The following is a 55935-nucleotide window of genomic DNA, read 5'->3' on the forward strand; positions in this document are numbered from 1 at the left end:
CGGCGACCACCGAGATCTACACCTCTCTATTCGTCGGCAGCGTCAGATGTGTATTAGTGACAGGACACGGACGACACGCAGGCCACCGGGGACGAGGATCATCTCTTGGTCGAGGAGTTCGGTGATGTTCTCCGCGCCGTTGTAATCGGCCCACTGATGGAGGAAAACCGAGAGGTCGGTGGGTGAGAGGCCACCGGACAGCGGCATGAAAGTGCCGTCGGGAGCTCCAGAACGGGCTCGATGCGGATCATGATCGGATCATGATCGGATCAGGTCCGCGTCAGGTCCGCGTCAGGGCCGTATCAGGGCCGCATCAGGTCCGCATCAGGTCCGCGTCAGGGCGTGGATGTGGTCGGCCGCGGCCTGGGCGCCGTCGATGCCGGCCACAAGTGCGCGCAGGTCCTGTGCGCGGGTGCGTAGGGCGGGGTCGTGCAGGACCGCTTCGAAGGCGCGACGGAGGGGCTCGCCGTGGGCTTGGCGGGGGGAGAGCCCCACGGCGTTGCCGAAGCGCACGCACTCGTCGACGTTCCAGCGCTGTTCGAACTGTAGACCGATGCCCACGAATGGTTTGCCGGAGGCCGCCGCCGTCTGCACGGTGCCCTCGCCGCCGTGGATGACGGAGGCATCGATCAGGTCGTCGAGCAGGTGTGCGGGGAGAAGGTCGAACACGTGCACGTGCTCGCCGAGGCCGGGGTGGTCGTCGGGGCGGAGGTAGCGGGCGACCGGGGCGAGGACGGTGACGGGCAGACGGGACAGTTCACGGAGGACGCTCAGGACGATGTCCCGGTTCGCGGAGCTTCCCATGGCGAAGTACACCACCGGCCGCTGCCTCTTGCGGGCCTTGCTCACCACGCGCGGTACCTGGGGTGGGAGTTCGTGGTCCAGGTGGGCGTAGATCGGTCCGACCCAGCGGTAGTTCGGCGGCAGCAGGTAGGGGCGCAGCCGGATGGAGGCGACGAGGTTGAGGTCGCCGTCCAGCGCGTCGACGGTGCGCCGGGGTAGGCGCACACCGTTCTCCCGGGCGACCCGGACCCACCCCCGGGGCTTGAGGGTGGTGTGCCGGGCGGTCTCGCGCAGGAGTCGGGCCGTGGTGGCGTTGACGGTGCGGGCGAGACGGCCGCGCCCTGGGAGGACGGGCAGCGCGGGGGACTGTCGCAGGTGCGGCCAGGAGTACGCGAACGGTTTGATGTAGATGAGGGGCACGTTGTCGGCGCGCGCCGACACGAACTGGCTGAGGGTGCTGCCGATGACGGTCGCGGCCGGCCGCAGCAGGGTGTTGAGGGCGCGTTCGCTCTCCACCCGGGCCCGGAACATCTCGGGGGTGAACGGGTGGTCGAGTCCGCGGCCCTGGTCGAAGCGGATCGCCTGGTCGGCCTGTTCCTCGGTGAGCGGGGGAGCGAGCGCGTGGTAGTCGAACCCGGCCTCCTCGATCAGCCCCGCGTAGCGCTCGGAGTACCCGGTGAACACGCACTCGTGCCGGTCCCGCAGTCGCCGGGCCACCTCGATCGCACGTGTGGTCTCGGCGAGGTTGAAGGTCTCCGGGGCGAACAGGACCGTGTTCACGGCGGGACTCCTTCTCTGGGAGGACTTTTATGCAACTTACTGGCCTGGTCGGGACACGGCAATGTTGTCCACAGGCTCGGAGCGAGAACTTCGGGAAGGTCCTAACCTGGCGGAGCAGTGCAGTAGACCGGAGTGGGGGAAACGATGTCGGGACGGCAGGGGAACGGTCACGGTGGCGGCGGAGGTCGTGGTGGTGGCCGCGGGGGCGGTGGCCGAAAGCCCGAACCCGAACCCATCCGCGGCGTGCGCGACGAAGCCCGCCTGTCCCAGGAACTACTGAAGATGGACGGCGCCTCCTACGGGCGCTACAAGTCCCTCAAGGGCGACTGGGACTTCGGGGACTTCACCCTGACCGTGCAGCGGGTCCAGTCCGACCCGTTCGCGCCGCCCTCACGGGTGCGTATCTTCCGCCCCGACGCCGGGATCCCGAGCGACGCCTACGCCGACCCGGTGCGCCGCCGGGCCACCGCGGACTTCCTGGGCCGGTTGGCCCACCGCCGACTCAAGGGGTCGCTGCTGCGGATCGACACCGGCGGCCAGGAGGTCATCGCCCGCTCGTCCTGCCAGGTGGGCGCGGACGGTTCCCTGGACCTGCGGATCGGCCTGGACCTGCCCGGGAACGGGCGTCGCATCGACGGCCGCACCGCCGAACGCGAGCTGTGCCGCAAGGTCCCCGAACTGGTCGACGACCTCGACTGGGAGGAGATCGACCAGGGCGCCGCGCGGGCCTTCGCCGACAGCGTGGCCGACACCGTCGTCCTGCGCGCCTCCTTGGCGGAGCGCGGCCTGGTGGCGTTCGTCGCCGACGGGGCGATCCTGCCCCGCCACAGCGGGATCAGCGACGAGCCCATGCGCGGCGAGGGTGTGGTGCCCTTCGCCTCCCCCGACTCGCTGCGGGTGAGCGTGGAGTTGCCGCATCGGGGCACCGTGACCGGCCTGGGGGTGCCCGAGGGCATCACGTTGATCGTGGGCGGTGGCTTCCACGGCAAGTCCACCCTGCTGCACGCCTTGGAGCGAGGGGTGTATGACCACGTGCCCGACGACGGCAGGGAACTGGTGGTGACCAGGGACGACGCGGTGAAGATCCGTGCCGAGGAGGGCCGCGGGGTGGAGCGGGTGGACGTCAGCCCGTTCGTGCGCAACCTGCCCACCGGCGCCGACACCCGTGACTTCCGTACCGAGAACGCCTCCGGATCCACCTCGCAGGCGGCCAACATCTGCGAGGCGGTGGAGATCGGCTCGCGCACCCTGCTGGTGGACGAGGACTCCACCGCCACCAACCTGATGATCCGCGACGAACGCATGCAGGCGCTGGTCCACGGTGACCGGGAGCCCTTGGTGCCCTTCGTCGACCTGGTGCGCCCGCTGCGTCGCGAGCACGGGGTCTCCACCGTGCTGGTCATGGGCGGCAGCGGCGACTACTTCGACGTGGCCGACCACGTGATCATGCTGGACGCCTATCACCCGCACGACGTCACCGAGCGCGCCGGTGAGCTGGCCGGGGAACGCGCCGACGCGGAGTTCGCGCTGCCACGTGCCCGGGTGGTCGACCCGGGGTCGGTGGACGATCGCACCGATCGGGGCCGGTCCAAGCTCAAGCGACGCGACATGGACGTGTTGGTGTTCGGTGAGAGCGACATCGACGTGCGATCGGTGGAGCAGTTCGTCGACGCCGGGCAGATCACCGGTGCCGGGCTGGCGCTGCGCGCCTTGGTGGCCGGTGGTCACCTGGACGGAGAGCGCACTCTGGCCGAGGCCTTGGACTCCTTGGAGGGCGGCTTGGCCGACCGGGGTGTGACCCTGCTGGGCGAGGACTTCGGCGGGGACTACGCGCTGCCGCGCAGGCAGGAGATCGCCGCGGTCCTCAACCGGCTGCGCACGCTCAGGGTGACTGGACAGCGCTGAGTCGTCGGCCGGCGCCGACAGAGCGTTCAGTCAGAACGAACGGATCAGGAGGATCACCAGGATGGCGGCGCCGACCGCGGTGTCGTAGACCATGCACCACTCGGCCAGGGACCGGGAGATCACTTTCCGGGTCCACCAGTGCACGGCGTCCCAGGTGGCGTGCGCGAGCAGGCCGAGCGCGACCACCGCGACCGCCGCCTGGGCGGACATCGCCAGCGCGAGGAGCCCCGCGACGCCGAACACGACCAGTGCCGGGATCTGGAGCGCGAACACGCCCGGACGGCGCAATGGCCCGCGCACCAGCCCGACCGCCACCAAGACGACCCCCAGACCGAGCACCACCGGCCAGGCCACCACGCCCGCGGCCTCCAACAGGAAGTAGAGGGCGGTCACCGCTCCCACCATGAGCCAGCTGGTCCAGGGTCGGTCCAGGACCGCGATGGCCAGATACATGACCGGCAGCGTGAACAGGAGGAAGACCAGACCCCCGCCGTCCCCTCCGCCGGAGACGGTGAGCGCGGCGGCCAGAGCGGCGGTCAGTGCGGGCCACCACCGTCCGAGCACCGCCGTGGCCGCGCCCCGCGCAGCGGGTCTGGTCTCCGCTGAAGTCGGCGTCGAAGAGTCAGGTGTGGAAGTCATGCCCTCCAGCCTCGGCGGGTGCGGGTCCGAGGGCCAGGCGTAACCTGGTGCTGGTCCGCAATCCTGGGAAACCCGTCCGAACGGACCAGGTCCGTATGAGCAGCCGGGTCCGTCCGCGCGGTCGAAGCAAGCGTGGGAACGGGGCGACGTGGAAGCACGCAGGGTCGTGGTCGTGGCCTACGACGACGCCGAACTCCTGGAGATCTCCTCGGTCACCTCCACCCTGGCGACCGCCAACGACCTCATCCCCGGCGGCACGCCCTACGAGACGACCCTCGCGACCCTGGGCGGCGGTCCGGTTCGCTGCTCCTCCGGCCTGACCGTCCTGGGTCAGGCGGCGCTCGAAGGGCTCAGGGGGCCGCTCGACACCCTGGTGGTCGCGGGTGGGTGGGGGCACCGGCGCGCGGCGGAGAGCCCCCCACTGGTCGCGCACGTGCGTCTGTTGGCCAGGGAGAGTCGACGGGTGGCCTCGGTGTGCACCGGGTCGAGTGTGCTCGCTGCCGCAGGGCTGTTGGAGGGCCGCCGCGTCACCACCCACTGGCACTTCGCCCGCGAATTGGCCGAACGCCACCCCGGGGTGACCGTCGACCCGGCACCGATCTTCGTCCGCGACGACCCCGTGTCCACCTCGGCCGGTGTGACCGCCGCGCTCGACCTGACCCTGGACTTCGTCGCCGAGGACCACGGGCCGCCCCTGGCCCGCCTGGTCTCCAGGGTCCTCGTCACCTACTTCCAACGACCCGGAAACCAGACCCAGATGAGTGTGCTCACCACTCTCGACCCGGAGAATCTGCTGGTCCGCGATGTCCTTGCCCACATCCGGGCGCACCTGGTCGGCGACCTGTCCAGCACGGAACTCGCCCGAGTGGCGGGGGTGAGCGCCCGTCACCTCCACCGGCTCTGCCTCGCGCACACCGGCCACTCGCCCAGCCACCTGGTGCGCCGGGCCCGTGCCGAGGCGGCGGCCGACCTCCTGGAGTCCACCGCCCTCTCCGTCACCGAGGTGGCCTCCCGCTGCGGTCTCGGCTCCGCCGAGGCTCTCCGTCAGATCTTCGTCGGGTACTACGGGACCCCGCCCTCCCGCTTCCGCGCCGTCCACCGCGGTCCCTGAACCCCACCCGCCTGATCACCCCGGGGGTCGGCGCCGGTCGTTGGTCCGGGCGGGTCGGTATTGTGGAAGTGCAGGGTGAGGTAACCCCGAAGGGCATCGAAACGGATCTTTTCGGACCGATGTCGGTGTGAGTGGTCACCCTGCGCTCCCGACCCCTTTGGAGACGAGAATCCGGTGCGTGACCCCGCAGATCTGTACCAACTCCATCCCGGTTTCGACGACGTTGCCGGGCAGGCGATGCTGGTCTGTCTGGACGGCTTCGTCGACGCCGGACACGCGGGACGGCAGATGGCCGAGTGGCTCTTCGAGCAGTTCACCGCCGAGGAGATCGCGACCTTCGACACCGACCGGCTCGTGAACTATCGCGACCGTCGACCGTCGATGACGTTCCGAGAGAACACCTGGATCGACTACACGGCGCCCAAACTGGCCCTGTACCGGATGCACGACGACGAGGGCGCGCCCTTCCTCGTCCTGCACGGGCCCGAGCCCGACCGCGAGTGGGAACTGTTCGTCGGCGCCGTCCAGGAGCTGGTCGACCGCTTCACCGTCTCGCTGTCCATCAGCACCCATGGAATCCCCATGGCGGTTCCGCACACCCGCCCGGTGACGGTCACCCCGCACTCCACCCGTCCCGAACTGGTCGCCGGTCACACACCCTGGATCGGTCGGGTCGAGGTGCCCGGCAGCGCCGCGTCGCTGCTGGAGTTCCGACTGGGCGAGCACGGCCACGACTTCATCGGCTACGCCGTCCACGTGCCCAGCTACCTGTCCCAGTCCCAGTACCCGCGTGCCGCCATCGCGGCCCTCGGCTACGTCACCGGCGCCACCGGCCTGGCCGTGTCCACCTCCGAAATGGAGGAGACGGCGGCGGCCACCGACGTGGAGATCGCCGAGCAGGTCGCGGCCTCCGAGGAGATCCAGCGCGTGGTCACCAACCTGGAACGCCAGTACGACGACATCATGTCCTCGCGCTCCGAGAGGGATGCCCCGGGCTCCCCGCTGGGCGAGGACGAAGCGGGACTGCCCACCGCCGACGAACTCGGCGCGGAACTCGAACGATTCCTCGCGGAGCGCGAGGGCGACGGAAACGGATAGCCGTGTTCTACCAGATCCTCTTCAGCTCGGTCCTGCGGCACATGGACGCCGAGAAGGTCCACAAGCTGAGCTTCGCCGCGCTGCGCGGTGTGGTCGCGGTCCCCGGCGTGGCCGAGACCATGACCCGGGTCCTGGGACCGCGTGAGCCCGAGCTGACCGTGCACGCCCTGGGCCGGGAGTTCCCCGGCCCGCTGGGCATGGCCGCCGGATTCGACAAGAACGCGGAGAGCCCCCGCGGCCTGGCGGCGCTCGGCTTCGGTTACGTGGAGGTGGGCACGGTCACCGCCCACCCCCAGCCCGGTAACCCCCGACCCCGTCTGTTCCGCCTGGTCGCGGACCGCGCCATCGTGAACCGGATGGGCTTCAACAACGAGGGTTCGGCCCTGGTCGCCGAGCGTCTGCACCACGAGCAGGCCCGGCTGGAACGCCAGGCCGGCCGCGCCGGGCAGGAACGTCCCCTGCTCGGGGTCAACATCGGCAAGACGAAGGTGACCCCGGAGGCCGAGGCGCCCGCCGACTACGCGCTCAGCGCCCTGCGACTGGCCCGCTACGCCGACTACATGGTCGTCAACGTCAGCTCGCCCAACACCCCTGGACTGCGCGACCTCCAAGGCGTGGAACGGTTGCGACCCCTGGTGACCGCGGTCCGTGCCGCGTTGACCGAGGCCGGGCGCCCCGAACTGCCCCTGCTGGTCAAGATCGCCCCCGACCTGGCCGACGAGGACGTCGACGCCGTCGCCGACCTGGCCCTGGCCGAGGGCCTGGACGGCATCATCGCCACCAACACCACCATCTCCCGCGAGGGTCTGGACACCTCCGGTGAGAAGGTGGCGGAGGCCGGCGCCGGCGGCCTGTCCGGCGCACCGCTCAAAGCGCGTTCCCTGGAGGTGCTGCGCCGACTGCGCGCCAAGGTCGGTGACCGCGTCACCCTGGTGGCCGTCGGCGGTATCGAGACCCCCGAGGACGCCTGGGCGCGCATCCGCGCCGGGGCGACCCTGGTGCAGGGGTACACGGGCCTGATCTACGGTGGTCCGCTGTGGCCGCGCCGTATCCACCGTGGGCTGGCCCGCCTGGTGCGCGCCGCCGGATACCGGTCGATCCAGGAAGCCGTGGGCGTGGACGCCCCGGCCCCCGCCCTGAAGGTGGTCCAGGAGACCTCCGAGACCGGTTGATTCCCGGGACGGCGACCGGCTACCAGTCGCCGTCCCAATCCTCGGGGAAGCTGTAGCCGGGGTCGGGGTGGCCCATCGCCTGGGTCGGGGTGACGAACACGTAGTCCAGCTCCCGCAGGCGTTCGATGATCTCGGGGACGGCGACCAGCGTCTCGGGCAGCGGGTCGTGCATCAGCACCACCGCGCCCGGTTCCACCCGACCGACCACGTTCTCCACGATCTCGTCGCGCTTCAGGTCCTGCCAGTCCTGGCTGTCCACCGTCCACATGGTCTCCACCATCTCCTGGTCGGCGATGGCCTCGTGCACGGCCTCGTTGCTGGCCCCGAACGGTGGTCGGAACAGTTCGACGGTGTGCCCGGTCTGTCGGCGGATCATCGCTCCCACCGCGGCGACCTGGGCGGGCAGTTCCGCGGCGTCCATCTGGTTCATGTGGTCGTGCAGGTCGCCGTGGCTCGCGATCTCGTGACCTTCGGCGTAGGCGCGCCGCAGCGGCCCCGGCCGGGTGAGAGTGGGTCCTCCGTTCAGGAAGAACGAGGCGGTGACCTCCTCTTCGGCCAGGATGTCCAGCAAGTGCGGTGTGGTCTCCACCGGGCCGTCGTCGAAGGTCAGGGCCACGCATCTGGTCGCGCCGTCGTAGCAGTCCACGTCCGGGACGTGGGGGACGAACACCCCGGGCGGCGGGACGTCGCCCCCGTCGTCGCCCTCGGCGGGTGGCAGCGCCAGGTCGGTCTCGTCCACGAGGGAGGCACGGTGAGCACGTTCGCCCAGGTCGGACAGCAGAGGTGCGGCGGTCTCGTGGTCGACCACCACGACCTTGCGGCCGAACTCGGCGGAGGGCACGTGTCCCTCCTCCACGGGCGACAGGTGCCCGTCGTCGAACTCCACCACCAGGTCGCCGTCGCCGTTGAAGCCGATGGAGTCATAGGTGCGCAGGACGGGGAACAGTGAGTCGGGGTCGACCTCCTCGTCCTCGGAGAGGTTCTCGCGGACGATGTCGTTGAGCGCGGCCAGCTCCTCCTGCCCGGCGAGCAGTTCGGTGGAGTAGGCGGCGTGCCGGGCGGTCCCGTCGTACCAGTAGGTCGCGTAGCCCTCGCGCAGGCCGTGCATGTCCTCCTCGGTGCGCAGCAGGCGCACCCCGAGCACCCCGTCGGAGGCGGCCACCAGTTCCCACTCGATGCCCAGGCTCACCGGGTCGCGGGTACCGGCGCGGAAGTCCTGGACCTCTTCGTCCGCGCGGGCGGCGAGGGCCTCGGTGAAGGGCTCGGCGTTGGTGAACTCGGGGAGGGTGACGGAGATCTCGACCTCGGTCTCCGGAACGTAGGGGTGGCCCTCGTAGTCCTCCGGGCCGGTGGCCCGTTCCCGGATGGTGTCACCGGCCTCCGCCCGCAGCACCGTGATCGACTCGGGATCGTCGCCGCCGGCCGCGTCCTCCTCGCACGCGGCCAGAGGGAGCGTGAGGGCGACCGTCAAAACCCCGGACCAGAGCCGTCCTCCAGGGCCCTTGCGACGTCGGGCGGCGGTGCGTCCCGGTGCGTTCTCGCTCGACGACAAAGCCCGACTCCCTCTCCCTGAAGCGGATGCTCCCGCACCTGATGGGAGCAACATAAAGGAGAAGAACGTCGGGCCCGGGGCGATGTCCACATGTGGACATCGCCCCGGGCCCGGTAATCCCCTGTCCCCCGTCAGTCGTCCTGGTCGTCGTCGTCCTCGGGGGCCTCCGGCACCCCGTCGACGTAGCTCTGACCCGGTTCCGGGGTGCCGAGCAGCTGCGACACCGTGACCATGGTGTAGCCCTCCTCGTCCAACTCACGGATGATCTCGTGGGACGCGTCGATGGTGGTGCCGTGGATGTCGTGCATCAGGATGATCGCCCCGTCCGAGGCTCCGTCCAGGGCGCGGTCGGCGACCACGTCGGCCTTGCGGTCCTTCCAGTCGTTGGTGTCCAGGCTCCACAGGATCTGGGCCAGGCCCATCTCCTCGGTGACCTCGGCGACGGTGTCGTTGGTGGAGCCGTAGGGCGGGCGCATCAGGTCCATCGTGTACCCGGTCTCCCGGTACACCAGCGCCTGGACCGGGTCCAGGTCGCCGCGGACGCCACCGGCGCCGAGCGTGGCCAGGTCGGGGTGGGCCAGGGTGTGGTTGGCCAGTTCGTGGCCCTCCGCGTAGGTGCGGCGCACCGTCCACGGATCCTCCATCACCGGGTACCCGGTGACGAAGAAGGTCGCCTTGGCGTCGTACTCGGCGAGGGTGTCCAACAGCTCGGGGGTGCGGCCACCGGGGCCGTCGTCGTAGGTCAGCGCCACACAGCGCGTCTCGGGGTCGGAGCAGTCGATCTCGTCGTCGATGGGGGAGATCTCACCGGGGGAGATCGCGTCACCGCCGTCCTTGTCGGCCTCGGGAGCGGCGTGCACGGTGAACTCCTCGACGCCCTGGGTCGCCGCGTCGCGCGCCCGTGCCCCGAACTCCGACAGCAGTTCCTCGGCCTCCTCGCGTTCGATCACGACGTCGACGCGCCCCTCCTCGGTGGGAGCGACCTGCCCGTCGTCGAACTCCACGACCAGATCGCCCTCGGGGCTGAACGCGAGGGAGTCGTAGAGGCCGCTGATCGGGTGCAGGGACCCCGCGGTGACGGTGTCCGGGACGTCCTCGCGCACCAGGTCGTTGAGTGCGGCGAGCTCCTCCTGGCCGGCGAGCAGGCCGCTGGAACCGTGCACCGAACCGTCGTCGGTCTCGTACCAATAGGTGCTGTGGCCGACGCGGGTCTCCTCCGAGTCGGTCTCGGTGGTGGTGATCCGCACACCCACGACCCCGTCACGAGCGGCGGTCAGCCGCCACTCGCCCTCGAAGGACGCGGCGCCGGGGTTGGCGGCGTCGAAGGCGTGCACCTGGGCGGTCAGTGTGCGGTCGAGGAAGTCGGTGAGGGGGTCGGCGTTGGGGATGGCGGGGTAGGCGACGGCCACCTCGCTGTCACCCTCGTAGTCGACCGTGGTCTCCTCGGTGCCGGGGACCGTGGCCGCGTCCACCACGGTCGTTCCCTCCTCGGACCCTTCCGCGGGCGGGTCCTCCTCTGTCTCCACCGCCACGTTCTGTGTGATGCTGTCGATGACGCCGTTCTCGGGCAGGCCCGGTGGTCGTGTCGCCGACAGCACCAGTCCCAAAAGCACGACCATCGCGATCGCGGCCGTGAGAACGGGGCGGTCGGGGGCCATGGTCGGACCGTCTTGCTGCTTCACCTGGGGGCTCTCCACGCTCATCGTCAGACGAACGTTCGCGGAAGGACGGGGGTCTTCCGCGTAACGCTGGTATCGGGTGTGATGCCGGGCACAGGGCATGGGTTCGCGCGTGTGCTCCGGAAAAGGGGTCACGCCGGGTGCAGGGGCGAAGGGGGTGCTCCCTATACTTGCAGCCGTGGAAGGTACACACTCCCACCAACGAGTGTCGGGGTGTGTCGCAAGAGGGAACCCGGTGCGAATCCGGGACTGCCCCGCAGCGGTATGTGGGAACGAGCGTCACCAAGAACACTGGTGATCCGACCGGGAAGGTCGGAAACCGGGAAGTGGTGACCACTAGGACAACCGGCGTCGACGCCGGGAGCGCCCACGAGTCCGAAGACCTGCCTCCACCCGGCGGCGCACCCGTGCCGCCGGAGGTCCCGCGCCCCGAGGGAGGGCCGAGGTCGTCAGGCACGTGCGCGCTCGGCGCGCCCCTCCTCGTGCCGCGTTCCTCGCCTCGTCCTCATGGCCGGTACCCGGCTTTCGACGAGGGAGAAGAAGCTTCATGGTCACCAACCCCGCGGCCTCCGGGCCGTCCGTGCGCTCCACGGTCCACGGTTACCCGCGCATCGGTCCCGCTCGCGAACTCAAGCGCGCCAGTGAGTCCTATTGGAAGGGCGACACCACGGCCGCCGAACTCGACGCCGTCGCCACCGACCTGCGCAAGGGCGTCTACGCCCGACTGAGCGAGGCCGGGGTGGACGACATCCCGTCGAACACCTTCTCCTACTACGACCAGGTGCTGGACACAGCGGTCCTGTTCGACCTGGTGCCCGCCCGTTTCACCTCCCCGGCCCAGGCCGAGGAGCGGGACGAGGAGCTGCGCCGCTACTTCGCCCTCGCCCGCGGCGAGCAGGGCGCGCCGCCGCTGGAGATGACCAAGTGGTTCGACACCAACTACCACTACCTGGTCCCCGAACTCTCCCCGAGCACCCGCCCGCGCCTGGTCGGCGACAAGCCCCTCGCCGAGTTCCGTGAGGCCGCCGAGGCCGGCTACCAGACCCGCCCGGTCCTGGTCGGTCCGCTGACCTTCCTGCTGCTGGCCAAGGCCGCTGAGGACGCCCCCAAGGACTGGGAGCCCATCGAGCTCCTCGACCAGCTCCTGGACGCCTACGCCAAGCTCCTGAGCGACCTGTCGGCCGCGGGCGCCACCGAGGTCCAGCTCGACGAGCCGATCCTGGCCACCGACGAGGGACGCGCCGCCATCGGCCACCTGGAGCGCGCCTACCAGCGCCTGGGGTCGCTCACCGAGCGCCCCTCGCTCCTGGTGTCCACCTACTTCGGTTCCATCGGTGCCGCCGCCCTGCGCGTGCTCAAGGACTCTCCGGTCGAGGCCGTGGGCCTGGACCTGGTCACCGACTCCGAGGGCGCCTCCGACCTCACCGCCGTCTCCGGCCTGGGGTCCACCCGCCTGGTCGCGGGCGTGGTGGACGGCCGCAACGTCTGGCGCACCGACCTGCCCGCGGCCGTGGCCGAGCTGGGCACCCTCCTGGCACTCACCGACGAGCTGACGGTGAGCACCTCCTGCTCACTGCTGCACGTGCCCATCGACCTGGACGCCGAGACCTCCCTGGCGCCCGAACTGCGCTCCACCCTGGCCTTCGCCGAGCAGAAGACCCGTGAGGTGGCCCTGCTGGGCCGAGTGCTCTCCGAGGGCGCCGACGCCGACTACCAGGGCGTGTCCGAGTCGCGTGATCCGTCCTTCATCGACGCCCGGGTGCGTGCCCGCCTGGACGCCTTGGGCCCGGAGGCCTACGAGCGGCCCCAGGACCGGGACGTGCCCGCCCTCGGGCCGCTGACCACGACCACCATCGGTTCCTTCCCGCAGACCTCCGAGCTGCGCCGTGCCCGCGCCGCACATCGTCGGGGCGAGCTGCCGACCGAGGAGTACGAGGCGCTCCTGCGCACGGAGATCGACCGGGTCATCGCGCTCCAGGAGGAGATCGGCCTGGACGTGCTGGTGCACGGCGAGCCCGAGCGCAACGACATGGTCCAGTACTTCGCGGAGCAGCTGGAGGGCTACGCCACCACCGTCAACGGGTGGGTGCAGTCCTATGGGTCGCGGTGCGTGCGCCCGCCGATCCTGTTCGGTGACGTCTCGCGTCCCGAGCCGATGACGGTCGAGTGGATCACCTACGCCCAGTCGCGCACCGACAAGCCGGTCAAGGGCATGCTGACCGGCCCGGTCACCATGCTCGCCTGGTCGTTCGTGCGTATCGACCAGCCGTTGGGGGAGACCGCCCGTCAGGTGGGTCTGGCCCTGCGCGACGAGGTCGCCGACCTGGAGCGGGCCGGGATCCGGCACATCCAGGTCGACGAGGCGGCGCTGCGCGAGCTGCTTCCGCTGCGCGAGGAGCAGCGTCCGGCGTACCTGAGGTGGGCGGTCGACTCGTTCCGTCTGGCCACGTCCGGGGTCGCGCCGAGCACGACCGTCCACACGCACATGTGCTATTCGGAGTTCAACCAGATCGTCGACGGGATCGAGGCGCTGGACGCCGACGTCACCAGCGTCGAGGCGGCCCGTTCGCGTATGGAGCTCGTGGAGGCCCTGGGAGAGCGTGGTTACAAGCGCGCGATCGGCCCGGGCGTGTACGACATCCACTCGCCTCGGGTGCCGTCGGTCGAGGAAATCGAGGCCTCGCTGCGGCTGGCGGTGTCGCACGTGGACGCCGCGAACCTGTGGGCCAACCCCGACTGCGGCCTGAAGACGCGCGGCTACGCCGAGGCCGAACAGGCGCTGCGCAACATGGTGGAGGCGGTCCGCCGGGTGCGCGCCGACCTCTGATCCGGCCCCGAACACACGAAAGAGGGGGCCGCGGCTTCGTGCCGCGGCCCCCTCTCGTCGTCACTCGGCGCCGAGCTGCGCGATGGCCGCTTCGGCGGTGGTGGTGAGCAGGGCCTCGACATCATCGATCATCGTCAGGTCCGAGCCGTCGAAGGACGAGACCTGGTAGGTGAGCTCGATGTTCATGTTGGCCGAACGCACCAACATGATCGCCGTGGGGGCGGGGTCGTCGAGGATGATGTTCTCGGTGATGACGAGGTGGGCCTCGTCGCCGAGACCGTCGATCTCCTTGTCCTCCTCCAGGTTCGCCTCCGGGTAGTAGTCGCTGCCACCCGTGTAGTTGGCGAGGGAGTCCTGGAGGTCCGACGTGGCGCCCTCGATGGAGTCGCTGCCGCCGTAGGGCACCGTGTACGCCAGCGAGAGGCTGCTGTAGGCGCGCTCCGGGTTGCCGTCGGGGGCGTCGCCCGTGGCGGTGCAGTTGGAGCGGTTGTCGGAGACGCTCTTGCTGGGGTCGTCCCGCAGGTTGAAGTCCGCGGACACCTGGTCGGTGATGACTTCGCAGGGCTCGACGGGAAGCGCGTAGGGCGGCTCTCCGGCGGGCCCGTCGCCGCCACCCGTCGCGGGCTCCTCGGTGTCGTCGTCGACCGGCTCGTCGGTCTCCTCGGTGCCCTGCGTGGTGTCGTCGGGGCCGGTGGCGACCTCCTCGCCGTTGTTGCCGCGGGTGGCGAGCATCACGATCACCGCGATGACGAGCATCACGATGATCACACCGCCGCCGATGACCACCCAAAGGCCGGCCTTGCTGCCGCCACCGCCGCTCTGGGGCGGCGGCGGGGGATATCCGCCGGGTCCACCCGGACCGCCGGGGACGCCGTAGGGCGGCTGACCGCCCGCGTACATGCCCTGGTCCTGACCGGGACCACCCTGGTAGGGGCCCTGGCCGTAGCCGGGCTGTCCGCCGGTGCCGCCCCCGTAGGGGTTCTGCGGCGGCTGGTTATAAGGTCCGTTTTCGCTCATGGCTCCCCTCGCCCGGTGAAGTATTGGCCGTGTTCTCTGGGACGCGTGTGCGCTTTGGTGGGTTCTCACGAGTTTCCTGTGATGACCACCGGCGGATCGCCGGGTGGTGACAGCACGGGAGACCACGGGGAGGCAGAGCCCGGTATCGCCGCCGGCCCACGGGCGAGAGCGGCCGACGGAGAGCGGGAGTTCCCCGTGTCGTGAGCGGGTGCCCCGACTCTGGAGTGGGGGTCCTCTCCGACCGCCGAAATGGTGCCGAGGGGACAGGCCCAGCGGCCGGGGGTCGGGACGTCAAGCATCTTAGCCGTGACCATCGGGGGAGGGGCAGGGCGGACCAGGGGTTACGGGGTGAATCGTCACCGATTCGTTCCGCTGGAGCCGCACGTCACCCTTGGCGTGACTTGATCGTGATTCTCCGGTGTGTGCTTTCGATGCGTCCCACGGATAATGAGGTGGAGCGTCCTTTTGGGTCCTTGGTCCCGAGAAACGGGTTCGCCAGGGGTCAGAACATCGAGATGTGCACGTGGTCGAAGTGGTTCTCGGTGATGCTGCCGCGGTCCGACATCGCACGCCAGTCGGTGTCCCCCCGGCGCACGTCCCAGATCTGCTGGCGGTAGATCACGTACATGACCCCCAGGTCGTCGGCGTGGTCCCGGGCCCAGTTCGCGATGTCCCAACCGCGTTGGACCTGCGACTCGGAGGGCATGGAACCGTTGCCGTCCACCATGAAGTCACAGGCGCGACCCTTGGGGTGCTCGCCCACGACCCAGCCGCCCTCCGCGCGGTAGCAGCCGACGCCGCCCACGTCCGACCCGCGCCCGAATTCCTGGATGCCCAGCTCGCGCATCTGCTCGGTGCGCGGAGTGATGTTGTCCGGCGGCCGCATGGGCTGCTCCGGGTGGTCGGCGATGAGCCGGCGGACCTCCATACGGCGGTCCTCCAGCTCGTCCATGTCGGTCTCGGCCTCGGCCAGGCGCTCCTCGGCGTTGTCCTGAGCGACCTCGTCCCGTGACAGGGCCTGGTCCAGTTGGTCGATCTTCTCCTGGTTGCTGGTGGACAGGTAGTCGATGACGACCGCGCGTTCGATCACCTCGTCGGGTTCGGCCTCGACGAACAACGACATGGAGGGGTCGATGCCGCTGCTGGTGTAGGCGGCCACCGCCAGGGAGCGGACCTGTCCGCGAGCGGTCTCCACGTCCTCGCGGGTGGAGTCGGCGCGTGTCTGGGCGCGATCGGCCTCCTCCATCACGTTCTCCATGTCCCGGAGCTCGCCGTTGTACTCCTCGGTGAGGGTCTCGGCGCGCGACTCCAAGGTGCCCATGTCCTCGGTGTCACGGGGAGCCGGCGCGGCGATGGCGGGAGCGGGCAGGGCGAACACGGCCAGCAGGGACAGGGCCATCGCGGTGGTGCGTCCCGGTGTCGGGTTCGAGCGCAAGGCCGCGGGAAGCGGCCGCGCGCAGTCGGCGATCAGCTCCCGCCAGGTACGGACGGGAGGGTCGGGCGCCCAGAAGTCGGTGTGGTCGGCCACTCGGCTCGGATCGTCTGACTGCAAGGTGTGGTCGCTCCTCGTGCCCACGCGCGGACCCCCAAGCGGGTACGGGGGCGCTGTGGACGCAGCTGCTCGTCTTTCCCGGACAGGGCGCGGGGCACGTCGTCTTCGCGGGCCGCGCCGTCCTCACCCCGCTCGGCGGGGGAAGGTCACGGGACGGTAATGAGTCTAAGCATTCTTGTGGGTCCTCGGGAGGGGCGAGGTGATTACATCCCCCATCAAAGCCGTCAATGTGGTCTAAATAACCATATTCAGGTCAAGAATTTTGCCGAATCGAAGTCTTCGAAGTGGTTGAGTTGGTGTCGTGAAGGCTCCTGAGTGCAACGAGGCGACCCCCGCCACCACGGCGAACACCACCCGGCGGTGCGTACCGCTGCCCGGTGGCCGTTGTCGTCCGCTCCGCCGCTCCTGAGCCCAGGCGAGAACTCGCCCCGTCCGGCGCCACAGCGCCGCCCCGGGCCCGCACAGGGCCCTCCGACCGCCGTTCCGGCGCGTCGCCGCCGCCCGCCCACCGTGCGCTTCGTACGCTCGGGTGCGGGCGTCGCCCCCACGCTGAGTCCAGCGTCCCCCGCCCGCGCGTGGGAGCTGCGACACCACCGCCAGACGTCGATGGGAAAACCGTGATTGACGCAGTGGGTCTCCATAAGACCTACAGGTTGAAGAAACGTCGGGTCCAGGCTCTCCACGGGGTCGACCTGCACGTCGAGTCCGGCGAGATCTACGGGGTCGTGGGCCAGAGCGGTGCGGGAAAGAGCACCCTCCTGCGCTCCGTGAACCTCCTGGAACGCCCCGACAGTGGCACCGTCCGGGTCGGTGACGAGGAACTCACCTCCCTGCGCGGCGCTCGCCTGCGCGAGGCCCGACGCCACATCGGCATGGTGCACCAGCACTTTGCCCTGCTCTCCTCGCGCACGGTCGCCGGCAACGTCGGCTTCCCGCTGGAGGTCTCCGGGATGTCCCGCGCCGCGCGCGCCACCCGGGTCGGTGAGCTCCTGGAGTTGGTGGGTCTGGGCGACAAGGCCCGTGCCTACCCCTCCCAGCTCTCGGGCGGTCAGAAGCAGCGTGTGGGCATCGCCCGCGCCCTGGCGTCCGACCCCAAGGTGCTGCTGAGCGACGAGGCCACCTCCGCCCTGGACCCGGCCACCACCGAATCCATCCTCGCGCTGCTACGCCGGTTGCGCGACGAGCTCGGTCTGACCATCCTGCTCATCACGCACGAGATGGACGTGATCAAGCGGATCTGCGATTCCGCCGCGATCATGGAGGACGGCGAGTTCCGTGAGTCCGGTCGGGTGCTGGACCTCATCGGCACGCCCGGTTCGCTGCTGGCGCGTTCGCTGTTCCCCCTGCCGGAGAACGGGGGGCCGGAGACGGTGTTCATCACCTACCCGCGCTCCTTCGACGAACCGTTCATGTCCGAGTTGACCCGTCGGTTCGACGTGGACGTCAACATCCTCGGCGGCGGCGTGGAACAGGTCGCCGGTCAGTCCGTGGGTCGACTCAGCGTCGACATGCGCGGAAACCGCCGGAGCGAGGCGCTGACCTACCTGTCCGAGCACGGCCTGCTGGTCGAGGAGGCCGGAAAGTGATCACCAACGAGATCCTCTACCTGGCCCAAGAGGGCAACGCGGTGACCGCGGTCACCGACTTCGTCCGGGAGTGGCCGAACATGTGGCCCAGCCTGTGGCTGGGCACCATGGACACCGTCTACATGGTGTGGTGGGCGACGGTCGTCAGCGTCCTGTTCGGCCTGCCCCTCGGCGTGCTGCTCGTGGCCACGGACAAGGGCGGGCTCATTCCGGCGCCGGCCGCGCGCGCGGTGCTCAGCGCCATCGTCAACATCGGCCGTTCGCTGCCGTTCATCGTGCTGATGGTGGCGGTGCTGACGTTGACCCGCTTCCTGGTGGGCACCACGCTCGGCCCGACGGCCGCCATCGTGCCGTTGAGCATCGGCGCCATCCCGTTCTTCGCGCGCCTCGTGGAGACCTCCCTGCGGGAGGTGGACCGGGGCGTCATCGAGGCCGCGCACGCCATGGGCACGCGCAAGTCCACCATCGTGGGCAAGGTGCTGCTGCCCGAGGCCATGCCCGGACTCATCGCCGGTCTGGTGATGACCGTGGTCACGCTCATCTCCTACTCGGCGATGGCCGGCGCCATCGGTGGTGGCGGTCTGGGCGACCTCGCCATCCGTGAGGGCTATCAGCGCTTCAACGACCACTACCTGTGGGCGACCGTGATCCTGCTGGTGGTGATCGTGCAGATCGCGCAGAGTCTGGGCGACCTGCTGGTGCGCCGGCTGTCCAGGCGCTGACGCGCCCGCCCCGTGATTCCACCCCCCCCGTGACCCCCAGCGACCCCCCATGAGTCGTCCGGAACCAACGGCAAGGAGACAGCCATGACAGGGAGAGCCAACGTGTTGCGGGGCGCCGCGGTGTTCGGCGTCGCGACCGTTCTGCTGGCGGGGTGCGGGAGCCCCAGCGAGCGGACCGACGAGGGCGGCGGTGATGACGACGTGGTGACCCTGCGGGTGGGGGCCACACCGTTGCCGCACGCGGAGATCCTGGAGTTCGTGAACGAGGAGCTGGCGGCCGACGCCGGTCTGGCCATCGAGGTGGTCGAGTACACCGACTACAACCAGCCCAACGCGGCCCTCACCGAGGGTGAGCTGGACGCGAACTACTACCAGACGGTCCCGTTCCTGGAGGAGTACCTCCAGGGCAACACCGACGCCGACCTGGAGTACGTGAGCAACGTGCACCTGGAGGCCTTCGGTCTGTACTCGCAGGAGGCCACGGACCTGGACGACCTGTCCGAAGGCGCGGAGATCGGGGTGCCCAACGACGTGTCCAACATGGGTCGGGCGTTGAACCTGCTCGACGCGCACGACGTCATCACCCTGGCCGACGGCGCCGGTGACAACGCGGCGGAGTCCGACATCGAGGAGAACCCGCTCGACATCACCCTCACCCCGGTGGAGGCCGCCCAGCTGCCGCGTTCGCTCCAGGACCTGGACGCCGCCGTGGTCAACGGCAACTACGCGCTGGAGGCCGACCTGGCCGAGAACGCGAACGCGCTGGCCTGGGAGGAGACCGAGGGCAGCGTGTACGGCAACGGTCTGGTGGTGCGCTCGGAGGACGTCGAGTCCGAGGACATCGTGCGGCTCAACGAGCTGTTGCACAGCCCGGAGGTGCACGACTTCATGGAGGAGCGCTGGCAGGGCGTCGTCATCCCCATGGGCGGAGAGGACGACACCCAGAGCGAGGAGGACTAGACGTGGGTCGGCCCCGGTTCACACCGGGGCCGACCCATGTCGGTAACGGTTGGGTTGCGGGGGCCTATTGACGCGTTGACTTGACCGGTGGGTTCTGATTCGGTTATGGGAGCGCTCCCAAGCCGATTTCCCTCGTCAAGGAAGGTGCGTAGCAAAGAAGTGAGTAACCCCAACGATTTCCCTGAGGGCTTCCTCTGGGGGGCGGCCACCGCCTCTTTCCAGATCGAGGGCGCCACCACCGCCGACGGTCGAGGCCGCAGCATCTGGGACACCTTCGCGGAGACCCCCGGCAAGGTGCTCAACGGGGACACAGGTGACCCCGCGGACGACCACTACAACCGATACCCCGAGGACATCGCGCTCATGAAGCGCCTCAACCTCGGCGCCTACCGCTTCTCCATCGCCTGGCCGCGGATCCTTCCCGAGGGCGGCGGCAAGGTGAACCAGGCGGGCATCGACTTCTACGACCGACTCGTCGACGGTCTCCTCGAAGCCGGCATCCAGCCCTGGGCCACGCTCTACCACTGGGACCTGCCCCAGCCTCTGGAGGACGCGGGCGGCTGGCCGGCGCGTGACACCGCGCTGCGCTTCGCCGAGTACGCCAAGGTCGTCGCCGACGCCCTCGGCGACCGGGTCTCCCAGTGGATGACCATCAACGAACCCTGGTGCTCGGCCTTCCTCGGGTACCAGAACGGCCACCACGCTCCCGGCTACCAGGACGCGGAGAAGGCCCTGGCCGCCACCCACCACCTGCTCCTCGGCCACGGCCTGGCGGTCGACGCGATCCGGTCCACGGGTCACCCGGCCACCGTCGGCCTGGCCCACAACCAGGCGGTCATCCGTCCGCACGGCGCCAACGCCGCCGACACCCGGGCCGCCCGCCGGGCCGACGGCGTGCGCAACCGCATCTTCACCGACCCCCTGTTCAAGGGCGCCTACCCGGCGGACGTCCTGGAGGACCTCGCCGACATCAGCGACTTCTCCTTCGTCCAGGAGGGGGACCTGGCCACCATCTCCACCCCCCTGGACTTCCTGGGGGTCAACTACTACTCGCCCGAGTTCGTCGCCGGTTCCGCCAAGGGCCTCGACCCGGCCCTGGTCAGCGGCGAGGGCGAGGCCTGGCTGGGCGCCGACCCAGAGGAGGTCCACGTCTCCCAGGGGCTGCCCGTGACCCACATGGGATGGGAGATCGACCCCAGTGGATTGTTCGACGTCCTCCAGCGCCTGGCGGGAGACAGCGGCGGCATCGATCTGTACGTGACCGAGAACGGCTGTGCCTTCGAGGACACGGTGGAGGACGGCGCCGTCCACGACGTCGACCGCACCGACTACTACGAGGGTCACCTCCGGGCCGTGAAGGAGGCGATCCACGCCGGTATCCCCCTGCGCGGCTACTTCGCCTGGTCACTACTGGATAATTTCGAGTGGGCGTGGGGATACTCCCGCCGATTCGGCATCGTGCACGTGAACTACGAGACGCAGGAGCGCATCGTCAAGGACACGGGTCACTGGTACGCCGAACTGGCGAGGACCAGCAGGTTCCCCACACGGTGAACCACGTGAGTTCGTGGGGTGCCCCGCCGGGGCGCCCCACGAACTCCGTCGTACACGCCCGCCGTCCGGAAAGACCGGTCGGATCGGTAGAGCACGCGCAAGGAGCCTCGAAGTGGCCAAGAGCGGCGGTCGACAGCGGCCGACCCTGGAAATGGTGGCGCAACGGGCCGGGGTCGGTCGGGGCACCGTCTCCCGGGTGATCAATGGTTCCTCCCAGGTCAGTCCCCGAACCCGCGAGGCCGTCCACGACGCGATCTCGGAACTGGGCTACAGCCCCAACCACGCCGCGCGCACCCTGGTCACCCGGCGCACCGACACGGTCGCCCTGGTGGTCTCCGAGTCCAGGGACCGCCTGTTCGCGGACCCGTTCTTCGCCGACGTCATCCGCGGCGTGAGTTCGGTGCTGCACGAACGCGACCTGCAACTGATGCTCACCACCGCCCGAGGGGACGCCGAGCACAAGCGGGTGGGCGACTACCTCAGCGGTTCGCACGTGGACGGCGCCATGCTCGTCTCACTGCACCGGGACGACCCCCTCACCTCGGGCCTGGCCGACTCCGGTGTACCCGTCGTGCACGGCGGTCGGCCCTACTCCGAGGTGGCGCCCGCGCCCTTCTTCGTGGACATCGACAACGTGGAGGGCGGCCGTGTGGCCACACGCCGTCTGCTGGAGACCGGGCACGAGCGCGTGGGCACCATCACCGGCCCCCAGGACATGAACGCCGGCATCAGCCGGTTGCGGGGCTTCCGAGAGGCCATGGCGGAGGGCGGACGCGAGATCGACCGGAACCTGGTGGTGCAGGGCGACTTCAGCGTCGACGGCGGGGCCGCGGCCATGGCGGAGATGCTCGACGGGGGCGGGAACCCAGACGCCCTCTTCATCGCCTCCGACATGATGGCCATCGGCGCCATCCGCACCCTGCGCGAGCGCGGCTTGAGCGTGCCCGAGGACGTGGCCCTGGTCGGATTCGACGACAGCCTCATGGCCCAGCACAGCACCCCGCCGCTGACCACGGTCCACCAACCCACCGTCCAGATGGGGCAGGAGATGGCCCGTCTGCTCGTGGACGTGGCCATCCCGCGCACCGCCGACTCGGAACGGGTCACGCTGGAGACCCACCTGGTGGTCCGCGAATCCGCCTGAGCCCGGGGCCGGATCGGTACGAGAACCCCGGCAGTGCCGCTGACCCGGGCTTTCGTCCCTTTCGTCCCTCTGGACTCGTCGGTCCGGCCTGTGCGAGGCTGGTCGGGTTTTTCGGGGACGGTGGGAGCGCATGGATTCGACGGGGGAGCCCACCCACGCCCGATGCGCCATCGCCGGGTGCGGTTGGTGCGATCGGGACGGGCTGGAATGCCGGTACTGCCGTGGCACCGGATGGTGGCGGCCGGAACGGCCGTACCGGGAGGTCAGCGGTGTCATCGTCTGGTCACGGATCGACGAGCCCTGCCGGGGCTGCGCCGGGACCGGCAAGGAGCATGGCCCGGTGGTCGCTTCTTGACCAGCGATGGAATCATGGCGGCGTGGGCCGGACGAGTGCGGGGACGATCTCCGTGTCGGGTCGGATCCGCGTGGAGGAGTGGGCACATTGCGCTGGGTCACTTATCTGTCGCCGAGCGGTGGCGGTGCCCGCGTCGGCGCGCTCGACGACGGTGACGTGATGGGCAGCCCCGACGGGGGCGACCTGGGTCGGCTGCTGGAGGGCGGCCCGGCGGTCCTGGAGGCCGCCCACGACCGTGCCGTCGCGCACGCCATCGAGATCATCGTGGAACCGGAGGCGCGGATGTGCGCCCCGGTCGCGCCCACCGCCCTGGTCCCGGTCCGCATGGGCGACCGGGAACTGGAGATCCATCCGGAACTGGTGCGCGGCGTCGACGACATCGTGCTCTCGGAGGCCCGCACCGCCTGTGTGGGCGTGGCCGCGCTCACCGTCGGCCAAGGCGAGGCCCTGGCCTACACCCCCGCCTGCCTGTGGCTGGACGGCGCCGGGGACGCGGTTCAGCTGATGCTGGGCCCGGTCCTGACCACCGCGGACGAAATCGTCGGTGGTGCGGTGGAGACCTTCACCTCCGTGGAGGAGAAGGAGAACGGTCGCGGCCGGATCGACCTGGAGGACGAGTGGCTGGCCCGCGGGCCCGGTCGGGTACGGGCGCTGCTCTCGGTCGTCACGCCGACCCTGGAGGCCGACGACGAGCTGTTCGTCGACGTGGGCGAGCTCGGCACCTTCGAGGTCAGGGTCGGCTCCCAGGTCTGATCAGGGCGTGTATTCCCAGTGCCAGGGTTCGAAACCACCGCGCGCCCACTCGGGGTTGTCCCAGCCGTACTCGGGGGCGTGGTCGAGCATCCAGTGGTGCTCGACGGTCTCGGGTTCGTTGACACCGCCGCACAGGTCCACGGCCACGCCCAGCCCGTGCGCGCTCGTACCGGGTCGGGCGGCCATGCCGGGCAGCATCTCCTGGAAGAGTCGCACCTGCTCGTGGTAGGGCCGGTAGGAGTCGGTCACGCACACCGGGCGGCCGAACTCGGAACGGTAGGCGTCGTCCAGATCGATGAAGGCCTCGGCGGCGTCGGAGCGCAGGGTCTCCCCGGTCTGGGGGAGCGGGCACAGCATCGCGTCCGGGACGCGGCCGTTCTCCAGACCATCGGCCCCGCCTTCGCCGCACCCGCTCCGGTGTGCTTCCTCGGCCTCCTCCGGCCGGGGGACCTCCCGTGTGTCGGCCAGGACCTCGTCGCGGCGCTCCTCCAGATCCGTCTGCTGTTCGAGCAGCTCCCGCGCACGTTCCTCCTGCTTCTCGATCGCCTCTTCCGCGTCCTCACGGGCCTCGTCCGCGGCCTCGGTCGCCTCGGCCTGTTCATCCTCGGCCGTGCCGGCGGCCTCGGCCAGGGTGTCCGCGGCCACCTGGGCGGCCTCTGACCGGTCCAGGTCCGCGGAACGGTGTTCGCCGAGCAGGGTGAGGTAGGCGCCGCGTTCCAGAAGCCCCACGGGCCCCTCGGGGCCACTCCAGGCTCGGGTGATGCTCAGGTCGGCCCCCTTATAGGCGCCGGCGGCCTGCCTGGCCGTGCTCAGGCGACGGTCCTCGTGACGTTCGACCGCCGTCTCCGACCGTCGATCGGCGGCCTTCCGGGTTTCGGTCGCCTCCTCCAGCCGCTCGGACTCCTCCTTGTAGAGTCCGATCTTCTCCGTGGCTTTGTCACGGAGCGTGGCGACCTCGGATCGAGCTGTGGCGAGTTCGACCCGCAGGGCCTGGAGTTCGTCGGCGGGTTCGGCCCTGGCGGGGGCGGCGAGGGAGAGCGTGCAGAGCAGGGCGACACTCAAGGGGAGCAGACCCATAACCGGAACGTTCCCGGGCGTACAGGCCCGCACAGAGGGAAAGAAAGAGCCCACGGTGCCGGAATCATCACGGTGGGTACCCGCTTTTGGATGTGGCGTGGTGCGCATTCCCGAAACTCCCCCCGGACCTGCGTGTGTGTCCTGCCACGATGTCACGAGTCGTCGCTCTTGGTGACGAAGTGGGGGGTGTGTCCAAATAGTTACCTCAATGTCTGAGGTGGTTTCGGTCTCCCTGCCTGACCTGGCCGATTGGTCATAATGTAGACGTAGGGGGCATTATGTCCTCGGGTAAACGGAGATGATCTTGCCGTTCGGTGCCAAACGACCGAAGCGAGTGCTTCGCGCCCATTGATACGCTATCCACCGCACGCGCACCTCGAAAAACTTTTGGGTGCGCGGCTCCTCTCCTCCCAGGCGAGTCCGGCGGACAGTCTTCACATCTCCCCACACTCCCACCGCTTCCTGTATCTGGTGGACCATGTGGTCTAAACCGATTTTCCGGTGCGGAGCGGTCCAACCCCTGGGTTCAACAGCCGTTCGAGGCGGTGACACGAAAGGTTGCGAGGGTCCGTGTCGACACGAGCGACGAAATACGGGGCCGGCGCGCAGAGCGAGGCCGCACAGGCCGACAGCGCCGACGCCACGCCCCAGCGCAGAGCCAATTGGTGGCGGCCACGTAACTGGCGGGTGCGCTCCCGACTGGTGGCCCTCATCGTCATCCCCACCGCCGTTGCGCTCGCGCTCGGTGGTCTGAGGGTCTACGAGGCCTCGGTCTCCACCGTCACCCACGCGCATATCGAGGACAGAGCCGAAGTCGGTGTCCTCATCGTGGAGTTGGCCAACCAGCTGGGCCATGAGCGCACGGCCAGCGCGGTCTACATCTCCGACAGCGCGGACCCGAGCAGCCGTTCGGACTCCCTCCGTCAGGAGCTGGACGACGAGCGGGACTCCTCCCGCGATCTCCAAAGCACGCTGACCGCTCGCCTCGATGACATGGGCGAGATGGACGGGGAACTGGCCCAAGGCCGCCTCTCCACGATGCGCAGCCAGCTTGCCACCCTCGAAGCCCTGCGCACCGAGGTGGACGAGACCCGCATCACGGTCCTTCCGGTGGTCACCAAGTACCGCACCATCGTCCGGTCCCTGGCGGACTTCAACCAGACGATCGCGGACGAGACCGACGACACTGACCTGCGGGAGAGCGTCCGAGCCCTCACCGCACTGTCGAACTCGCGGGACCAGCTCTCCTACGAGACCGCGCTCATGGGACACTCCCTGGCGCGTAACTCGATGACCGGCGGTATCTCCGAGGCCATCGACTCCAGCCGGGCCCGCTACGAGAACGAGATCTCCAACTTCGTCCAAGCGGCCAGCCCGGACCAGCGAGCGATCTTCGACGAGAACTTCACCGGCCTGGAGGTCAGCCAGGTCTCCACCATGCGCATGCGCGTCATGTACCGCGCCGAGCGCGGGGACGACCTCACCGGTGTGACCGCCAACGACGGTCCCGACGACTACAAGGCCATCGCCGACGTCGCTCTGGAACGTCTCCAGTTGGTCGAGACCGGTCTGGCCGAGGGCATCGCCGAGGACGCCAACGATCTGCGCGCCGCAGCCCTGCTCCGCACGATCATGGACCTCGTGATCGTCGCCGGCGTGCTCCTGGCCGTCTTCATCCTCACCTCGCTGGTGGTCCGTTCCCTGGTGCGCCCGCTGCGCATCCTGGAGGACGGCGCCCGTCGCGTCGCCGAACGCGACCTGCCGGACGCGATCAACCGGATGCAGGAGGCCGGTACGGTCCCCGACACCGTCAAGGTCACGCCCATCGAGGTCGACACCCACGACGAGATCGGCGAGGTGGCCCGTGCCTTCGACGACGTTCACCGCGTCGCCCTGACACTGGCCTCCGACGAGGCCGCACTGCGCAGCAACGTCAACGCGATGTTCGTCAACCTGTCCCGTCGAAGCCAGACCCTGGTGGAACGGCAGCTGCGTCTGATCGACGGTCTGGAGCAGTCCGAGCAGGACTCCGATCGCCTGTCCGACCTCTTCCAGCTGGACCACCTCGCGACGCGTATGCGCCGTAACAACGAGAACCTGCTGGTTCTGTCCGGCCAGGACAACACCCGTAAGTGGGCCCAGCCCGTCCCGCTGGTCGACGTCCTCCGTGGCGCCGTCTCCGAGGTCGAGCAGTACGAGCGCGTCAACGTGCGCGCCCCCTCCCACATCTCGGTCCTCGGCCGTCCGGTCAACGACGTCATCCACCTCGTCGCCGAGCTGGTGGAGAACGCCACCGCGTTCTCCCCGCACGACACCGAGGTGCTCATCAGCGCCAAGAGCCTGGACAACGGAGCCGTCCAGGTCGACGTGACCGACAGCGGTATCGGCATGGCGCCGGAGGACCTGGCGGCGATCAACGCCCGCCTGGCCGCACCGCCGGTCATCGACGTCGCGGTCTCGCGCCGCATGGGTCTGTTCGTGGTCTCGCGCCTGGCGCACCGCCACGGCATCAAGATGAACCTGAAGGAGGCGCACGGCGGCGGTACCACCGCGGTCGTGACCTTCCCGCCGGACCTGCTCATCACCCCGGTCGACGGTCAGCACGCCCTCGGCGGTCCCAACGCCCGTCCCGAGCTCTCCGCGGGAACGCCCGACACCTTCGCCGACGCCCAGGCGGCCTTCGCGGCCTCCCCGGCGGCGCAGGAGCCCGGCGATCCCTGGGAGAACCAGGACGGAGCAGGCGCCGCCCCGGGCGACATGGGCGGCCTGCCCAAGCGCACGCCCGGCGGTGCCCGCACCGACGAGCACCCGCCCAGCGGCCAGGACTTGTGGAACACCGACAGGAGCGGTGACACCACTTCGGTCTGGGATCCGCCGAACCGGGCCCAGGGGCTCTCGCCCACCAACGGCGCCTTCGACAACAGCGCCGGGTCCGTGGTGGACCCCTACGACACGCCCGAAGAGGACGAGCCGCAGCCGGAACCGACCGGCCGCAGCCTGTTCGACCCGGCGCCCCGCAAGACCGACACCGGCTCGTTCGCCGGCCCGGACAGCGGCGCGTTCCGCCGCCCGGGCCCCGACACCGGTGCCTTCCGCCGGCCCACCGAGGCCGAGCGGCAGGAGACCGAGTCCTACGACGTCTTCGGAAGCCGTGGCGACGCCGCTCCCACGGATACCGGGACCCACAGCAGGGGTGCGTTCGACACCGGAGCCGGCCAAGGCGCCGAGCGCTACGACGACGCCAGCACCGAGTCGTTCCCGGCGGTCTCCGCCTGGGACCCCGCGCCGGCCCGTCCGGAGCAGTCACAGCAGCCGCGTCAGGCCGACCCCAACGAGACCGGTGGCCGCCGCAGCGGGATCGGTGACGGTCGCGAGGGATACGGCTCCACCGCCTACCTCTCGCGCCGCTATGGTGGCGCCCAGGGGCCGAACAACACCGTTGTGCCTCCCACGCCCGCCGGTGAGGGCTCCGACTCGCTGCCGATCTTCGACGCGATCGAATCCAACTGGTTCAAGCGCCGCAGCGGTGGCCCCACCGTGGACGCCACCGAGACCGGCCCGATCCAGCAGGTGCCGGCGCCCGAGAGCCGTCCCGCGGCCCGGGAGACGGCTCCGAGGGTCGAACAGAGCCCGCGGACCGAACAGAACCAGGGTTCCGAGCAGGATTGGAACTCCGCCGCCGACCGCGGTTGGAAGGCCGCACGCACCGCCGCCGAGCCGCTCGCGGGTGGTCTGACCACCTCGGGCTTGCCAAAACGAGTTCCCAAGGCAAACCTTGTCCCTGGGACCGCGCCCAAACCGGAGAACTTCAAGCAGATGCCCACACGAAGCGCGGACCACGTCCGCAACCGATTCTCGGGACTGCAGAAGGGCGTCCGGGACGGGCGTAACCGACGCGGAGACAGTCCGGTGGAGGAGTGACCCACGTGGCCAGTGGTGGGACGGGGTCCCTCTTATTCCGGGAAGCTGGATGCAATAGCATCTATCGAGCTTCTCGGACGCACCACACCCGTCACTTGACGAGAACAGAACACCAGACTCCCGGCTTCCCCCACGGGAGGGGCCGGGCAGTTCGCAGAGGCAGTGCTGTCACATGCCGTGCCGGCGGTAGCAGTGCCGAAAGACCGACCGGCGAACTTGGACAGGAGATCAGATGAGTCGACAGGTCAATGAACTCAACTGGTTGATCACTGACTTTGCCGACCGGGTACCCGATGTCGCCCACGCGATCGTCGTCTCCTCGGACGGCCTTCCGTTGGCGTCGTCCGCGGGCTTCCCAACCGACAGGGCGGACCAGCTGGCGGCCATCGCCTCCGGCCTGTCCAGCCTGACACAGGGCGCGTCCCGGGTGTTCGAGGGTGGAGCGGTCGCTCAGACCGTCGTGGAGATGGAGAGGGGGCTGATGCTCATCATGGCCATCAGCGACGGCTCTTGTCTCGCGGTCCTCGCGGCGGCCGAAAGCGACCTCGGGTTGGTCGCGTACGAGATGACCCTGCTCGTCGAGCGGGCCGGGAGGGCGCTGACACCAACGGCGCGGACCTCGGGAATCCACTGATCCACCACCGACAGGAGGAAGTGGTGGCACCTCACAGTAGAGATGCCGGGAGCGCCTCGTGGTTCGGTCAACAGCCGGGCCATCCCCCCACGGGTGGGATGCCGGCCGTGCCGGGCGGCGGAGATGTTCCTCGACCAATCCAACAACCGTTTGACCAACGACCCGCGCCGGGGAGCGCACCCAGTTCGCTGGTGCGTCCGTACGCGGTCACCAAGGGCCGTACCAAGCCGAAGTCTCAGCTTCCACTGGAAGCATTGATCTCGGCCACCGAAGCGGCCCGGAACGAGTCGGGCATGCTGACGCCTGAATGGCAGGCGATCAGTGACCTGTGCCGGGAATGGCGGTCCGTAGCGGAGATCTCCGCGTTGTTGCGGATGCCTCTCGGTGTGGCGCGGGTGCTTGTGGCGGACATGTCCGAGCAGGGACTGGTCCAGATCAGGTCTTCGCTCGATAACGAAGCTCGCCCCAACACCAACCTGCTTGAAAGGGTGCTCAGTGGACTTCGCAAGCTCTAGCCCAGCCGAGGAAGGCGGTGCTGGGGGAAACGCGATGACGTCGGTCAAGATCGTCGTCGCCGGGGGCTTCGGTGTCGGGAAGACGACATTCGTGGGCTCCGTCTCCGAGATCGTGCCGCTGACGACCGAGGCGGTCATGACCAGCGCGAGCGTCGGTGTGGACGACCTCGCCAAGACGCCGGACAAGCAGACCACCACGGTCGCCATGGACTTCGGTCGCGTCTCCCTCGACTCGGACCTGATCCTGTACCTGTTCGGTACCCCCGGACAGCACCGGTTCTGGTTCATGTGGGACGACCTGGTCAAGGGCGCCATCGGTGCCGTCGTGCTGGTGGACACCCGCCGGCTGGCGGACTGCTTCCCCGCGATCGACTACTTCGAAGAGGCGCGTCTGCCCTTCATCGTCGCGATCAACGGGTTCGACAGCTACTACCCCCACGCCGCGGACGAGGTCCGGGATGCGCTCACGCTCAGCCCGGAGATCCCCATCGTCCAGGTGGACGCCCGTGACAAGGCCTCCACCAAGTCGACGCTCATCACCCTCGTCGAGCACGCCATCACGGTGGGGGACCCCGAGGGCGCCGCAGGGCAACAGCCCACATCCACCGGGGGCCAGAACTCCTGGCGGTGACCGGGATCACTCCCGGGCCGGGGTCCCGCACGAGCACGGCCCGGTTCCCGTCTGTCGGGAACCGGGCGTCCGTGCCGGCATCATGGCCGGATGAGCTCTTCCTCCGACGCCGCTGCGATGACCCGACGGTTCCGTGAGGTCGCCGAGGGGGTGCTCGACGCGTTGCTGGACGACGCCCCCGAATGGGCGTTGGACCTCGGTGACGCCGGTGGCGCCCATCGGTTGACCGACCACACGGTCGAGGCCGACACGCGCCGCGTGGCCACACTCACCGACGCACTCGGTTCCCTCGACGAGATCGACCAGGACCTGCTGCCGACCGAGGACTCGGTCGACCTGGAGGTCCTGCGTTCGCGTGTGTCCGCCGACCTCTGGCACACCGCCGAACTGCGCCCCCACACCTGGGATCCCCTGACCTACGCGCCGGGCGAGTCCCTGTACGTCCTCCTCGACCGCGACTCCCTGCCTTTGCCGGAGCGTCTGGAGGCACTGGCCGCCCGCTGCTCGGCCCTTCCCGACTACCTGGCCACCGCGCGGGAGCGTCTCTCCGAGGGGCCGGGTATCCCGCGTGCACACGCCGAGACCGCCCTGGCCCAACTGGCGGGTGCCCGCACCCTGCTCACCGACGAACTGCCGGCGCTGGCCGCCACCGCGTCCAGCCGGCCTTCCCGGTTGGAGGGAGCCCGTGAGGCGGCCCTGGCGGCCGTGGACGAGTACACCTCGTGGCTGCGGGCGGAGAACGAGTTCGCCACCGCCGATCCGCGACTGGGGGAGCGGATCTTCGCCGCCCGGCTCTGGTACACCCTGGACTCCGAACTCTCTCCCGACGCCCTGCGCGTGCGCGCCGAGAGCGACCTCATCGCCACCGAGGAGGAACTGGCGGAGGTCGCCGCGGAGTACGAGGACCGCCCTCGCCGTCCCGGACAGGCCGCCGAGGTCCTGGCCGCCCTGGCCCGTGAGAACGCCACCGACGCCGACACGATCCGACCCATCGCCGAAGAGGCCCTGCGGCACCTCTACCGGCGGGTGCGCGAACTCGACATGGTCACCGTGCACGACGACCCGGTGCGGGTCGTGCCGATGCCCGAGGCGCGTCGTGGCGTGGCCGTGGCCTACTGCGAGCCGCCCGGTCCGCTGGACCCGCGCGTGGCGGAACTGCCCACCCTGGTCGCGGTCGCCCCGCCGCCCGCGGAGTGGCCCCGCGAACGCCGAGAGTCGTTCTTCCGCGAGTACAACGGTGTTCTGTTGCGCAACCTCATGGCCCACGAGGCGCTGCCCGGACACGCGCTCCAACTGGCCCACGCCGCCCGACACGAGGGCCCGACCCGGGTGGGAAGGGTGCTGTGGAGCGGCACGTTCGTCGAGGGGTGGGCGGTGCACGCCGAAGCGGTCCTGGCCGGGCACGGATGGACCGACGGCTCCGACGCCGCCGCCCGCCGCGAGAACCTGGCACTGCGCCTGGTCCAGCTCAAGATGCGGTTGCGCATGATCCTCAACGCCATCCTCGACGTTCGGGTGCACACCAAGGACATCACCCGGCCGGAGGCGATCGCCCTGATGGTCGAGCGCGGACACCAGGAGGAGGGCGAGGCCCACGGCAAGTGGCGCAGGGCCGAACTGACCAGCGCCCAGCTGTCCACCTACTACGTCGGGCACGCCGAGGTCGCCGACATCGCCCGTGACCTGGGGGTCGCCCGGCCCGAGCTGTCGGAGCGGGCACGACACGACGCCATGCTCGCCCATGGAGCCCCGCCCCCGCGCCACCTGCGCGCCCTGCTCGGCCTGTAGTCCTCGGAGCGGGGCACACGGGCCCCGTGTGCCCCGACGTGGGCGCTCCATCGCGCTTCTATGCTGGGATGAGACGCACGAAAACGGTCATCGAGGGAACGGACGAGCCATGCGCGGCGCCGACGACGAGCCCGACAACGTGACCCCGCCCGGGGCGGGGACCGGAGTCCCCGACGGTCGGGAACGGCTCTGGACCCCGCACCGCATGGCCTACATCAAGGGTGAGGGCAAGCCCACCGGGCCCCGCGCCGAGGACGGTTGCCCGTTCTGCCGGGCCCCCGAAGCGACCGACTCCGAAGGCCTTGTCGTGGCCCGTGGCAAGACCGCCTACGTCGTCCTCAACATCTACCCCTACAACAGCGGCCACCTGCTGATCTGCCCCTACCGACACGTCCCCGACTACACCGCGCTGGACGAGGACGAGACGGCCGAGGTCGCGATCCTCACCCAGGCGGGCATCCGGGCGCTCACCGATTCCTACCGCCCGCAGGGCTTCAACGTCGGAATGAACCTCGGTACGGTGGCCGGAGCCGGGATCGCCGCCCATCTCCATCAGCACATCGTGCCCCGATGGGGCGGCGACACCAATTTCATGCCGGTGATCGGCGACACCAGGATCCTGCCCGAGATGTTGGAGCAGACCCGGGTCCGGCTCTCCGAACATTGGCCACGGGGGTGACCCCGACCGGTCCCGGACCCGAGCCGTGAGACGGCGGATCCGGTGAAGCGCCACCCCCAGCGGGTAGCGGCTCCCACCCCCACGACCGTTCCCGCCCTACGATCACAAGAAGACATGCTGAGAATCCTTCGTCCCATGATTTCCCGGGTCACCGCTCCGCTCGGTCGGAGCCTGGCCCGGATCGGCCTGACGCCCAACATCGTCACCATCGTCGGTGCCGCGGGTGTCGTCGTCAGCGCCCTGTACTTCTATCCCCGCGGCCAGCTCTACGCGGGATCGGTGGTCATCACCGTCTTCGCGCTCTTCGACATGCTCGACGGTGCGTTGGCCCGGGCCAAGGACAGCGCCAGCGCCTTCGGTGCCTTCCTGGACTCCAGCCTCGACCGGGTCGCCGACGCCGCCATCCTCGCCGGACTCATGTGGTGGTTCGTCGGTGAGGGCGACGATCCGATGCTCGCGGGGCTCACCCTGTTCTGCCTGATCAGCGGGTTCATGGTGTCCTACATCAAGGCGCGCGCGGAGGGACTGGGCGTCAACTGCGACGTCGGTGTGGCCGAACGCACCGAACGGCTGGTCATCATCCTGGTCGCGGTCGGTCTGAGCGAACTCGGGGTGCCCTACATCCTCGCCGGTGGCCTGTGGCTCCTGGCCGGGATGAGTCTCATCACCATCCTCCAGAGGCTGATCGAGACCCGCGCCCGGCTCAACGACCCCGACTTCGCCGGCGAACAGGGCGAGGGCTCCGACAGCAAGGCCGACAACGAGGCCTGAGCCACACGGCCGGGCATCGAAGCGACGAAGAGGCGGGACGAGGAAGCACGACGTGGACGAACGCATGGCCGACCTGGCCTACGCTGCCGGGTGGTCGCTGGTCCGCCGCTCACCGGAGAGCGTCGGGCGGGAGGTGTTCCGACTGATCGCCGACCGCTCCTGGCGCGCTCGCGAGGGCGGCACCAGGGGGCTGGAACGCAACCTGCGCAGGCTGGTCGGCCCCCACGCCACGGAAGCCCAGCTCAGAGCGTTGTCCAAGGCCGGTATGCGCTCCTACATGCGGTACTACTACGAACTCTTCCGATTGCCCGCCATGGGTCGTGACCACATCCTCTCCCACACCCGACAGCGCGGTGTGGAGGTCCTGGAGGAGCACATCCGTTCCGGCCGGGGTGTGGTCGCCGCCCTGCCGCACATGGGCAACTGGGATCACGCCGGTGCGTGGATCGCGGCCCGCGGTACCCCGTTGACCACCGTCGCCCAGCGACTGCGTCCGGAGAGCCTCTACCGGCGCTTCACCTCCTACCGTGAGTCCTTGGGCATGGAGGTACTGCCGCTCACCGGAGGTGGCGCCAACACCGTCGGCGTTCTCGCCCGGCGCCTGCGCGAGGGCGGCCTGGTGTGCCTGCTCGCCGACCGTGACCTCCACGGCACCGGCCTGGAGGTGGACTTCTTCGGGGAGAAGGCGCGCATGCCCTCCGGCCCCGCGGCCCTGGCCCTGAACACCGGCGCCGCCCTGATGCCGGTCTCCCTCTGGTACGACGGCCCGTACTGGAACATCCGCGTGCACGAGGAGATCCCCGTCGCCGAGGCGCCCACCCGAGCCGAACGGGTGCAGGACACCACCCAGGCGCTGGCGCGGGTGTTCGAACGCGCCATCGCCGAACACCCCGAGGACTGGCACATGCTCCAGGCGGTCTTCGGTTCCGACCACGAGGCGGACCGGAGCCGATCCGGGTGAAGATGCGTGTGGGGGTCGTGTGTCCCTACTCCTGGGACGTGCCGGGCGGGGTCCAACAGCACGTGGGCGACCTCGCCGAGGCGCTCATCGCCATGGGCCACCACGTGTCCGTGCTGGCCCCGGTGGGCGACCCCGAGCACCCGACACCGTCCTACCTCGTCTCGGCGGGGCGACCCGTCCCCGTGCCCTACAACGGCTCGGTGGCCCGCATCCGCTTCGGCCCCCGCGCCTCCGCGCACGTTCGCCGCTGGCTCGCCGAGGGCGACTTCGATGTCCTGCACGTCCACGAACCGGCCGCGCCCAGCCTCTCCCTGCTGGCCTGTTGGTCGACGGACGGCCCCATCGTCGCCACCTTCCACACCTCCAACCCGCGTTCGCGGGCGATGTCGGCCACCTCCACCGCCCTGCGCTCCGCCCTGGAGAAGATCAACGCCCGAATCGCGGTGTCCGAGGCCGCGCGACGCACCCTGGTCGAACATGTGGGCGGCGACGCCGTGCTGATCCCCAACGGGGTGTCGGTACGTCGCTTCACGCGCGCGCGACCGCTGCCCGGGTGGCCCGGCGAGGGCGGCTCCATCGGTTTCCTCGGCCGCCTGGACGAACCCCGCAAGGGCCTGGGGGTGCTGATCGAGGCCTTCACCCACCTGGCCCCGCACCGGCCGGGCCTACGGCTGCTCCTGGCGGGTCCCGGCCGACCGGACCTGTCCGGGGTCCCCGACGACCTGCGCGAACGCGTGGTCTCGCTCGGTCGACTCGACGATGACGACAAGGTCCGCGCCTACCATTCCTCCGACGTCTTCTGCGCACCCAACCTGGGCGGGGAGAGCTTCGGCATCGTCCTCACCGAGGCGATGGCCGCCGGCGCCGCCATCGTCGCCAGCGACATCCCCGCGTTCGACGCGGTCCTGGCCGGCGGCGCGGCCGGAGAGCTCTTCCGGGTGGCCGACCCCCACCACCTGGCCGAACGGGCCGCCGTTCTGCTCGACGACCCCGACCGGCGCGCGGAACTCTCTCGTGCGGCCCGCGCCACCGTGCGCGCCTACGACTGGGACACCGTCGCCGCGGACATCGCCCACGTGTACGAGACCGTCCTGCTCGGTGCCCGCCATCGTCCCGTACCGCAGGGGTGAGCGATCCTGAGCGATGACGTCTCCTTCGTGGGCACGGTGGTCGCCGTCCTGCTGGTCCTGGCCCTGATCGGCTTCTACCTGTCCTGGCGAGCCACCCGACTGGACCGGCTCCACCACCGTGTGGAGACCGCGCGCGCGGCGCTGGACGTCGCCCTGCTCCGCCGAGCCGCCGCCGTCCTCGACCTGGCCGCATCCGGCCACCTCGGCACCGAGGCGTCGGTCGGACTCAGGGAGGCCGCCAACCGGGTTCGCCGAGCCGACGCCCCCCACCGGGAGCTCGCCGAGAGCGCCTTGTCGGCGACCCTGCGCGAAACCCTGGGTACACGCACCGCCCTCACCACCGGCCGGGAGTCCCAGGAGGTGCGGGTCGCGGCCCGCGGGGTCCACCTCGCCCGCGTGTTCCACAACGACGCGGTCGGCGACACCCGCCGCGCACGCCGTTCCCGACTCGTTCGGCTCCTGCGTCTGGCGGGCACCGCCGCCCTGCCCGACTTCTTCGAGATGGACGACCAGGCGCCCGAGGCCGCCCACCCGCGGCCGACCCCCCGCGGTTCCACCGTGGAGCGGGCATCCGGCGACAAACACCTATCTGGTCAAAGGTCCCGAAACGGCCCTGACTAGGATGGGGATCTGCACCGAGGCCCTCGCATCAGGGCCGATCCCCCGATCAGCAGACGAAAACAGGAGCCCACCACCGTGGCTGACAACGCAACGAACAGCTCCGACGACGCCGTCGGTACCCAGCGCGTCAAGCGCGGAATGGCCGAGCAGCTCAAGAACGGCGTCATCATGGACGTCGTCACCCCTGAGCAGGCCAGGATCGCCGAGGACGCCGGCGCCGTGGCGGTCATGGCCCTGGAACGCGTCCCCGCCGACATTCGCAGGGACGGCGGGGTGGCCCGCATGTCCGACCCGGACATGATCGACGGCATCGTCGAGGCGGTCTCCATCCCGGTGATGGCCAAGGTCCGTATCGGCCACTTCGTCGAGGCCCGGGTACTGGAGTCCCTCGGCGTCGACTTCATCGACGAGTCCGAGGTCCTCACCCCCGCCGACGAGGCCTACCACATCGACAAGTGGGCGTTCAGCGTCCCGTTCGTCTGTGGTGCCACCAACCTCGGCGAGGCCCTGCGTCGTCTCTCCGAGGGCGCCGCCATGATCCGTTCCAAGGGCGAGGCCGGCACCGGCAACGTCGTCGAGGCCACCCGCCACATGCGCTCCATCAGCGGCGAGATCAAGCGTCTGGGCACCCTGGACGAGCCCGAGCTGTTCGGCGCCGCCAAGGAACTGCGCGCCCCCTACGAGATCGTCAAGGAGGTCGCGCGGCTGGGCAAGCTGCCGGTGCCGCTGTTCTCCGCCGGTGGTGTGGCCACCCCCGCCGACGCCGCCCTCATGCGGCAGCTGGGCGCCGAGAGCGTCTTCGTGGGTTCGGGAATCTTCAAGTCCGGTGACCCGGCCAAGCGCGCCGACGCCATCGTGCAGGCCACCCTGCACTACGAGGACCCGGCCGTGATCGCCCGCGTCTCCCGAGGACTGGGCGAGGCCATGGTCGGCATCAACCTGGAGGAGCAGCCCGACTCCCAGCGTTACGCCGGTCGAGGCTGGTAACGGCGTTGAAGACGCGGGCGGGGTGTGGTGGGGGACCGGCGCACCCCGCCCGCGTCTTCATCGCGATTCCGCTGGACATTCGAATGAGGACGTACTTGACCGCTGTACCCACCATCGGTGTTCTCGCCCTCCAAGGGGACGTGGCCGAGCACGTCGCCGTCCTACGTTCCCTGGACGTGCCCGTGGTGAGGGTCCTTTCCCCCGAGCACCTGGACGCCGTGGACGGTATGGTCCTGCCGGGTGGCGAGTCCACCACCATGTCCAAGCTGGCGCTGCGCTACGGCCTCATGGAGCCGCTGCGCGAACGTGTCGCGGCGGGTATGCCCGCCTACGGGACCTGCGCCGGCATGATCATGCTCGCCGATGAGATCCTCGGCGGTACCGACGACCAGCGCACCGTCGGTGGGATCGACATGACTGTGCGCCGCAACGCCTTCGGACGCCAGAGGGAGTCCTTCGAGGCCCGCGTGCCGATCGACCGAATCGGTGGGGGACCCTTCGAGGCCGTGTTCATCCGGGCGCCCTGGGTGGAGCGGGTCGGATCCGGGGTCATCGTCCTCGGAGAAGTCAAGGGGCCGGGCGAGGCCGGTAGGATCGTCGCCGTACTACAGGGCGGCCTGATGGCCACGTCCTTCCATCCAGAACTCACCGGCGACGCGCGCATCCATCGCCTCTTCGTCGACATTGTGAAAGGACACGCATGAGCGGCCACTCTAAGTGGGCCACCACCAAGCACAAGAAAGCCGTCATCGATGCCAAGCGCGGCAAGCTCTTCGCCAAGCTGGTCAAGAACATCGAGGTGGCAGCGCGCACCGGCGGTGGTGATCTCGAAGGCAACCCGACGCTCTACGACGCCATCCAGAAGGCGAAGAAGAACTCGGTCCCCTCGGACAACATCGAACGTGCCCGCAAGCGTGGCTCCGGTGAGGAGGCCGGTGGCGCCGAGTGGCAGACCATCATGTACGAGGGGTACGCCCCCGGCGGGGTGGCGTTGTTGGTGGAGTGCCTCACCGACAACCGTAACCGCGCCGCTTCCGAGGTGCGCGTGGCGGTCACCCGCAACGGCGGCAACATGGCCGACGCCGGTTCGGTGTCGTACCTGTTCAACCGCAAGGGCGTCGTGATCGTGCCCAAGGAGGGCACCACCGAGGACGACGTCACCATGGCGGTGCTGGAGGCCGGTGCCGAGGAGGTCGAGGATCTCGGTGAGTCCTTCGAGATCATCTGCGAGGCCACCGACCTGATCCCGGTCCGTACGGCCCTACAGGAGGCCGGGATCGATTACGACTCGGCCGACTCCAACTGGCTTCCCAGCATGGAGGTCCCGGTGGACGCCGAAACCGCGAAGAAGATCTTGCGCGTGGTGGACGCCCTGGAGGACTCCGACGACGTCCAGAACGTCTTCACCAACGCGAACATCCCCGACGAGGTCATGGCCGAGCTCTAGAGCTCGGCCTTCTTCTTCGGCGCCTGTGGTCGCACTCCTCGGGGGTGCGGCCACAGGTCGTTCGAGGTCCGTGAGACCACGTGGGCGTCGGCACGGGTCGGTCCGGAGAACACCGCCGCCAGGGGTGAACCCAGGGCGTGGGAGATCGCCTCGGCAGGCTCCGCCGGCATCGGGGCGAGGACCGGGTCGGCGTCGGCCAGTCTCCGGGTGAGCGCGGCCTGCCGGTCCAGGTCCCCGGCCGGGCCCGGAGCGATGCGCATGGGTGTGCCCGCGCCATCTCGATACCCGGTGCACCAGAGCAGGTCCCGTCCGATCCGGGTGGGCGCGTCGGCGTGGGTCACCACCAAGGCGTCCACCCCGCCGGTGGCGGCCAACGCGTAGCGGGCCGCCACCAGGTCCAGATGTCCCACCCGGAACGCGCCCTGCCAGGGGTGGTCGCGGTTGTGCCGGTCGGGCAGCCGGGCGGCGAGCACGGGATCCTCGGTCACCAGAGGACCGGCCCCGTGCCTGGTGGTGAAGGTGCGCAGCACCCCGAACCGGCGGGCGTCGCCCGGCCGCCCCGCCTCGTCGAGCAGGGTCAGCGGGTTGGCGGTGGTGGTCGTGGACCAGGTGGTGTGCGGGTGGAAACCGTGCCACTCGTCCAGCAGCACACCCTGCGCCCCCTCGAACACCACCGGGGACCGGGCCAGCAGCCGGGGCAGGTACGTCTCGTCCACCAGACGGACCCGGTCGGCGAACGCGGCGTAGGCCTCCAGACATTCCTCCGGGTCGGGCCCGCCCTCCTCGCCCGAGGCCTCCGGCCCGAGCGCCTCGGCCAGGGCGACCAGTTTGCGGCGCAACCGCGCGGGCGTGGCGCAGTCGCCCACGGTGGGCGCCAGGTCGGGGTGGTCGATGGCGTACGCCATGGTCTCGCCCACGCCCATCCCGCAGGACCCGTGCCGGTCCGAGCCCCGTGCCCGCTCCCGTGCCCGGTTGGCCGCCCGGTGCCACGGCGTGCTGATCAACGCCCGCCGGTCCACGGTGACCAGCGACAACGGGTCCTCGACACCGAGCGATGCCAGGTGGGCCGCCTCCATGGCCAACGCGAACGGATCCACCACCATGAACCGGGAGAGGTGGGTGGGCACCGGCCCGTCCGGGGCGAGCGTGCCCGCCCCGAACTGGGAGAACGTGTGGTGCCGCCCGTCGGGGGTGACCACGTTGTGCGCCGCCTGGGCGCCCCCGTTGGCCCGCACGGCCGCCCCGTACCCACCGGTCGCGCACAGCAGGTCCACGGTCACCCCCTTGCCGGCGTCGCCGAACCCCAGGTCGACGACGATCGCGTGTGCGCTCACAGCCGGTCCACCCCCGGCCCGTCGCCGGCCAGACCGGTCATGCCCGGGTCGGTGACGAGCGGTCCCCGCCCGTGGGACAGCGGTCGCAGCGCCTTGCCGACGGCCTCGCCGGCCTTCGACCCGGTGTCGACCAGGTCCCGCAGACCTTCGTCCAGGTCGATGGCCTCCTCGCCCAGGCCCACGGTGACCGCGATGGTCTCGCACACCGCGTCCAGGTCGTCCAGCAGGATCAGGTTCTGGCCCAGGTGCTCCTCCCAGAACCCGCGGACCCGGTCGTCGCGGAAGTGGGCGCTGCCGGTGGGCATGATGTAGTACACCTCGAACCGGCGTCGCAGCTCGTCCAGGATGGCGGGGAACGCGATGTTCTCGGCCAGGTCGTCGCCGATCACCTCGCGCACCTCGCGGGCCTTGACCGCGCCGTAGGCCATCTCGTCTCCGACGATGAACAGGTACCCGCGCCGACCGCGCTTGTCGAGGCAGTCCATGGCGGTGTGCCGGGCCATGAAGTACATGGCCAGTTCGTAGGACTCGGTCATCTGACCCCCGCCCCCGCCCTCCAATAGCAGGTTGCCGAGGTCGTCCTCCAGTTCGTTGCCGGACTCGAACTGGCCGATCTGCAGGGGTACCCGGTCGCACGTGGCGTCGCCGATCGCGCCGAACAGGATCTGGGGGTCCTCCACGTACCCCTTGCGCAGCAGCAGCCCGAACAGGTCGGGCAGCTTGGTCCGCAGCACGCGGGGGACGCCGCCCATGGAGCCGGTGACGTCGAACAGCACCGACACCGCCAGGGAGTTCGGGTGGGCGTCGGAGTCGCGGCTCTCGCGGACGGTGACCCCGTGGGGGTCCAGGTCCGGGTGCGGCTTCCAGGTGCCGCGCGCGCCCTTGGTGGCGTTGTCGTGGTAGTCGAACGCGCCGATGCCGCGCGAGGACCGGTAGGCCTGTCGGGCGTGGTAGGCGTCGGTGGACCAGTGGCTGCTTCCCATGGCGGTCTCCTTCGATCGTGGTGAGAGGTGGGTTCAGGGGGTGGGCATGTGGAAGGGGCGGAACCGACGCGGCCCGAAGGACCGTTCCAGGGCATCGTCCAACTCCCCGAGCAGGGCGAACGCGTCGGAGGGCCGCCGTCGGGGTGCCGGCAGCGAGCAGCCCCGCGCGAGCGCCGACAGCCGTCGTGGCAGCCGGCCGGCGGTCACGAACTCCACGCACTTCGTCGCCATGTACACGTCGATGGCGGGCAGCGCGGGGCGCCGGTCGGCGACCTCGGGCGGGTACGTCTCCTCGCGGCGCGGCACCATCGCCGGAACGTGCGGCGCGCGGCGGGTCGCGTCGAAGGTCACCGAGTAGCACCAGTCCACGAGAACCAGACCGTGCTTCTCGGGGTGGATCAGGACGTGTTCGGGAACCACGGCTCCGTGCACGACCCCGGCGCGGTGGGCGTTGCCGATCGCCACCAGCAGCCGGCGCCACATCCAGGCGGCGTCCCTCGCGTCGATCCCGTCGGGGTACGCGCGCCGTACCTCGGCCAGGTCGTGGAACCCCGACAGTCGCCCCAGAAGGTTGCCGTGCCGTTCCACCCGCGTGGTCGGGTCCCGGTGTCGGAGCGTCCCGATCAGTGGGGGCGCGAACGCGCGGTAGCGTCGCTCGCCCCGTTCACGGACACGCCGCAGCGCGGTGGCCTCGGCCCGCAGCAGGTCGTTGTCGCGGGGAGCTCGGGGGAGTTTGAGCACCGCGTCCCGCCACCGGTCCCCGTCCCGGTAGCGCGCCGCGCGCAGGTCGGCGATGTCGCCTTCGGCCAGGGGACGACCGCGATCGACGTGGTAGGTGCGCTCCTCGGTGGTCAGGACCAGATCGTTCAGGCCCGGGCCGCCATGGACCGCGTCCCGGTAGCGGCGCCAGGAATCGGTGAGGCGGATGAACCCCCGCGCCGCGGCCACCCGATGTTCCGCGGGTGCGGTGTCGGGGTGCAGCCGCCGGGCGAGCCGACGGTAGGCCGCGGTGGCGGCGGACGGGACCCGGCCGTCCTCGGGCAGCGGCCCGAACAGGTCGGCGGGTCCGGCCGCCAGGTCGACCCGGCGCAGGGCGGAGTCGATGGTCTCGTGGGCTCGCGGTTCCGGGCCGGTCATTGGGCACCGCGGAGCAGCGGCGGGTGCAACAGGGCGGCCCCGCCCGCCCGGTACAGGCGGGCGCGTCGGCCTCCACCCGAGCCGCCCCGGTCGGCCAGTTCACCGGTGTCCTCGACGAATCCGGGGGTGGCGAGGATCTTGCGGTGGAAGTTGGCGGCGTGCAGGGTGCGTCCCCAGATCGCCTCGTACACCCCGCGCAGGGCGGTGATGGTGAATGCCGGGGGGAGGAACGCGGTGGCCAGCGACGTGTATTCGAGTTTGGAGCGGGCCCGTTCGACGGCGTCGTCGAGGATGCGGGCGTGGTCGAAGGCCGTTCCCTCCTGTCCCGTCCAGGGCGCCCAAGCGGCTTCGGCGGTGTCGCGCCCCGCTTCGGGGTCGGGCAGGTCGGGGGCGAACACCATGTACGCCACCGAGATCACCCGCATGCGCGGGTCGCGGCCGAGCGCTCCGTAGGTGCCCAGCTGTTCCAGGTGGATCTCGGCGGGCATCGGGGTCTTCTCGGTGAGGACGCGCAGCGCGGCGTCCGGAAGGTCGGGGTCCGCCGGTCCGGCCTCGGAGTCCTGAGCGCGGACGAACCCGCCGGGCAGGGCCCACAGTCCGCGTTGGGGGTGGGCGGCGCGGCGGGCCAAGAGGACGTGGGGGAGGCCCTCGCGGATGGTCAGGGCCACCACGTCCACGGTCACCGCGGCGGGCGCGAAGGCGTGCGGGTCGTAGGAGGACAGGAACCCGCGTTCGTCCCCGTCGTCGTACCGCCGGTCGATCCCCTCGGACACTTCCGACCCCTTAGTTGTGCTCAGCTTGAGTAATTCTCTTACTGAGAACAACATAACCCGCACTGCGCCTCCTGTCCAGCCCCGGACTCGACCAGGGCGGTAGCGTCGACACGCGTGAGGGGCGGCGGGCGCTGTCGTCCCACGCCGCTAGCATGGTGCGAACGAACGTTCGACCGAGTGAGAGAATCAGGGTGACCACGTGCGCGTGCTGGGGATCGACCCGGGGCTGACCCGCTGCGGCATCGCCGTCGTCGAGGGATCCATCGGCAGCCCGCTGCGCCTGATCGCGGCCGACGCGATCCGCACCACCCCCGACACCGACCTGCCCCAGCGTCTCCTGGGCATCGAACGCGGCATCGAGGAGTGGCTCGACAAGTACGAACCCGACGCGGCGGCCGTCGAACGCGTCTTCGCCCAGCACAACCTCAGCACCGTCATGGGCACCGCCCAGGCCAGCGGCCTCGCCCTGGTCTGCGCCGCCCGCCGGGGCCTGCCCGTCGCCACCCACACCCCCAGCGAGGCCAAGGCCGCCATCACCGGCAACGGCCGCGCCGACAAGGCACAGGTCGGCACGATGGTGGCGCGTATCCTCGGACTCGACGGCCCGCCCAAACCCGCCGACGCCGCCGACGCCGTGGCCCTGGCCATCTGCAACATCTGGCGCGGCGGGGCTCAGGCCCGGGTCGCCCAGGCCCAACAGGACTTCGCCCGCAAGGTGGAACTGGCCCGCCGAGCGCGTGGCCGCTGACACCGCTCCCAGGAAGGAGACGGGTACCCATCCAGGTGCCCATGACAGGTAAAGGGATCCCGGTCCTGAAGTACCGGGCTTTCAGCCCCGTGTGGCTGAGGGCCGTCTTTACCAGCACCAGCCATCACCCACGAGGAGGTGACCTCGATGGCTACGTTCCGCACAGGACAGCAGACCCACCCACCTGTACTTCCTCAGCAGGTGGCTCTGGAATCGGAGTCAGCAGACAAGCCCCGGATCGGGTACGAAACGGGACTCCGACACCACCCCACGGTGGTACCCGGTGCGGACCATGTGCGAGGGGAGACCACCGATATCTCACCTGATGTCGGTGGCGTCACCACCCGGCCCCTGGCTGGGGAGAGGCCGCGTGAGCGGCACCCGTCCGTCTTCGTCCTGGACAAGAACCAGGTCCCGCTTCAGCCCTGTCACCCGGCCAGAGCCCGCAAGCTCCTGTCCAAGGGTCGGGCGGTCGTGGCCCGGCACACCCCCTTCACCATCCGTTTGAAGGACCGCACCATCGACACCTCCGTGGTCGATGGTGTCCAGGTCGGTATCGATCCGGGCAGCAAACACACCGGCATTGCCGTGTTCACCCACCAGGCCGGAGAGCGTCGCGGCCGGTACGGCATCCAGCTCGACCACCGTGGCGCGCAGATCCGCAAGAAGATGGGGCAACGCTCCGCCTACCGTCGGGGGCGTCGTTCTCGGAACCTGCGTCACCGCGCCCCACGCTTCGCCAACCGCTCCCGGCCCGAGGGGTGGCTGCCCCCGTCCTTGCGACATCGGGTGGAGACCACCACGGCTTGGGTGGACCGGCTGACCCGGTGGGCGCCGGTGCGGGCGGTGCATGTGGAACGGGTCGCTTTTGACACCCACGTCCTGTCCGCAGGACGGCCGTTGGAAGGGGTGGAGTACCAGCGGGGCGCCCTGCACGGTTATGAGGTTCGTGAGTACCTGCTGGCCAAGTTCGACCGTGCTTGTGTGTACTGCGGGGTCACCGATACACCACTCAACCTGGACCACGTCCACCCGCGCTCCCGTGGCGGGTCGGACCGGGTGTCCAACCTGGTGTTGGCGTGCGTGCCCTGCAACCGGACCAAAGGCGACCGGCCGGTGGGGGAGTTCGTTACCAACACGCGCCTCCTAGCGCGGATTCTGGCGCGAGCGAAGGCTCCGCTTCGGGACGCGGCGGCGGTGCAGTCCACCCGATGGGCGCTGTGGCGGGCTCTGGATCAACGTCTGCCCGCCCATGTCGGTTCGGGTGGTCGGACCAAGTGGAACCGGACCCGCAACCACCTGCCCAAAACCCACACCCTGGACGCCTTGGCCGTGGGCGAGGTCGATACCGTCACCGAGACCATCTACACCGTACTGGTCGCCGGGTGTACGGGCCGGGGCTCCTACGCCCGCACCCGGCCCGACAAGCACGGGTTCCCACGCCTGCGACTGCCCCGAACCAAGGGGTTCTTCGGGTTCACCACCGGCGATCTGGTCCGGGCCGTGGTCCCCCAGGGCAAGAAAGCCGGGGTCCACACCGGCCGGGTCGCGGTACGCGCCTCGGGCAGCTTCAACATCACCACCACCCAAGGCACCGTCCAAGGCATCCGCTACAAGCACGTGCGTCTGCTCCAACGAGCGGACGGCTACGGCTACACCTGGAAAGGAGAGGGCGTTTCCTCCCGGCCCTGAAGGACCGGGTCTCCACGCCCAACAAAACGATGATCGCGTTCCTCACCGGCCGGGTGGCCGCACGCGGCGCGGGCAGCGCCGTCATCGACGTCGGCGGGGTCGGCATGACCGTCCAGTGCACCCCCTCCGCCCTGTCCCGACTGCACGTGGGGGAGGAGGGCACCCTGGCCACCAGCATGGTCGTGCGCGAGGAGTCCCTCACCCTGTTCGGATTCGCCGACGACGACGAGAAGCACCTGTTCGAGCGGTTGCAGACCGCCTCGGGCGTGGGCCCCCGCCTGGCGTTGGCGATGCTCGCCGTGCACAGCCCCGACAGCCTCCGTCAAGCCGTCCACACCGAGGACACCGCGGCCCTGACCCGGGTCCCCGGCATCGGCAAGAAGGGTGCCCAGCGCATCGTGCTGGAACTGCGCGGCAAGCTGGAGGCGCCCATCAGCACCGACGGCACCCTGCCCGGCACGGAGCAGACCGCCGCCGCGCAGCCCAACGGCGCCTGGCGGGGACAGGTCGTCTCCGGCCTGGTCAACCTCGGCTGGTCCAGCAAGGACGCCGAGGCGGCGGCCTCCGCCGTCGCGGCCGAGGCCGAGGACACCAGCGACGTCACCGTCCTGCTGCGCAGCGCCCTGCGCAAGCTCAGCCGCGCTTAAGGCCCGAAGGAGAACCCCGTGCACGAACGCGAGGCGGTCTCACCCGAGGCCGACGTCGACGAACTCCGCATCGAGGGGGCGCTGCGCCCCCGGGTGCTGGACGAGTTCGTCGGTCAGGAACGGGTCCGCGAACAGCTGTCCCTGGTCCTGCACAGCGCGCAGCGTCGGAATCGCGCCCCCGACCACATCCTCATGTCCGGCGGTCCCGGTCTGGGCAAGACCACCCTGGCCATGATCATCGCCGCCGAACTCGGCGCCCCGTTGCGCATCAGCTCCGGGCCGGCCATCGAACGATCCGGTGACCTGGCCGCGGTGCTCTCCACCCTTCAAGAGGGCGAGGTCCTCTTCCTCGACGAGATCCACCGTATGGCCCGTCCCGCCGAGGAGATGCTCTACGTCGCCATGGAGGACTTCCGGGTCGACGTCGTGGTCGGCAAGGGTCCCGGCGCCACCGCCATCCCCCTGGACATCGCCCCGTTCACCCTGGTCGGAGCCACCACGCGGGCCGGGATGCTGCCCGCCCCGCTGCGCGACCGGTTCGGGTTCACCGCCCACATGGACTTCTACGAACCCGCCGAGCTGGAACGCATTCTGCACCGGTCGGCGGGGCTGCTCGGCGCCCCCCTGGACGAGGAGGCCGCCCGCGAGATCGCCGGGCGTTCGCGCGGTACGCCCCGGATCGCCAACCGCCTGCTGCGCCGGGTCCGCGACTACGCCGAGGTGCGCGGCGACGGGCAGCTGACCCTGGCCAACGCCCACGCCGCCCTGGAACTGTACGAGGTGGACGAGCTGGGCCTGGACCGGCTGGACCGGGCCATCCTCGACGTGCTCATGAACCGTTTCCGTGGCGGACCGGTGGGGCTGTCCACCCTGGCGGTGTCGGTGGGAGAGGAAGCCGAGACCGTGGAGGTGGTCGCCGAACCCTTCCTCGTCCGCTCCGGTTTCCTGGCCCGCACCCCCCGGGGAAGGGTCGCCACGCCGCAGGCCTGGACGCATATGGGGATCACCCCGCCGCCCGACGCCGCGTTCGGCGCCGCCCAGGCGGTGGCCGACGCCACCGGCGCCGCGGGTACCAACGGCGCCACACCCTGAAGCCCCCACCGGAGGCCCCTCTCACCTGCCGCGACGGGGCCACGGGTGGAAACGGGGCCGAACCGTTAGCGCACCGACCCCCCGGGGATGGTGAGTGGTGATCCCCGCCACGTAAACTGGGATGTATTGGCCAAGAGCGGGGCACCACCCCGTGAGGTGTCGTTTCGACATCGGCGGAACGAGTTGGCATCCTGGTGCGTTGTATACGCCGGGTGCGCATTCGGCCGCCGTGGTCGGGCGACCCGAAAGGTGGTCGTCACGGCTGTCATGAACCAACAGTCGTCGTCCACGAGAAACGTCAGGAAGGACGCCCCGTGCAGGGCCTTATCAATCTCGCAGCGGAAGCCCCCGAGGGCGAGGGCAGCATCATCGGCATGTTGCTTCCCTTCGTACTGATCCTCCTGGTCTTCTGGCTGCTGTTCTGGCGCCCGAACCAGAAGCGCCGTCAGCAGGAAACCCAGATGCAGACCTCCCTGGTCCCCGGCGTCGAGGTCATGACCAAGGCGGGCATCTTCGCCACCATCGTGGAGATCCACGACCAGGACGTGCTGCTGGAGATCGCTCCGGGTACCCGTATCCGTATGCTCAAGGCCGGCGTCGGTGAGGTCATCACCCCCGCCGCCGACGACACTCCGGTCGAGGATCGTCCCGACTTCGGCGACGACGACAAGCCCAAGGACTAGGAACCCGACGGACTGGTCTCCTCCCGCGCCGGTGGCGCATCACAGACTTCGGTACCGGCCCCGGCGAACCGGGGCCGGTACCGCTGCTCTTCGGTGACTTCAGCCGAACCCGCAACCATCTGAAACGAAGGCCCGAGCCGCCATGCCCAACGACACCGTGACGCCCGACGCGGACCTCGCCCTGATCGAGGCCAACATCCGCGACGTCCCGGACTTCCCGCACGAGGGGATCCTCTTCAAGGACATCACCCCGCTGCTCAATCATCGGGAGGCCTTCGCCGCCACGGTCGACGGGCTCTGTGCCCCCTACCGCGGACTCGGTGTCGACCATGTCGTCGGGTTGGAGGCGCGCGGCTTCATCTTCGGCGCCCCCGTGGCCATGGCGCTGGGCGCGGGCTTCGTGCCGGCGCGCAAAGCCGGGAAACTGCCCGCGGACACCATCGATCAGGCCTATGATCTGGAGTACGGCACCGCGACCGTCGAGATCCACGCCGACGCGATCGCTCCGGGCAGCCGTGTTCTCATCGTCGACGACGTGCTCGCGACGGGTGGCACGGGCAGGGCTGCGGTGGAGCTGGTCCACAAGGCTGGTGGTACGGTCGTGGGATTCTCCGTCCTGATGGAGCTCTCCGCGCTCCGAGGACGGGAGAAGCTGCCCGACGTGGAGCTGCACACCCTCCTCTCGGTCTGACCGGACGGCCTCGCGCACACGGTGGGAATAGCGCGACGGTCCTTCCTCGTTGACGTACTCCAGCACTCGGTGTGACGCATCTGGTGACCTGGGTCACTACGCGTACCATCGGGCCGCCGGAGACGCCGGCGCATGAGGGGTCCGGTCCGTTTCCCGCCCCGCCAGGGCGGGCGCCACTAGACTGGTGGGAGAGGTGACCGCGGCGGCCACGTCGGCGACTGGCCCTGATGACACGCACGCGTTCCGGAGGCAGCCGATCCTTGGACTGTCGGCTCCACCGGGCGGATCCGCGGGAGGTAGGCATGCCAAGCGAAGTGGTCTCGACCGGAGCGGTGTCCGCACGGGAGCAGGGGTCGAAGACCCCGCGGGGTTCGGAAGCCGATCGGGAGACGCCCGCCGACGAGGGACGCACCTCGCAGGGGGACACCAGCGCCGGCATGCCGGGAGAGCGTAACGACGGGGCTCGATCGAGCGCCGACGACAGACCACGGGACGAACGCCCGGAGGGCGCCGCGGAACAAGCGGCGCCCTCCGACGTATCCGGGGAGGACCCCTCCGGGCAGGGGGCCCAAGGACGGCAACCGGCCGCCACCACATCCTCCACCGTGCGAGTACGCAGAAGGCTCGCCCGACTCGGCGCCCAGCGGGGAGTGACCATGAACCCGGTGCTCGAACCACTGATCAAGACGGTGCGCGCCACTCACCCCAAGGTGGACGTCCGTCTGATCGAGCGCGCCTACGAGGTCGCCGCCCACCATCATCGCCACCAGAAACGCAAGAGCGGCGACCCCTACATCACCCACCCGCTCGCGGTGGCCACCATCCTCGCCGAACTCGGTATGCAGGAAGCCACCCTCGCCGGCGCCCTTCTGCACGACACCGTCGAGGACACCGATTACTCCCTCGACGAGCTCCGGGCCGACTTCGGTGACGAGATCGCCCTCCTGGTCGACGGCGTCACCAAACTGGACAAGGTCAAGTACGGCGAGGCCACCCAGGCCGAGACGGTCCGCAAGATGGTCGTGGCCATGGCCCGCGACATCCGCGTGCTGGTCATCAAGCTCTGCGACCGTCTGCACAACATGCGCACCCTGCGCTATCTGCCCAAGAAGGCCAAGCGCGAGAAGAAGGCCCGCGAGACCCTGGAGATCTTCGCGCCGCTCGCCCACCGCCTGGGCATGAACACCATCAAGTGGGAGTTGGAGGACCTGGCCTTCGCCACCCTCTATCCCAAGCGTTTCGACGAGATCGCCCGGCTGGTCTCCGAGCGCGCCCCCCGGCGCGACGTGTACCTGCAGGAGGTCATCGAGGCCGTCTCGGGTGATCTGCGCGAGTCCAAGCTCAAGGCGACCGTGCGCGGGCGGCCCAAGCACTACTACTCGATCTATCAGAAGATGATCGACCGCAACTGCGGCTTCGACGAGATCTACGACCTCATCGCCGTGCGGGTCCTGGTGGACAGCGTCCGGGACTGCTACGCGGCCCTGGGGACCATCCACGCGCGGTGGAACCCGGTGCCGGGCCGGTTCAAGGACTACATCGCGATGCCGAAGTTCAACATGTACCAGTCGTTGCACACGACGGTCATCGGTCCCTCCGGCAACCCGGTCGAACTCCAGATCCGCACCCGTGCCATGCACCGACGGGCCGAGTACGGCATCGCCGCACACTGGAAGTACAAGGAGGACCGCGGCTCCGCCGGTGCCGAGGCCAAACCCAAGGCCAGCACCGACATGCAGTGGCTGCGTCAGCTCATCGACTGGCAGCAGGAGACCAAGGACCCGGGCGAGTTCCTGGAGTCGCTGCGCTTCGACCTTTCCGTGCAGGAGGTGTTCGTCTTCACCCCGCAGGGCGACGTCATCTCCCTGCCACAGGGCGCCACCGCCGTCGACTTCGCCTACGCCGTGCACACCGAGGTCGGTCACCGCACCGTCGGCGCGCGCATCAACGGCCGCCTGGTGCCGTTGGAGAACGAACTGCACAACGGCGAGGCCGTGGAGGTCCTCACCTCCAAGGACCCCGACGCCGGGCCCAGCCGCGACTGGCTCAACTTCGTCAAGAGCGCCCGCGCTCGCAACAAGATCCGGCACTGGTTCACCAAGGAACGCCGTGAGGCCGCGATCGAACAGGGCAAGGAGGAGATCGCCAAGATCATGCGCAAGCAGCAGCTTCCGGTCAAGCGCCTGTTCAGCGGAGAGGCGATCATGACCCTGGCCGGAGAACTGCGCTATACCGACGTGGACGCCCTGTACGCGGCGGTGGGCGAACACCAGGTGAGCGCCCAGAGCATCGTGAGCAAGCTCGTGGACTCCTTGGGCGGGTCGGAGAGCCACACCGAGGACATCGCCGAGTCCTCCCTGCCCACCAAAGCCGCCACCACGCGCCAGCGCTCGGGCAACCCGGGCGTGGTCGTGGCGGGCGACAGTGACGTGTGGGCACGCCTGGCCAAGTGTTGTACGCCGGTACCGGGGGACGACATCGTCGGTTTCGTGACCCAGGGGCACGGGGTGTCGGTGCACCGTGCCGACTGCGCCAACGCCGCGACCCTGGACCGCGAGCGCATGGTCGACGTCGAGTGGCGGCCCACCGAGGACTCCATGTTCCTGGTGGCCCTGCACGTGGAAGCCCTGGACCGGGCCCGACTGCTGTCCGATATCACCCGGGTGCTCTCCGACCAGCACGTGAACATCTTGTCCGCCACGGTGCAGACCAGCCGCGACCGGGTGGCGCAGAGCCGTTTCACCTTCGAGATGGCCGACCCGACCCACCTGGGCAGCGTGCTGCGCACCGTCCGTGGGGTGGACGGGGTCTACGACGTCTTTCGGGTGCGCAACTGAACGGTCCCTGGGCGGCGGAAAACCGGTGGTGATCTCGGGGTCCGGTGGTTAGCGTGCGCTCGTACGCGAACCCCACCGGTGAAGGCAGGTCCCGTGTTCGAACTCCGACCTCCGCGTCCCGAGGACACCCGTGCGCTCGAACTGCTCGCCCGGCGCTCGTGGCCGGTGGGCACCCACCCCGGGGGCCTGGGCTGGCAGCTGGCCACCGAGGACATGCCCCGGCCGATGGTGGTGGCCGAACGCGACGGTGAGATCGTCGCCTGGGCCGGGATCACCGGTGTCAACGCCATCTCCGCCCATCCTAGGATCACCCTCGAAGGGGCCGTCACCGATCCCGAGGCCGGGGCCGCCCTCCTGGAGTGGGCCCTGGCGCGGACCTCGGGGGAGACCCATCTGCCGGTCTTCCACGGTGACGAGGCGCTCCGCTCCCTGGCCGAGAAGGCCGGCTTCACCCACGAGGGGGCCGCGGACACCTGGATGTACCGGGCTGCCACCGAGGAGTCGCCGACCCTGCCCGAGGGGTATGTGATCCGACCGGTCCGGGAGGGGGAGGAGGACGCCCGGGTGGAGTGCCACCGCGCCGCCTGGAAACCCGCGGACCTGTCCTGGCCGGAGAGCGTCGGTCCGGTCGACCCGAAGCTGAACAGCCGCTTCTCCCGCGCCTATTACGACGACGCCCGTGCGTCCCTGCTGTACGACCCCGAACTCGACCTCGTGGTCCAAGCCCCGGACGGCTCCTTGGCCGCCTGCTGCGTGGTGTGGTTCGACGAGTGGAGCGGTGCCTCCGAGGTCGAACCCCTGGGAGTGGTCCCCGCCCACCGCCGTCGGGGACTGGCGGCGGCCCTGGTGTTGGCGGCGTGCTCCCTGACCGCCCACCGAGGCGGGGAGCGCGTGTTCATCAACACCGCCCCGAATCCGCTGTATCCGGCCCCGGCGAAGACCTACGCGACGGTCGGTTTCGAGGAGGTCGATCGCGGCCGCCTGTACGTGCGCCGGGATCGATGAACACCACGGCCCCGGGCACCCTCGCGGGGGTGCCCGGGGCCGCTCGTGCTCGGGTCAGATCCGGATGGTCGTGGACCGCACGACGCGAAAGACCGGGTGACGCTCCGCCTCGGCCACGAACGCCTCGACCGGGGCCTCCGGGGGCGCCTCGAAGTACGGGCCCACGATCGCCGAACGCGGGTGCTCCAGGTACTCCTTCAGCGCCGCTCCGGCCTCCTCGGCGTCGACCTCGCGCACGCTCACCAGTTCGATCCAGCCGCCCTGGCGCAGGGTCGCGAACCCGTCCTTGCGGATGTTGTGGACCCAGTTCACCTCGCCGTACGGGGAGACCAGATGCCGGCCGCTCTCGCTGTCCAGCACGCTCACCGGGGTGGTGCGCAAAAACCCGGACTTGCGGCCTCGGGTGGTGAGCAGGTGCATCTCCGGCGGGCAGACCCCGTACTTGACGAAGTTGCTGACGATCGCGTCCGAGACACGGCGCAGCTTGGTCGCCTCGAACCGCTTCGTCGGTTCGTTCACCATCTTGGGCAACTCCCTCACTAGGTTGCTCCCCATTGTGGTGGCTGGAAGCACTTGTCGGCACCCGGGATACCGGCGAGATCCCGCACACGCTAACGGAACGCGGAAATCCCCGTGACCGACTGCCCGATGCTCAGCGCGTGGATGTCCTCGGTGCCCTCATAGGTGGCCACCGTCTCCAGGTTCACCATGTGCCGCATCACCGGGTACTCCAGCGTGATGCCGTTGGCGCCGTGCAGTCCACGCGCGGTCGCCGCCACCCGCTGGGCGGCGGCCACGTTCGCGAATTTGCCGAAGCTGACGTGGTTGTGGTGGCACTCGCCCAGGTCCTTGAGTCGACCGATGCGCAGGGCGGTCATGCCGGCGTGGTTGACGTCCACGACCATGTCGGCGAGCTTGCGCTGGGTGAGCTGGAAACCGGCGATGGGCCTGCCGAACTGCTCGCGGGTGAGCGAGTAGTCGCGTGCGGCCGCGTAACAGGCGCGGGCGGCGCCGGCCACACCCCACACGATGCCGTAGCGGGCCTCGTTGAGGCAGGACAATGGGGCGCCCAGTCCCTTGGATTCGGGCAGGACCGCGTCGGCGGGCAGCCGTACGTCCTCCAGGACCAGCTCGGAGGTGATGGAGGCGCGCAGGGAGAGCTTCTTGTGGATGACGTTGGTGCTGAATCCGGGGGTGTCGGTGGGCACGGCGAACCCGCGGACGCCCTCGTCGGTGGCGGCCCACACCACGGCGATGTCGGCGACCGAGCCGTTGGTGATCCACATCTTGGTGCCGTTGAGCACCCAGTCGGAGCCGTCCTTGCGGGCGCGGGTGCGCATCGAACCCGGGTCGGAACCGGAGTCGGGTTCGGTCAGGCCGAAGCAGCCGATGGCCTCGCCCGCGGCCATGCGCGGCAGCCATTCGTTCTTCTGCTCCTCGGAGCCGAACTTGTGGATCGCGGTCATGGCGAGGGAACCCTGCACGGACACGAAGCTGCGCAGCCCGGAGTCCACGGCCTCCAGTTCGCGGCAGGCCAGGCCGTAGGCGACGGCGCTGGAACCGCCGCAGCCGTAGCCCTCCAGGTGCATGCCGAGCACGCCGAGGTCACCGAGGGCCTTGGCCAGGCCGCGCGGGTCGGGCAGGGTGCCGGCCTCGAACCAGTCGGCGACGTCGGGCAGGAGTTCCGCGGCGGCGAACTCCCGCACGGCGTCGCGGATGTCGCGTTCGGTGTCGGACAGTTCGGCGTCCACCGCCAGGTAGTCGAGCGGATCGGGGGCGGCGGCCTTACGGGAGTCGCTCATGGTGGGTGTCCCTTCGTGGGTGTGGTCAGTCGACGTCGGTCTGTTGGACGGCGCCGCGATCGAGCAGTGCCTCGATCCGGTCGGGGGCCATCCCCAGTTCGGTGAGGACCTCCTGGGAGTGCTGGCCGAGCAGCGGGGGAGCGGACATGGGGACGGGGGTGTCCGCCATCCTGAAGCCCGCCCGGACCTGTTCGAGGAGTCCGGCGGTGGGGTGTTCGACGGTGCGCAGCACGTCGTCACCCGAGGCGTCGGCGGTACGCAGCGCGTCCAGCACTCCGCGCACCCGCCCCACCGGGACCCCGGCGTCGACCAGGGTGCTCATCCAGTGGTCCGCGGAACGCGAGGTCAGCGTCCGGGTGAGTTCGCCGACCAGTTCCTCGCGGTGCGCCACCCGTTCCGGGTTGGTGGCGTAGCGAGGATCCTCGGCCAGGTCGGGGCGGTCGATGGCCGCGCACAACCGCCGGTACAGGGCGTCGTTGCCGGCGGCCACGACGATCTCCGCGTCGGCGGTGGGGAACGTCTGGTAGGGCACGATGGTGGTGTGCGCGTTGCCCACCCGCTTCGGTTCCGTCCCCGTGAGCAGCGCCTGCTGGGTGAGGTTGACCAGGCCGGACAGGGTGGAGTTGACCAGCGAGACGCTGATGTCCTCGCCTCGGCCGGTGACCTTGGCCCGCATGAGCGCGCCCAGGATGCCCACGGCGGCGTTGAGGCCGGTGAGCACGTCGGTCAGCGCCACCCCCACCTTGCTGGCCGGCCCGTCGGCCGGGCCGGTGGTCGCCATCAGTCCGCTCTCGGCCTGCACCACGATGTCGAAGCCGGGCCTGTCCTGGGGCTCGTGTTCGGGCCCGAAACCGCTCACCGAGCAGTACACGACCGCCGGGTTGCGTTTGCCGATCTCCGCGTAGCCCAGGCCCAGCCGGTCGATCACCCCGGGTCGGAAGTTCTGGATCACCACGTCGGAGCCGGTGCACAGATCCTGGACCGCGGCGAGCCCCTCGGGGTCCTTCAGGTCCACGGCCAGGCTGCGCTTGTTCCGGTTCACCGACAGGAAGTAGGCGGCCTCACCGGGGGAGTGCGCCGCGCGGTGCTCTTCGGTGGGTTCGGCGTAGGGCGGTCCCCAGGAACGGGTGTCGTCGCCGCGCCCGGGTTGTTCGACCTTGATCACCTCGGCGCCCATGTCCGCCAACAACATGGTGGCGTAGGGGCCGGCCAGGACCCGGGACAGGTCGGCGATCCGCACGCCCGCCAACGGGAGCGGGGCGTGACCTTCGGTGGGTTCGGCGGGGTCCCGTGAGGGTCGCGTGGATTCGTGATCGGAAGGGGTCAAGGGTCACTCCTCGCCGTCGGGGGCACCGGGCAGCTGGTCGCCGTCGCGCAGTTGGTAGTAGGTCTCCAGGCAGCGGCGCAACGCGGTGGTGAGGGCGGCGCCCGACTGACCCGCGTACCGCGTCTGCACCCGCTGGACGATCTCCACGATGTCCTCGGTCACCGAGGCGCCCTCCACCAGGGCACGGAAGAAGTCCTTGGCCAGGTCGGTGAGCAGGGTGGTGTCCGCGGCGACGATCCGGCCGTCGGCGGTGTCCACCGCGAGCACGACGCCGAGCCGCTGGTACTGGGAATGGCTCGCCACGGAATCGGGGAGACGGGCGTAGCCGGAGATGAGGACAACCCGGGGGTTGCGGAAGAGCTGCTGAATGCGGTCGTCGCCGGGCAACGGGACACACCTCTCGTCTGCGGGCACGCGAAAACTCCTACCGACTGGAGTCTCGCGCCTGAAGGGCGACCGGGGGAAACCGGACACCCGCGACGTGAGGGCAGTTCGAAACCAGTATGTCGTCACCGTCGCGCCGCCTGTCAAGCGGGGGGTGTCCCAGACCACACGAACCGTGCGGGTGCGTCGTGCACGACCCATGTGTTACATTTCGGCACAGGTCACGAGTACCAGCGTCAAGCCCCGGCTCGCTGGTCGGCAACCCTCCTTCCGCGGTGGGGTGCCCCGGGTGAGGACCAGGTCCCGACACGACCGTGTCGGACAAGCGCGGACCCCGGAAGGCGCTGCCGTCGAACGGCGTACCCCGTGGGTCCCACGACCCACCGAAGAGGTGCCGTCATGACCACTGTCATCCCGTTCGACCCCGCCCGCCCCCGTACCCGCCAGAC

The 55935-nt window shown here is 69.9% G+C and carries 48 protein-coding genes and 2 riboswitches; of the genes, 33 read left to right on the forward strand and 15 right to left on the reverse strand.

Annotated features, from left to right (window positions below):
* Positions 1-324: 324 nt before the first annotated feature.
* Positions 325-1563, reverse strand: coding sequence for a nucleotide disphospho-sugar-binding domain-containing protein (locus tag BQ8420_RS11685; protein ID WP_087098285.1), 1239 nt, complete (start codon positions 1561-1563; stop codon positions 325-327).
* Positions 1564-1707: 144 nt separating this feature from the next.
* Between BQ8420_RS11685 and BQ8420_RS11690 the strand changes: the two genes are divergently transcribed.
* The gene (locus tag BQ8420_RS11690; RefSeq protein WP_087098287.1) at positions 1708-3468 is read left to right on the forward strand and encodes an ABC-ATPase domain-containing protein; all 1761 of its coding nucleotides are present in this window, start codon (positions 1708-1710) and stop codon (positions 3466-3468) included.
* 30 nt (positions 3469-3498) lie between these two features.
* Here BQ8420_RS11690 and BQ8420_RS11695 read toward each other — a convergent pair whose 3' ends face one another.
* Positions 3499-4107, reverse strand: coding sequence for a hypothetical protein (locus tag BQ8420_RS11695; RefSeq protein ID WP_143847209.1), 609 nt, complete (start codon positions 4105-4107; stop codon positions 3499-3501).
* A 148-nt stretch (positions 4108-4255) separates the two neighbouring features.
* On the opposite strand from BQ8420_RS11695, the gene BQ8420_RS11700 reads away from it, so the two are divergent.
* The 3 genes from BQ8420_RS11700 to BQ8420_RS11710 all read left to right on the forward strand — a co-directional run bounded on the left by BQ8420_RS11700 (position 4256) and on the right by BQ8420_RS11710 (position 7488).
* Positions 4256-5218: a GlxA family transcriptional regulator gene (locus BQ8420_RS11700; RefSeq protein WP_087098291.1), complete on the forward strand. Its 963-nt coding sequence runs from the start codon at positions 4256-4258 to the stop codon at positions 5216-5218.
* A gap of 174 nt (positions 5219-5392) precedes the next feature.
* Positions 5393-6316, forward strand: a complete 924-nt coding sequence (locus BQ8420_RS11705; RefSeq protein ID WP_087098293.1) for a proteasome assembly chaperone family protein — start codon at positions 5393-5395, stop codon at positions 6314-6316.
* Positions 6313-7488 carry a quinone-dependent dihydroorotate dehydrogenase gene (locus BQ8420_RS11710; protein ID WP_087098363.1) on the forward strand — a complete coding sequence of 392 codons (1176 nt, stop codon included), beginning with the start codon at positions 6313-6315 and terminating at the stop codon, positions 7486-7488. Before BQ8420_RS11705 ends, BQ8420_RS11710 begins: the two co-directional genes overlap by 4 nt.
* Positions 7489-7507: 19 nt before the next feature.
* Here BQ8420_RS11710 and BQ8420_RS11715 read toward each other — a convergent pair whose 3' ends face one another.
* Entirely contained in the window at positions 7508-9094 is a 1587-nt protein-coding gene (locus tag BQ8420_RS11715) for a polysaccharide deacetylase family protein (RefSeq protein ID WP_087098295.1), read from the reverse strand.
* A 77-nt stretch (positions 9095-9171) separates the two neighbouring features.
* Positions 9172-10743, reverse strand: a complete 1572-nt coding sequence (locus BQ8420_RS11720; RefSeq protein ID WP_235006098.1) for a polysaccharide deacetylase family protein — start codon at positions 10741-10743, stop codon at positions 9172-9174.
* Positions 10744-10885: 142 nt separating this feature from the next.
* A riboswitch (cobalamin riboswitch) is annotated at positions 10886-11125 on the forward strand.
* Between the two features lie 141 nt (positions 11126-11266).
* On the opposite strand from BQ8420_RS11720, the gene metE reads away from it, so the two are divergent.
* Positions 11267-13546, forward strand: a complete 2280-nt coding sequence (metE, locus tag BQ8420_RS11725; protein ID WP_087098296.1) for a 5-methyltetrahydropteroyltriglutamate--homocysteine S-methyltransferase — start codon at positions 11267-11269, stop codon at positions 13544-13546.
* Between the two features lie 60 nt (positions 13547-13606).
* Here the strand turns inward: metE and BQ8420_RS11730 are convergent, their stop codons facing one another.
* Positions 13607-14563, reverse strand: a complete 957-nt coding sequence (locus BQ8420_RS11730; protein ID WP_087098298.1) for a hypothetical protein — start codon at positions 14561-14563, stop codon at positions 13607-13609.
* A gap of 502 nt (positions 14564-15065) precedes the next feature.
* Positions 15066-16115 carry a hypothetical protein gene (locus tag BQ8420_RS11735; protein ID WP_087098300.1) on the reverse strand — a complete coding sequence of 350 codons (1050 nt, stop codon included), beginning with the start codon at positions 16113-16115 and terminating at the stop codon, positions 15066-15068.
* A 629-nt stretch (positions 16116-16744) separates the two neighbouring features.
* On the opposite strand from BQ8420_RS11735, the gene BQ8420_RS11740 reads away from it, so the two are divergent.
* From BQ8420_RS11740 to BQ8420_RS11770, 7 genes are all read left to right on the forward strand, one after another.
* Positions 16745-17701: a methionine ABC transporter ATP-binding protein gene (locus tag BQ8420_RS11740; protein WP_087098302.1), complete on the forward strand. Its 957-nt coding sequence runs from the start codon at positions 16745-16747 to the stop codon at positions 17699-17701.
* Positions 17698-18423, forward strand: a complete 726-nt coding sequence (locus BQ8420_RS11745; RefSeq protein ID WP_087098304.1) for a methionine ABC transporter permease — start codon at positions 17698-17700, stop codon at positions 18421-18423. Before BQ8420_RS11740 ends, BQ8420_RS11745 begins: the two co-directional genes overlap by 4 nt.
* 84 nt (positions 18424-18507) lie before the next feature.
* Entirely contained in the window at positions 18508-19383 is an 876-nt protein-coding gene (locus tag BQ8420_RS11750) for a MetQ/NlpA family ABC transporter substrate-binding protein (protein WP_087098306.1), read from the forward strand.
* Positions 19384-19542: 159 nt separating this feature from the next.
* Entirely contained in the window at positions 19543-20937 is a 1395-nt protein-coding gene (locus BQ8420_RS11755) for a GH1 family beta-glucosidase (RefSeq protein ID WP_087098308.1), read from the forward strand.
* Between the two features lie 112 nt (positions 20938-21049).
* Positions 21050-22081 (forward strand): LacI family DNA-binding transcriptional regulator, encoded by a 1032-nt coding sequence (locus BQ8420_RS11760; protein ID WP_087098310.1) that lies wholly within the window; start codon positions 21050-21052, stop codon positions 22079-22081.
* Positions 22082-22211: 130 nt separating this feature from the next.
* The gene (locus tag BQ8420_RS11765; protein ID WP_087098312.1) at positions 22212-22436 is read left to right on the forward strand and encodes a hypothetical protein; all 225 of its coding nucleotides are present in this window, start codon (positions 22212-22214) and stop codon (positions 22434-22436) included.
* 87 nt (positions 22437-22523) lie between these two features.
* The gene (locus BQ8420_RS11770) at positions 22524-23189 is read left to right on the forward strand and encodes a hypothetical protein (protein WP_087098314.1); all 666 of its coding nucleotides are present in this window, start codon (positions 22524-22526) and stop codon (positions 23187-23189) included.
* Here the strand turns inward: BQ8420_RS11770 and BQ8420_RS11775 are convergent, their stop codons facing one another.
* On the reverse strand, positions 23190-24266 hold the full coding sequence (locus tag BQ8420_RS11775; RefSeq protein ID WP_235006099.1) for a M15 family metallopeptidase: 1077 nt from the start codon (positions 24264-24266) through the stop codon (positions 23190-23192). It abuts the gene before it with no gap.
* A 687-nt stretch (positions 24267-24953) separates the two neighbouring features.
* Here BQ8420_RS11775 and BQ8420_RS11780 point away from each other — a divergent pair.
* The 13 genes from BQ8420_RS11780 (at position 24954) to BQ8420_RS11840 (ending at position 38351) form a co-directional block, all read left to right on the forward strand.
* The gene (locus BQ8420_RS11780; protein WP_200815903.1) at positions 24954-28187 is read left to right on the forward strand and encodes a nitrate- and nitrite sensing domain-containing protein; all 3234 of its coding nucleotides are present in this window, start codon (positions 24954-24956) and stop codon (positions 28185-28187) included.
* Between the two features lie 232 nt (positions 28188-28419).
* Complete coding sequence (locus tag BQ8420_RS11785; RefSeq protein WP_017599665.1) at positions 28420-28821, forward strand: roadblock/LC7 domain-containing protein; 402 nt, start codon at positions 28420-28422, stop codon at positions 28819-28821.
* Between the two features lie 98 nt (positions 28822-28919).
* On the forward strand, positions 28920-29336 hold the full coding sequence (locus tag BQ8420_RS11790; protein WP_235006101.1) for a DUF742 domain-containing protein: 417 nt from the start codon (positions 28920-28922) through the stop codon (positions 29334-29336).
* A 34-nt stretch (positions 29337-29370) separates the two neighbouring features.
* Complete coding sequence (locus tag BQ8420_RS11795) at positions 29371-29967, forward strand: ATP/GTP-binding protein (RefSeq protein WP_087098322.1); 597 nt, start codon at positions 29371-29373, stop codon at positions 29965-29967.
* A 90-nt stretch (positions 29968-30057) separates the two neighbouring features.
* A complete protein-coding gene (locus tag BQ8420_RS11800; protein WP_235006103.1) occupies positions 30058-31755 on the forward strand; it encodes a DUF885 domain-containing protein in 1698 nt (565 codons plus the stop codon).
* Between the two features lie 109 nt (positions 31756-31864).
* Complete coding sequence (locus BQ8420_RS11805; protein WP_087098326.1) at positions 31865-32434, forward strand: HIT domain-containing protein; 570 nt, start codon at positions 31865-31867, stop codon at positions 32432-32434.
* Between the two features lie 135 nt (positions 32435-32569).
* Positions 32570-33205 carry a phosphatidylinositol phosphate synthase gene (gene pgsA / locus BQ8420_RS11810; RefSeq protein WP_087098328.1) on the forward strand — a complete coding sequence of 212 codons (636 nt, stop codon included), beginning with the start codon at positions 32570-32572 and terminating at the stop codon, positions 33203-33205.
* A 52-nt stretch (positions 33206-33257) separates the two neighbouring features.
* On the forward strand, positions 33258-34166 hold the full coding sequence (locus BQ8420_RS11815) for a phosphatidylinositol mannoside acyltransferase (RefSeq protein WP_087098330.1): 909 nt from the start codon (positions 33258-33260) through the stop codon (positions 34164-34166).
* A gap of 2 nt (positions 34167-34168) precedes the next feature.
* Entirely contained in the window at positions 34169-35296 is a 1128-nt protein-coding gene (locus BQ8420_RS11820) for a glycosyltransferase family 4 protein (RefSeq protein ID WP_087098332.1), read from the forward strand.
* A 27-nt stretch (positions 35297-35323) separates the two neighbouring features.
* The gene (locus BQ8420_RS11825) at positions 35324-35917 is read left to right on the forward strand and encodes a hypothetical protein (RefSeq protein WP_235006104.1); all 594 of its coding nucleotides are present in this window, start codon (positions 35324-35326) and stop codon (positions 35915-35917) included.
* Positions 35918-35992: 75 nt separating this feature from the next.
* Positions 35993-36904, forward strand: a complete 912-nt coding sequence (pdxS, locus tag BQ8420_RS11830; RefSeq protein ID WP_087098334.1) for a pyridoxal 5'-phosphate synthase lyase subunit PdxS — start codon at positions 35993-35995, stop codon at positions 36902-36904.
* Between the two features lie 95 nt (positions 36905-36999).
* Complete coding sequence (pdxT, locus tag BQ8420_RS11835; protein WP_087098336.1) at positions 37000-37608, forward strand: pyridoxal 5'-phosphate synthase glutaminase subunit PdxT; 609 nt, start codon at positions 37000-37002, stop codon at positions 37606-37608.
* Complete coding sequence (locus BQ8420_RS11840; protein WP_087098338.1) at positions 37605-38351, forward strand: YebC/PmpR family DNA-binding transcriptional regulator; 747 nt, start codon at positions 37605-37607, stop codon at positions 38349-38351. The genes pdxT and BQ8420_RS11840 overlap by 4 nt, the downstream gene beginning before the upstream one ends.
* Here the strand turns inward: BQ8420_RS11840 and BQ8420_RS11845 are convergent.
* Genes BQ8420_RS11845 through BQ8420_RS11860 form a run of 4 tightly spaced genes read right to left on the reverse strand, consistent with a single transcriptional unit; the run spans position 38348 to position 42578 of the window.
* A complete protein-coding gene (locus BQ8420_RS11845; RefSeq protein ID WP_087098340.1) occupies positions 38348-39685 on the reverse strand; it encodes an adenylosuccinate synthetase in 1338 nt (445 codons plus the stop codon). The two genes, BQ8420_RS11840 and BQ8420_RS11845, sit on opposite strands and share 4 nt — an antisense overlap.
* Positions 39682-40668: a hypothetical protein gene (locus BQ8420_RS11850; RefSeq protein WP_087098342.1), complete on the reverse strand. Its 987-nt coding sequence runs from the start codon at positions 40666-40668 to the stop codon at positions 39682-39684. The genes BQ8420_RS11845 and BQ8420_RS11850 overlap by 4 nt, the downstream gene beginning before the upstream one ends.
* Before the next feature lie 33 nt (positions 40669-40701).
* Entirely contained in the window at positions 40702-41805 is a 1104-nt protein-coding gene (locus BQ8420_RS11855) for a J domain-containing protein (RefSeq protein WP_087098344.1), read from the reverse strand.
* Positions 41802-42578: an NUDIX domain-containing protein gene (locus BQ8420_RS11860; protein ID WP_235006106.1), complete on the reverse strand. Its 777-nt coding sequence runs from the start codon at positions 42576-42578 to the stop codon at positions 41802-41804. The genes BQ8420_RS11855 and BQ8420_RS11860 overlap by 4 nt, the downstream gene beginning before the upstream one ends.
* A gap of 199 nt (positions 42579-42777) precedes the next feature.
* On the opposite strand from BQ8420_RS11860, the gene ruvC reads away from it, so the two are divergent.
* From ruvC to BQ8420_RS11900, 8 genes are all read left to right on the forward strand, one after another.
* Positions 42778-43326, forward strand: coding sequence for a crossover junction endodeoxyribonuclease RuvC (gene ruvC / locus BQ8420_RS11865; RefSeq protein WP_087098346.1), 549 nt, complete (start codon positions 42778-42780; stop codon positions 43324-43326).
* Between the two features lie 147 nt (positions 43327-43473).
* Positions 43474-45018: an RNA-guided endonuclease IscB gene (iscB, locus tag BQ8420_RS11870; protein WP_235006107.1), complete on the forward strand. Its 1545-nt coding sequence runs from the start codon at positions 43474-43476 to the stop codon at positions 45016-45018.
* 29 nt (positions 45019-45047) lie between these two features.
* Entirely contained in the window at positions 45048-45665 is a 618-nt protein-coding gene (gene ruvA, locus BQ8420_RS11875; RefSeq protein ID WP_087098348.1) for a Holliday junction branch migration protein RuvA, read from the forward strand.
* An 18-nt stretch (positions 45666-45683) separates the two neighbouring features.
* Positions 45684-46757 carry a Holliday junction branch migration DNA helicase RuvB gene (gene ruvB, locus BQ8420_RS11880; RefSeq protein ID WP_087098350.1) on the forward strand — a complete coding sequence of 358 codons (1074 nt, stop codon included), beginning with the start codon at positions 45684-45686 and terminating at the stop codon, positions 46755-46757.
* Positions 46758-47131: 374 nt separating this feature from the next.
* Complete coding sequence (gene yajC, locus BQ8420_RS11885) at positions 47132-47440, forward strand: preprotein translocase subunit YajC (RefSeq protein WP_369825499.1); 309 nt, start codon at positions 47132-47134, stop codon at positions 47438-47440.
* A gap of 142 nt (positions 47441-47582) precedes the next feature.
* A complete protein-coding gene (locus BQ8420_RS11890) occupies positions 47583-48131 on the forward strand; it encodes an adenine phosphoribosyltransferase (RefSeq protein WP_087098353.1) in 549 nt (182 codons plus the stop codon).
* 656 nt (positions 48132-48787) lie between these two features.
* A complete protein-coding gene (locus BQ8420_RS11895; protein WP_087098371.1) occupies positions 48788-50968 on the forward strand; it encodes a bifunctional (p)ppGpp synthetase/guanosine-3',5'-bis(diphosphate) 3'-pyrophosphohydrolase in 2181 nt (726 codons plus the stop codon).
* A 93-nt stretch (positions 50969-51061) separates the two neighbouring features.
* Positions 51062-51973: a GNAT family N-acetyltransferase gene (locus BQ8420_RS11900; protein ID WP_087098373.1), complete on the forward strand. Its 912-nt coding sequence runs from the start codon at positions 51062-51064 to the stop codon at positions 51971-51973.
* Positions 51974-52027: 54 nt separating this feature from the next.
* Here BQ8420_RS11900 and BQ8420_RS11905 read toward each other — a convergent pair whose 3' ends face one another.
* From BQ8420_RS11905 to BQ8420_RS11920, 4 genes are all read right to left on the reverse strand, one after another.
* Positions 52028-52495, reverse strand: a complete 468-nt coding sequence (locus BQ8420_RS11905; RefSeq protein ID WP_087098355.1) for a nitroreductase family deazaflavin-dependent oxidoreductase — start codon at positions 52493-52495, stop codon at positions 52028-52030.
* Between the two features lie 89 nt (positions 52496-52584).
* Positions 52585-53775 carry an acyl-CoA dehydrogenase family protein gene (locus BQ8420_RS11910; protein ID WP_087098357.1) on the reverse strand — a complete coding sequence of 397 codons (1191 nt, stop codon included), beginning with the start codon at positions 53773-53775 and terminating at the stop codon, positions 52585-52587.
* A 25-nt stretch (positions 53776-53800) separates the two neighbouring features.
* Entirely contained in the window at positions 53801-55102 is a 1302-nt protein-coding gene (locus tag BQ8420_RS11915) for a CaiB/BaiF CoA-transferase family protein (RefSeq protein ID WP_087098359.1), read from the reverse strand.
* 3 nt (positions 55103-55105) lie between these two features.
* Positions 55106-55489, reverse strand: coding sequence for a DUF3870 domain-containing protein (locus BQ8420_RS11920; RefSeq protein WP_087098361.1), 384 nt, complete (start codon positions 55487-55489; stop codon positions 55106-55108).
* A gap of 216 nt (positions 55490-55705) precedes the next feature.
* Positions 55706-55820: riboswitch (SAM riboswitch) on the forward strand.
* Positions 55821-55935 lie beyond the last annotated feature (115 nt).

The organism is Nocardiopsis sp. JB363, from assembly GCF_900143625.1.
In the GTDB taxonomy this organism is placed as follows: domain Bacteria; phylum Actinomycetota; class Actinomycetes; order Streptosporangiales; family Streptosporangiaceae; genus Nocardiopsis.

Coding starts and splice junctions, on each gene's coding strand:
- iscB (WP_235006107.1), top strand. CDS start 43,474: ATGGCTACGTTCCGCACAGGACAGCAGACCCACCCACCTGTACTTCCT.
- pgsA (WP_087098328.1), top strand. CDS start 32,570: ATGATTTCCCGGGTCACCGCTCCGCTCGGTCGGAGCCTGGCCCGGATC.
- ruvA (WP_087098348.1), top strand. CDS start 45,048: ATGATCGCGTTCCTCACCGGCCGGGTGGCCGCACGCGGCGCGGGCAGC.
- BQ8420_RS11890 (WP_087098353.1), top strand. CDS start 47,583: ATGCCCAACGACACCGTGACGCCCGACGCGGACCTCGCCCTGATCGAG.
- BQ8420_RS11790 (WP_235006101.1), top strand. CDS start 28,920: ATGCCGGCCGTGCCGGGCGGCGGAGATGTTCCTCGACCAATCCAACAA.
- BQ8420_RS11805 (WP_087098326.1), top strand. CDS start 31,865: ATGCGCGGCGCCGACGACGAGCCCGACAACGTGACCCCGCCCGGGGCG.
- BQ8420_RS11715 (WP_087098295.1), bottom strand. CDS start 9,094: ATGTTGCTCCCATCAGGTGCGGGAGCATCCGCTTCAGGGAGAGGGAGT.
- BQ8420_RS11850 (WP_087098342.1), bottom strand. CDS start 40,668: ATGGGAAGCAGCCACTGGTCCACCGACGCCTACCACGCCCGACAGGCC.
- BQ8420_RS11895 (WP_087098371.1), top strand. CDS start 48,788: ATGAACCCGGTGCTCGAACCACTGATCAAGACGGTGCGCGCCACTCAC.
- BQ8420_RS11905 (WP_087098355.1), bottom strand. CDS start 52,495: ATGGTGAACGAACCGACGAAGCGGTTCGAGGCGACCAAGCTGCGCCGT.
- BQ8420_RS11765 (WP_087098312.1), top strand. CDS start 22,212: ATGGATTCGACGGGGGAGCCCACCCACGCCCGATGCGCCATCGCCGGG.
- BQ8420_RS11820 (WP_087098332.1), top strand. CDS start 34,169: ATGCGTGTGGGGGTCGTGTGTCCCTACTCCTGGGACGTGCCGGGCGGG.
- BQ8420_RS11690 (WP_087098287.1), top strand. CDS start 1,708: ATGTCGGGACGGCAGGGGAACGGTCACGGTGGCGGCGGAGGTCGTGGT.
- BQ8420_RS11775 (WP_235006099.1), bottom strand. CDS start 24,266: ATGGGTCTGCTCCCCTTGAGTGTCGCCCTGCTCTGCACGCTCTCCCTC.
- BQ8420_RS11695 (WP_143847209.1), bottom strand. CDS start 4,107: ATGACTTCCACACCTGACTCTTCGACGCCGACTTCAGCGGAGACCAGA.
- yajC (WP_369825499.1), top strand. CDS start 47,132: ATGTTGCTTCCCTTCGTACTGATCCTCCTGGTCTTCTGGCTGCTGTTC.
- BQ8420_RS11800 (WP_235006103.1), top strand. CDS start 30,058: ATGAGCTCTTCCTCCGACGCCGCTGCGATGACCCGACGGTTCCGTGAG.
- BQ8420_RS11785 (WP_017599665.1), top strand. CDS start 28,420: ATGAGTCGACAGGTCAATGAACTCAACTGGTTGATCACTGACTTTGCC.
- BQ8420_RS11840 (WP_087098338.1), top strand. CDS start 37,605: ATGAGCGGCCACTCTAAGTGGGCCACCACCAAGCACAAGAAAGCCGTC.
- BQ8420_RS11855 (WP_087098344.1), bottom strand. CDS start 41,805: ATGACCGGCCCGGAACCGCGAGCCCACGAGACCATCGACTCCGCCCTG.
- BQ8420_RS11795 (WP_087098322.1), top strand. CDS start 29,371: ATGACGTCGGTCAAGATCGTCGTCGCCGGGGGCTTCGGTGTCGGGAAG.
- BQ8420_RS11730 (WP_087098298.1), bottom strand. CDS start 14,563: ATGAGCGAAAACGGACCTTATAACCAGCCGCCGCAGAACCCCTACGGG.
- BQ8420_RS11750 (WP_087098306.1), top strand. CDS start 18,508: ATGACAGGGAGAGCCAACGTGTTGCGGGGCGCCGCGGTGTTCGGCGTC.
- metE (WP_087098296.1), top strand. CDS start 11,267: ATGGTCACCAACCCCGCGGCCTCCGGGCCGTCCGTGCGCTCCACGGTC.
- BQ8420_RS11910 (WP_087098357.1), bottom strand. CDS start 53,775: ATGAGCGACTCCCGTAAGGCCGCCGCCCCCGATCCGCTCGACTACCTG.
- BQ8420_RS11720 (WP_235006098.1), bottom strand. CDS start 10,743: ATGAGCGTGGAGAGCCCCCAGGTGAAGCAGCAAGACGGTCCGACCATG.